The sequence below is a fragment of the Rhizobium sp. P1_C7 genome (assembly GCF_056406295.1).
Genome location: NZ_JBFUAL010000030.1, coordinates 1 through 48,506 on the forward strand (window position 1 = coordinate 1; position 48,506 = coordinate 48,506).

The following is a 48,506-nucleotide window of genomic DNA, read 5'->3' on the forward strand; positions in this document are numbered from 1 at the left end:
TCCAGAAGGGAAGGTCGTTTCCAACCCTGCGGCCGCGGTGTTGGCTCGCCCTCCACTGCTCTTGCAATCCAGCGGATCGCCGTGGAAACCCCAACGCCGAACCGACCGGCAGCCTGGCGGGCAGACATACCGGTAGCTGACGCCTTCAAGACTCGGATCCGAAGATCATCGCTCAGTGCTCGTGCCATCATCAACCTCCTATTCGTAGAGAAGTTGAATCAGCTTCGGTCGTTCTCGTCACATCACGTTTGATTCATCGATCACAGGATCTGCTCTAGCCTATTCATCGGACCCACGATCGGCGAGATCTAACCGATGATATGCAAATTTACTGCCATCCTTGTCTTAGCGGCCGGTATTTTAACCGCTGTTTACGCAAGCGGAGGCCAAAAATCCTATCCATCCGTCTGGCCAGAGATCCACTCTCCCAAGACAAGCCGCCTTGTGCTCACTGATTGAGCTCATAACCAGCCGGATTGCCCTGAACTTTCCTCAGGCGATCGAGCATAGAACTCAGCTAAAGCGAACCGCGCTATTGGAGGCCGTCCCGCCGATCCGACTTGGGTTAAATCGTTCCCCTTCCGAGCGGCGAGCATTAGATTGCCAATCCCGCTTCTGGCCGACGTCGAATGTTCGTAGCCGACGATCATGAAGCTGTCGCTCTGGAGGCACTTGCGCCACACCTTCGCTGAACCGTCCAGTTTGGCGCCCTGTTCATGAGCGAGTTGCGCTTCGTCAGGCGCCAGCCGGTGGTTCCTGCCGAAATACTCCGCGACCCAAATTCGAAGGCGCGGGGCTTCCGACTGCCGATGAGCGAAAACACCAGGTGATCGCAGGGAACGGCCCGGCGCGATCCTTCATCTTTCCTTAGACAGGCTCTGGTAGCAAAACTGGGGATATCCCGGCATGAAAGGCTATGGAAATGCATCGCGTAAGACACGCACTTTGGGCACTCGCCTTCAGCACGGCCACGGCGATTGCGTCGATGGCATCGGCGGGCGGCTTCGAAAACATCATCCTCTCCTCGGAAAAGGATGCCGAGGCCACCGAAGGGACCTTTGCGGCTGATACCGCCAAACTGTTCGTGTCAGCCGACCTGACGGATGAGGTCAAGTCGAACGCAAAGATCAGTGTGGCCTGGATCGCCGTCGATACTGGAGGCGCTGCACCGGCCAACTACAAGATCGACGAATCAAACTTCGATGTCGGCATGATCGACAACCACATCGACGCATCCCTGAGCAAACCAGAACAGGGATGGCCGGTCGGCGTCTACAAGGTGATCTTGTCCGTGAACGACGAGCCCTTGGAAAGCGTTGACTTCTCGATCAAATAGATCCCGCCCTATGTCGCGCCGCAGCCATGGCGCCTCGTTCCTGGTGCGTCGGCTGCAGCGCGTCACGGCAATGGCATGGCCGTTGACGACCTAATTTTAGGCCACGATACCTGAACGCCTGAAGCAGCATGTGTCAGGCGGTGCGCGAGCAAACGATCGATCCACAGCAGCAGAGACCTTAGCTCGGCTTGTAGCAACCTTTGCCCCTGACAAGTGACTGATCTCGTTGAGATGATGACCCCCGCCTCGAGTGAATAAGGCGGGCATTTGGGACGGCACCAGGGGGATTGGCTGCCCCGTCGCTACGGCTCGATCACGGAGATCGCCGCATCGTCCTGGACCTTGCGACGTCCTATGCTCGGAGCGCTATCCTCACATGGAAATGCCGCGACGGGTCTAAAGTGGCACCCACCATTTGATGATGGCTGGGATACCGCACTTAACCCTTCGCGCGATCGTTACCAACAAAGCTCAGCTGTCCGGGGTCTGATCTTTTGCTTATACACGTGCCGAACAGGGAGAGAGCTATGCCGGAAACTTTACCTGCGGACGTCGTTGAAAGACTTGAGCGTGAATGGCGAATGATCGATCGGGATCGGCCACCCGGTCCCAAGCAGCCAAGGATTGTCGAATTCGAGCAACTACCATTGAAGATCGGTCGCATCGACAACTGACCCCGCCAAGCGATTGGTGTGACTGGGCACCTCATTGCCCGCGGAGCGCCGCTGGCGCTCGATGTGCTCCATCCATTCTGTATCTCCATCCATTCTGTATTAAGCACGAGGTCCCGTTGGCCATGGGCGCCACCCCACTTGTCGGGTGATCTGGTTGCCGCGCCGGCCTTCCGTTTTCTCTTGGCAGATTTTAGCGCTATCTGAAGTAGGAATAACCAGCGGACGCCCCCGGTTGACTTCAACGGCCTATGTGAGAGGGTAGCGCATTCGGACACCGCGAGCCGCCCATCATGACGCCAGAACGTTTTAGTGAATGCCTCCTCCATATTCGGTGGACGCCGATTAATATCGCGTCGGCACTGCAATGCGAGTTGTCGTGGATCGAAGCGCTGGAAGCTGGAAACGAGCAGGTTCCGACCGGACTTGCATCCTGGTTGGAAGAGTTGGCAAAGGTGCACGAAGGGTTACCAGCGCCGACGACTTACCGAGGCAAGCGGTCAAAACCTTGATCGACATCCGCGGCGGGCGGAACGGCTTTTAACACCCTGCAAACGTTGAAGATCGGTCTTCGGACGCGGAAATCGCGCGTGTGCCCAAATCGCAGTTCTCGGGCACGCTTTTCTTTAGCGAATCCTGCAAAACATTGTCTTTGTTGAGATGTTTGGTGGGTGATGCAGGGCTCGAACCTACGACCCGCTGATTAAGCGCCCCATCGTATATCGCGAGAAAGCATGCGGTTGCTATGAGTGACCCTGTAAAATAAAGCCGGAAATCACCCAACGATTCCAGCGCGGTCAAGGGCAAACTGTAAAATGAAATCCACTGTTTTTCCGCGCCTGTGGATAAAGCTACTCTGGTCAGATGACCGAAGAACCCAAGTACAAATGGCGCGAGCCGTGGCCCGGCGAAGGAGCGTTGTTGCAGACTTGTCACGGGATCATAACTTCCACGCTGAGTTGAAAATTCAGTATTGCCTTTGCATCTATTTTGGGGCCGTAGATCATCCCTACGATTGGGGGATGAATCATGCGCAAGAACTCTGTCCTGCTGGCGAGATCAGCCATTGTGCTGTTTATTTTGACCGGTGCGGTCAATGCGGAGACACTCGAAACTTCATCTGTCTGGAACGGAAGCAACTACATATCGTCTTATGGCGTTCCCAACACGGCAACCTATGGGCAGACCTTTCTTCCTACCGCGACACAGACCAGTCTGCTCGATTTCACCTTCTATCTGAGCCTGGCGTCGGGGACGCCGACGCAGAATCAGGCGTTCGTCTACCAATGGGATCCATCCACCAGCCGCATCGTAGGCTCGGCGCTCTACCAGTCTCCAGTCCTGAATGCGCCGAGTGGTGTCGCTTACACTCCAGTTACCGTCACTACAGGCGGCGTGACGCTGCTCGCAGGCACCCAATACGTTGTCTTCTTCACGACATCGACTGTAACGGGACAGGCAAACGGAGTGTATCGTTGGGGGTCGGTTGCGACGAACACCCCTTACCCAGGCGGGCAATTCGTCTATCAAAACAATGGGACAAATTTCGCAAACCTTTCGGCGGTCAGTTGGTCAGCAATCGCGCAAGATCTAGCCTTCATTTTCAAGTTCGCCGACCCGGCCGCTGCTATACCTGTAATACCTGTGATCCCCATCGACATAAGCCATTCCGGCGAACTCGGTACGGCAGCCGTAACATCTGGCCTAGCCTCGGCCGATCTGTTTCTGGAACAGATAAGTGACCCTTTCACTACTGACCTCGGGGTACTGGTCCCGAATCAAGTAAAGCCGACTGCCTATTATCCGGCAGCCGCGTCAAACAGCGCCGCTACCGCGCTCGCAGCGCTCGCCGGTAACTCCCAGCATAAGAACGATCCGCATTCGGCGTGGTTGATGTGGGGCGCAGCCTACGGCGGAGCTCAGGATATTGACGGCAACGCTGTCGATGGAACGGTCGATGTTCATACCGCCAATTGGGGACTGACTGCGGGTTTTACGCGTGCGCTTGAAGAAGGTAAGATCGGCTTTGCACTCGGCGGCGGCGGATCAACCTTTTCTCTTGGCGACAACCTCGGTGATGGTCACTCCGGTGTCTTCAACGCGGGAGTGTACGGCACACGTACCTTTGGCAACGCTTACCTCTCAGGCTCCGGCGGTTATGCCTTTAACAACATCGATACGTCGCGCGTCGTTGGGGGTGACAACCTCACGGCCGACTTCAACGCGAATACGCTCTTCGGCCGGATTGAGGCTGGGTATCGAAGCGAGACGTCGGTTGCGATTGTAACACCCTACACAGCGCTGCAGGGCGCAGCATTCTTTATGCCGAGTTACTCCGAAAAGGCGTCCGGCTTGGGAACATTCGCTGTTGATTACGATTCACAAACGGAAACAGCTCTCCGCACCGAACTTGGCGCCAGATTTGATCACGTTCTCCCGACCGAAAGTGGAAACGTTCGCCTGACGGGCCGTTTGGCATGGGCGTGGAATGCGGAAACGGCGCGGACAGTCACGGCAAATTTCCAGAATCTCGCGTTGTCGAGCTTCAACGTCCAAGGAGCTGAACCGGGTCGGAATGCGCTTCTGGTTGACGCTGGCGCTGAATTTGCCGTGCGCCCAAACATGTCAGTCAATCTTGCTCTCAATGGAGAGTACTCAGGTGATGACATCGCGTACGGGGCGTCGGCGAAGCTCAAATACCGCTGGTGAGGCAGGGAACAATGGATCTGGGGGCGAGCCACATTCCTTGGAGACGGCAGACGGTTATGGCCAACCGAGGATGGGCGCCAAATGCCCGAGAAGCAGCTCAATTGGTCGAAGAGACCTATGAGAAGCTGAAGCAGATGCACGGCCTTTGAGATAGGCCGCGTGTGGCGTCTCAGCGCAAAAGCTTGGCAGCTAAACGCAAGTGAAGCCGATGATGCTTCCCCATCTACGATGCGGTAATCTGCCAAGGAGTGATCGATAACGCAAAGCTCGCAACACTCGACGCCGAATACGGGTTGGATATTGTTCTGGCTGTTGGTGTGGCCGCCGGTCGGATTATGGCTCTGTTACAAGGGGATGCAGACGACATTAAGGGAGTTGCCCCGAGGACGACATCCAAGCCGCACGAGCCAGAGACCTACGATCCGTACCCTCCGGAAAAAGAGAGCGTGTCAATTGGCTCCCTAAAGCCATTCCGAGCCGGGGATTAGTCAATTAACGGAGGGCTGCTCTCTGCTGCCTCTCGTACGCTTTTGGCCGCGCACCTGGATGTATTCTTCCTTGACCATCAGCATCCCGGCAACCTGGGCAGCAGCGACAAAAGCCGCCCTCGCCTATTCAGGATCGCGGACGCACTCCATCGCCTCAAGGCACATCTTCTGCGCCACAACCCATTCTTTACCACGATCGTCTTCTGGCCAGCGGTAAACCAGGGCTATATGCCAGGTCCTCAAGCGTCACGTGGCAACGCATAGTGATGCCTTTTCGGCGCTCCACGGCGACGATCAGCTCTCGGATACTCAGGTGCACGCTCATCGCAATCCTCCAAAGGACGAATCAGATGACCATTCATATTTCGCCAGTCAAGTCGCGAATATAAGATCTCACTAATTTTCGGGTTTTTGGCTCTGGCGGACACGAATCCTATCAAGGAACTAAATCGCTCGAAGGCGGTTTCCATCGTGGATCGCGTCGCGCGGATTCTCCAAGCACCACCGCGGCGCACCGTGTGCCCCAGGTGCCGATGCGGTCCACCATCTCCCAGAAGCGAAATAAGCCGCCTCCCCGGATCGTGTCCCGGGACGTGGTGTAGCTGACTGGAGGTAGCAAAGCCGAACGCCCGCGCGCTTTTCATAGCGCTGTAGCGGGTGGTTGGGTTTGCGGGCGGCCATCGGTGTTTTCCGCTAGGGTCGGGTTGTTCAAAGACCAACCTGACGGAAAGACCACCGATGACCAATGACATGATGAACGTGCGCTCCCTCGTTGAGAAGAGCGCGGATGCAGATTTATTGCGTGAGATGATTGGCTTTGCCGCCGAGCGGCTGATGGAGCTGGAGGTCGGCTCGGCCACGGGTGCTGACTTTGGTGAGAAGAACCCGATGCGGCTCGCTCAACGCAATGGCTACCGTGACCGCGATTGGGAGACGCGGGCTGGAACCGTCGAGCTTCGCATTCCGAAGCTACGCAAGGGCAGCTACTTCCCCAGCTTCCTTGAACCGCGCCGCATGGCAGAGAAAGCTCTGACAGCCGTTATCCAGGAGGCGTACATCCAAGGAATATCGACGCGTTCTGTCGACGATCTCGTCAAAGCCATGGGGATGAGCGGCATTTCCAAAAGCCAGGTGAGCCGCTTGTGCGAGGAGATCGACGTCAAGGTGAAGGCGTTCCTCGACCGCCCCATCGAAGGCGAGTGGCCATACGTCTGGGTGGACGCGACCTACCTCAAGGTCCGGCGCGGCGGCCGCATCGTCTCGGTCGCCGTCATTATCGCAGTCGGCGTCAACAACGACGGACGGCGCGAGGTCCTGGGTATGGAAGTCGGCACGTCCGAGGCCGAGCCGATCTGGACAGAGTTCCTGCGCAGGCTGACACGTCGAGGATTGCGGGGCGTGAAGCTCGTCGTCTCCGATGCGCATGAAGGTCTCAAAGCCGCCGTCACCAAGGTTCTCAACGCCACCTGGCAACGGTGCCGGGTTCACTTCATGCGGAACGTCCTGGCACATGCCGGAAAGAGCGGCAGGCGGGTGGTATCCGCCTTCATCGCAACGGCGTTTGCCCAAGAGACGCCGGAGACAGCCAGCGCTCAGTGGCGCAGCGTTGCCGATCAGATCAGACCGAAAGTGCCCAAGCTTGCCACCATCATGGACGACGCTGAAGAGGACGTGCTCGCCTATATGACCTTCCCGAAAGAGCACCGGGCAAAACTCCACTCGACGAATCCAATTGAACGTCTCAACGGCGAAATCAAACGCCGCACCGAGGTCGTCGGCATCTTTCCGAACGACGAAGCCATCGTCCGTCTCGTCGGTGCACTGCTGCTCGAACAGAATGATGAATGGGCCGTCCAACGCGCAAGGTATATGACGCTTGAGACGATGGCCCAAATGAGCGATGATCCGCAAATCAGTCTGCCCGCTGTGGCACGCTGATATCCCCTCCGACCCGACGTCGGAAAGCACGGCAATCAGCCGTCAGCTACACCACTCCCATGGACACGATCCCTCCCCGGTTTAGGAGAGGCCGCTGTGAGTAGGAAATGGCACATCGTCGCTTCGACTGTACATCCTACAATAGATCATTTCATGCTGTTCTCGCGTCAAGGAGAGCACCATGAGCAATGAATTCACCGTTCCATTCCACGTCGCAACGCAGCTTCCCAACGGCAGTTGGCACATATTGTCAGTCAACCCGCTGGGTTATGCCGAGGCTAGATTGTCACCTCGGCGAAACTGATCGATATCATCGAGATTGGAAGAAATCGCGGAGGTGCGAAGTTGGGGCGATGGTGGCGGAACCCGACCCGCTACTACGTCGCTCATGTTCCCGGAACGAATCATCTCCTTGCCCGTTGAATCGCGTCTGCAGCGGGAGGATGCGATGCAACACGATATGTCAGCAGTGCCGATACGCTGGATTGCGATTGCGACAGAACCGGGAGAATTTGCTATAGTCACTAGTGTTGCGGACCTCGGGACGACGCTGTTGAGCAGTTGGCCGGATAATCAGAGAGGGGACCTGTGGCGAGGCGCCGTGTCTGCATGTTTGCGGGCGCTAGATGCGCAGATCAACGGCAACGGAGCTCGCGAGGTCTTTATTCTCGCGGCCCGCGATGCGAACATATCGCTGATCCTCGACCCTACCATGCTTGAGCCACCGGGATCAGCGCGAGTTGCGAAGAAGAAGCACACCTGGAGACCGCCGGCTCACTGAGACTGAAAACTGAATAGTTATTGGCAGGATTGCAAGAAACCGCGGCGCTGGAAGACTATATCACCGGCTGATAAGGCACACGGAAACGAAGGGCAGCCAGGATGTCGATTGAAGGTCACTCGAAAGCGCCTGGCGCCAATATCCACGTTGAGCATCTATGCTCCGTGGCCGGCTGCGGAAAGTGGGGAGGTTTCGGCTTCTCCTCGGCGGCCACCCTTGAAACTCGCTGGTGGTGCTGGGAGCATTATCCGCACAAAGAGACGCCGCGCCGGTGAAAAGGAGCCGCAGCGCCCTATCTTAAGCCTATCGAAGCACTCTAGCGCGATGTTCAGCACGAAATTTGCCTCGCCACTCTTGGCGGGGCATTTTAGCGATTGTGCGGGCTTCCCGACGCCCCCTCTCTTGAACTTACGCCTTCAACTTTTACGACAAGCGAGCGTAAGAATCTTCACAAGCTGGAGGTATTGCGGTGGACATTCGACATCGGAACTCCCCGTCATGATCGCGTGCCAGCGAAGCGGGCAAGTTTACACAATCGCCACCACGCGTGACGCAGTGGAACTACTGACCACAGCTTGGCCGGTTGCCCAAGGCAAAGCTTTCGTCTCGGCATTGGAACTGTGTGAAGGTGTCACAATCGGTACATCAACCCCCGAAGACGCGAGGCTGGCCTTTCTAGCAGCTGCAGATGAGGCCAAGGTAGCCTACGACCTGATCGTACCAATAGCGCCAATTTAGAGAATTCGCCTCACATGTCATTTGGTCGGTTTCTCTTCGCTTGGGCTCCAATGGTGGGTGTTTTGGCACCGCTGGGGCATTGGCCGCCGTTTTTTCATTTTGCCTCGCCGAACATGTTGTGCAAGCAAGGTCGGCGGCCTGCAATTTGCAGTACTTAGTAGTTTTTACCCGAGGGGTTAGTCGGGCGACATACCTTTCGAACATAGTCCGACAAGATAGGATCGTCAGCCAGACACTCTTGAAACCTCTTCTCGTCGAGTTGGCCGAGTCTGTAGGCTTCGAGCAGATTTCGCTGTTCATCGGTCAACGCGGGGAGATGCACCGCCGCGGGCGCGGCTTGTCGCGTTTCTCCGACTGCTTGCGGTACGCTCATCACCTTATTTTCGAATTCGGGTCGCTGAGATGGCATGGCGGTTCCTCCTTCCAACAGAAGAACGGCGTACCGGGCAATCCAGTTCCGCCTAGCACTATTGCGCGCAGGCTTGCTCATGGCGGTCAAGCTTTTCGCTTGGATCCGGCCGCCACTTCTGACCCTCGAAGAGACGACCGAGCTCTTGGCGCGCGACCACCACCTCACGGAACGTCTTTACCGCCGCATCAGTTCGCTAACGATCCTCGGGCAACTTGGATTGTTCCGCGACACAATCCTGGTTGAAAGAGCTGATACCGAATTGTGGGTCTCAGTGACCGAACAGCGACTGCGCGGCCTTCATTTCTCTTTCACAGCCCATGCTATTCTTGACCGGAGAGACGCGATGGACTATCTCGCCGCCGCCGTGCTCGCATGAGGCGGCGACAGGAGGGTCCGGCCTGACGAGGAGGTCGGGCCCTTGCTACCAGCAGGCAGCCATTCGAAAGCGGTGCTCTCCTCCAAAAACCGAAATCTACCGGTGATGCTGCGGCCATCGGCAACCTTCTCAGGCTGATGACGAAACTTGAATACCGGTTTCCAATGATCACCAGGCCAAGACAGGATGATAACCTGCACCGCAAAAGAGCGCAGTATCACTTTGCGCCCTCCTTCACTATAAGTTGTTCATGTCGGATCGACGACGTCTCGGGATCAGACCCATTCAAATTCCCGCATTTGACAGACAGATGAGTACCGCCAAAGGTGATATGGAAGAAAAAAAGGCGGCGTGAGACCCATGACCAACCTTAGACATGCGGCGCTATTTACAGTTGCGTTACTGGGGGCAGCAATACTGTCCTTGCAACCAGCTCTCGCACAACCATGCGAACAACAAACCTTCGAAAAGGCCAGCTACATCGTTTGTACCCTAGAGGCGGGTAAAGGCGACCTGCGTTTGTTTTGGAAGAACGCCAATGACGAGCCTTATCGCCATCTGTCAAGCGTTGCGCAGGCCGTTGATGCAGAGGGCCGAACGCTAACGTTTGCGGTCAACGCCGGGATGTACCTTCCCGATTTTTCACCATTGGGACTTTATGTCGAGAACGGCCGCGAAATGCGACCCGCCAACACGGCTGGGACGGCTGGAGTTGCCGGCCCCACCGTACCGAATTTCTATAAGAAGCCGAATGGGGTGTTTTTTATTGACGAAGCAGGTGCCGGCATCCTCCCGACAGATGAATTTCTAAAGGCGCAACCCAAGGTGCGGCTTGCAACCCAATCTGGTCCGATGCTCGTTATCCAGAACAAGGTGAATCCGATCTTTATTGTAGGATCTACAGACAGAACGCGTCGGAGCGGTGTGGGAGCCTGCCACGGTGGCGCGGTTACTTTCGCGATTAGTGAATCCAGGGTGAACTTCCATGACTTCTCGCGGCTGTTCCGCGACCATTTGAAATGCCCCAATGCGTTGTTTCTCGATGGTGGACGAGGAGTGGGAATTTACAACCCGGCCATGGGTCGCAATGACAAATCCTGGCACGGCGGCTTCGGGCCAATCTTCGGGCTGGTCGAATAACACTCGAACTGCAAGTGAGCTCGTACGCCGTGGCCATCGGCTGCTGGTTGCGGCTGTCCGCAACAGTCGGGCCGCACTGCCTTCGACGCCAGAATTGGGTCGCCCTCGTCGAATCCGATGGGCAGCGCTCACAAGGACTTTTCGCCACGCGAGTACGGCTCTCTTGGAGGCAGTCGTCCGATGGACGCCCAACCAATTGAAAGCCCCGCATGTCGCGGGGCAACTAGGTGATGAAAAACTGCATAGGCATCAAATCTTGGGAGAAAGCAATAAGTCATACTTATGCAGCCTGGCTTGCGCGAACCTTACCAGATACGGCTGCTTCTATGCACTCGCGCTACTCGAAATAGTAGTCTTGCCCTTGCTTTTGATAGGTAAGCTTTAGCGTCCCGTTCGGCTGGACAACATATCGCTCCGAGATACGATAGCCGAACTTGCTGAGGAACGTGTTGCTGATGACCGTGCCCGGCTTATAAGGGGAATGCATGACCTTTCCCCCATATGTGAGGCTTCCCGGGATAGGATGCAGATCAGCGTACGCGGAGGTGCAGGCCGCCAAACTCAATGCACCTAACGGGCCGAAGATCAAAATAGTGCGCATGACACGCTCCTTTAAAAAAAGCGGACAACAAGGATACACTATTGTCACGGCTGTTGGCTTCCGGTTCATGCAACCAGTCGGTCAGACTGCGGTGAGCTCTCGCATTGGTCCCAGATATGGATCGTGACGCCCAACGCATGAAGGAGTTCCGCAATCTCCCGATCGTGTTTGCGGGGATCAGAATAGTTTTTCCCGATCTCCACAAGTCGTTCGAGTATGCGGTTGCTAACCGACGCCAGGTCCTGTTTGGTCGTGACGTTCTTAAGGGCTTCAACGAGGTCTCTCGGCTGGTTCAGTTCTCGGCACCGATCGTCAAGTGAATCCGCCCGCGTCTCGCGCTGCCAAAGACTTGCGCTGGCGACAATCGCGCCCCCGACCACAAGCAATCCGGACCACAGCAACGATATATCAAACACTGCCGTCGTGAACGTCGCAACGAGTGCGGCGCCTATGAACGGCTCGACGTATGCGAATGCTCCAAGTGCCTGAATGTCACCACGCTTCAGCCCGTGATCCCAGAAGTAAATCGCAAGGCCCATCGGCAGGCACCCAAGGGCCGCCATCGCCAGCCACTCAGCTCTGTCTGGCTGAACCCATTCTTCGAGGCTCAGATGGGCCACGAACGAGACAACTGCGGAAGCTGCGTAAAACACTCCGAGTGTAGAGGTCGGGACTTCCGGCAGCGTCCTTGTGAAAACTGAATAGAGGCCCCAAAGGGCGGCGGCGCCTCCTATGAGTGATAGATAGAACGCCGCGCCGCCCTCGGCCACTGACGAATACCCGCCGGTATCGATGAGGATGAGAACGCCACCTAGCCCCATCGCCGCCCCGACGATATGCCACCATCTCAGCCGCTCGCCTGGAAGGAAAGCCGATCCAAGAACGATCATCAGTGGGGTGGTGCCCTGAAGGAAAGCCGCCGCGGCGGGCGGGGCCTTTTGCGTCGCATAGTAGATACAAGCGTGGTAGCCAACCAGCGATCCAACCATCAAGAGCCACACACCCATTGGCTGACGGAAGGCCGCCAGCGGGTGGGTGCGCGTAGCCAGCCAGACAAGCGGAGACATCGCCGCTGCGAAGAGAAATGCAATTGCAACGGTTTGAAGCGGAGGAATGGCGGTAGTGTAAGTGACGAGCGTTGTCTCAGTCGCCCAAAGCACGACCCCGACGGCGCCGATCAGGGAGGCGGTTATCCGGTTTGTTGCCCCGCTCACCATCTGCCGCTCAAGCCCCGATCGAGACGATCTGGTCGGTGAAGAATCCGTTAAAATGCGTGCGCATCGAAAGGCTATATGCCCCCATCATTCCAACCTCGATCCAATCGCCTTCTCGGACATCGGCCGGCAGATTGAATGGAGCGCCAAGAACATCGTTGGAGTCACATGTCGGACCCCAGACCTTGAAATCAACGTTCGATGAGGGTGGTCGAACGCCACCACGGATGAGCCGCACGGGTCGGCGTTCCTGCGGATGACCAAGTTCCTGCAAAGTTCCAAATATTCCGTCATTAATGAACAGATTGCGTTCGCGGCGCATCACGACCTGGACAATGGTCGTACCGGATGTGGCGACAAGCGCGCGGCCCGGCTCACACAGGATAATACAGCTCCGTGGCAGGCCGATTTTGCGCGAGGCGCGAGCGATCTGTCCGATGTATTGCTCCCGTCCGGCAATGTCATCTCCAGGATATGGGGCGGGGAACCCCCCGCCGACATTGAGCACGCTCAGTTCGACACCGGCCTTCCTCGAGACCTTGCCTGCAAGCTCAACGGCATTGGCAAACGCATTTGGAGCCAGGCACTGTGAACCAACGTGGAAAGAGATTCCCGCCCTGATGCCGCGATCGTGGATGAGGTTCAACATCCGAACTGCATCATCCGGCTGGGCACCGAACTTGGTGGAGAGCACGTAGCGCGCTTCCGCCCCACGAGTTGCCAGTCTGACGGCAATGACAAGGTCGTCGCCACCGCCCGTTTCGTCGATGATCTTTTCGATCTCGTCCGCGCAGTCAGCTGTATAGAAGCGAATATTATGGCGCTCGCTAGCGACGCGGATTGCCGGACGCGTTTTTGCCGGATTGTTGAAGAACTGCCCTGCGGCCTTGCCAAACAGGCTGTCAATCAGTTTCACCTCATCCAACGATGCCACGTCGAAATCTGTGATGCCCGACCTAAACAAAGTTTCGAGGACATATGGGTGGGGATTGCATTTTACAGCATAGAGTGGCCGACCGGGAAACGGCTGGAAGCTTGCCGCAGCGTCTCTCAATTGTGCGGGTGCGATGCAAAAGACCGGTTCAGATGGCTGCAGTTCATGGACGACCTCATCGACACTTTCGAAGTTTCGAAGAGGACTGCCGACCTGCCGCGCTTTTTCGAGGGCAGGAAGTGCGCCGTGAAGCTGTGCCTGAAGTTCTCGAGGGGAGAAGCCCGTCGACTGTTCGGCCGATAAAGCGTGCGCATTCATGTTCTTGGACCTGGTTTTTAAATGATTTTGTTCGTGTGCTTGCCGACCCTATGCGGCAATCTCATCAATCGACTTTTGGTAATCCCAGTTTTCGATAAAGGCTGCGATCTCTGTCGCCGTAACCGGCTTGCTGAAGTAGTAGCCCTGCAACTGATCACATCCCTCCTGTCTCAGGAATGCTGCCTGTTGAGAGGTTTCTACCCCTTCGGCTGTGGTGGTCATATTCAGGCTCTGGCCGAGGCTGATGACGGACTTGACGATGGCGCCTGATTTGTCCTTGCTGCTCATGTCGCCAATGAACGACTTGTCGATCTTGATCTTGTCAAACGGGAAGGAGTTCAGATAGCCCAGCGATGAATAGCCGGTTCCGAAATCATCCATGGCAATTTTCACGCCGAGCGCTTTCAGTCCGCTCAGGATTTCAAGAGCAGCCGTGGCGTCGTTTATGAGCACACTCTCGGTGATTTCGAGTTCAAGGCGCGCAGGCTCGAAACCGGTCTTGACCAGAACCTGACGAACGGTCTCGACCAGCTCTCTGTTTCGGAACTGAACCGGCGAAAGATTGACAGCCACCCTCACATCGTCCCACTCGAGCCCCTGGCGGCAAGCGGTTTCGAGAACCCACTCGCCGATGGAGATGATAAGGCCGGTCTCTTCAGCCAGCGGAATGAAGTCTGCGGGAGACACCAGGCCACGAACGGGGTGGCGCCAGCGCACCAGCGCCTCGACGCCGGCAACCTCACGTTTTTGGAGATCGATCAAAGGCTGGTAGTGAACCTCAAGCTCGTCCTTGAGAACGGCTTGACGCAGATCGTACTCCAGAGCCTTTTTTTCCTGTAGTTCGGCATCCATCTGGGCTTCGAATATTCTGTAGGTCGCACGCCCACCCTGTTTTGCCCGATAGAGGGCAATATCTGCGTTCTTGAGGAGGCGTTCAGGATCACTGCTGGTCGTATCGGCAATCGCGATCCCGATGCTCACGCCAATATGGAGGTCCTGGCCTTCAATCGTGAAAGGTGCACGTACCTCTTCGATAAGCCGACGGCTTAGTTCCTCCGCTTCCAAAGGTTGGTTCACACCGACCTGGATGATGGCAAACTCATCGCCGCCCAACCTTGCGACCGTGTCGTGCTGGCGAATGCAGCCCATGAGGCGGCTTGATAGCTGTTGCAGGAGGACGTCGCCGGCTCCGTGGCCAAGCGTGTCGTTGACCTCCTTGAAATGATCCAGATCGAGGCAGATGATCGAGATGCGCGAGGTCTGTTCGGCATTTGCAGCCAGCGCCACGTTCAACCGCTCGCGGAAGAGCACGCGATTGGGAAGCCCCGTCAAAGCGTCATGGTGGGCAAGGTGACTTGCGCGTTCCTGCGCCTCTACCTCTTCCGTGATATCAGTTGCAGTCCCTCTGAAACCAAGGAATTCACCTGTTGGCGCAAGGATTGGGCGACCTGCCAAACGGCATATGCGGGTGTGGCCGTCGGCGTCGCGATAGCAGCAGCGCAGATCGCGGAAAGATGTATGATCGTGCGTGCCTTCTATCAGTCGTCTCCAACCGTCTGTGTCTGAGTCGCTGGAGAAGAATTGCTTGAACGTCTTGCCGAGCACGCTCGCTGCAGCAAGGCCGGTGACCTCTGTGAAGCGGGCGGAAAAATAGACCAGCCTCAAGGTCTGATCGCTCTCCCAGATCCAATCCGAGGATGCTTCGGCGACATCCTTGAAACGCACTTCGCTTTCCTTAAGCGTCTGGGCATAGGCCTCCACCGTTTTCGCGGACTCCTCAAGCGCTTTCGTCGAACGGCGGGCATTTCTGACGACAAGAACAGCGAATGCCGTGAGCACCGCCAGCACAATACCTAGCGGCGGCAGGATGAAACGAAGGAGTTGGTAGCCTGGCTTAAAAGGCGACCACGTGATCAACCCGAGGAAAACCCGATCCTGCGACATCAATGGGATTGACGCTTCAGCGCTGTTTGCCGCTTCGAGTGAAATCTTCAGGTCAGAAAGCAGGTAGTCATGTCCGATCCGGTCGAGGAATTTCTGGTCGAGCAGCTTTGCGAAAACAAGCATTGTGAGCTCTGACGATTTCACGCTCGACCTTTCGACGGACGGCGGGACCAGGCCATTGGCGGCCACGAGATAGATGTCGCTGCCTGACTTGATCACACTCGTGACGGGATCGGTCTGAATGGAAGCTACATGGAGGAGATCCCGCAGGCCGCGTGGCATGACCGATAGCGCCTCTACCTTCTGCGGCACCCCATTGATCAGCGCGTAGACCGTTTTCCCGCTTGAATCGACCGCAAACGCCATCTCATAGCCAAGGCCTTCGTAGATGTTTGCTCCAATGTTGCCGTCTGTGGCTGCCCATTCCAGGTCGACTTTTTCATGCAGGTTTTTATAGGCATCTTCCCAGACGGTATAGTCACGCAGGTTTCGTCCAACCTCGCGCGCTTTAACCTGAAGGGCTGTCGTTGCAAGCTTCGTTGATGCATCAACTTCCAAGTTGTTTTGCTGACGCGCAGATAGAACAACAAAAGCAATTACGACCAGGATGGCGACCACCAGAACGCTTGCCATCGGAAAGACTATTCGGCGTGTAAAGTCCTTGCCGGAAAAAGGCGTCAGGTCAGAACTGGAAGTGCGCATTGCATCCTCGCTGTTTTTATCTCAAAAATCTAATCTTAGATCCGCAAATGATTTGTTAATATTGGGAGTATCTCTCAAGTACAGTTAACGACGGATAACCTTAATTTAGACTACTGTATTTCAGCGAATCATAATATTGACGGCTGTGTATAGTTGGGAGAGGAACGCCGGGCGTCATTCCGGAGTTTCCAACGGCCTGCAATGCCAGTTCGCAAAGGGGTTTCGTGTAACGAACTAGGGGCTTGGCCTAACGAGCATTTCTCCCCCTCGACATGCGCAGGCCGCACAGACTGGTTGCCGGCAGGACATTTCCAATGCAAGTATCTTGTACTCGTTTAAATGCCGCCGCGTGTTGCACTAGACTTTACAGTCTCTTGAATAGCAAAAACACCTTTGCTAAGTGTGCAGCGCCGCTTGAATAGCGTCCTCGAAGCCATCCTGCCTACCACCAGTTGTTGGCGCGCGGCGGTCATCTAGGTTCGAAGATCATGTCTTCGCCCACGCTTGGCATTGGCGACGATCGCCCGTCATCCCGTGACGATAGGAACACGCCGCTAAAATCCACCAGACAGGCCAAGACGGACATGTTCCGCTTGGTAGCCGACATCACGTCAGAAATGGCAGCGGCTACTACATGAAATTAGGATCGGCATCAGGCAAAGGTCTGCCGGCCCGGCGGCTCGATTGCCGCACAAGCGCTCCAGTCTAGCAGGGCGTCGCGAAGCTCGGCCCTGGTTGGCGCGCCGGTGCGTCCGCCAAAGACCTGGCACTTCAGCGCCGCCGCCATGGATGACCATCGCATTGTCTCTTCGATCGGCATGCCTTCTGCGGTAGCCAGCGCAAATGCGCCATGGAATATATCGCCAGCCGCAAGTGTATCGACGGCCTTCACCACAGGAGCCGCAAGACGGACGATTTTGCCGGTTGCGTCATCGAACCAGACGGAGCCGTTTTCGCCGGCAGTGACACTGATGAAGGCATGTTCGAACTTTCGCTTCAGATGGCCGACGACCTCCACCAGATCAGCCGTTCCGGCGAGCCGCTCAGCGGCCGGTTGTGAGAACACGATGTGGCTGGCAGCCGGTGCGAGCATCTCGATCACGCCATCGCCTGCAACGTCGCCATCGAGAATGGCCGGCTTGCCCGCCTCCCTGGCAGCCAGAAGCGACCGCATCGCGAGCTTCGGCCATCGGACATCGACCAGCACTGCATCGAAGCGAGAAACGTCCTGTGCCGTGACCGGCTTGACCGTATCATGCAGCCCCGCATCGTAGAATGGTACGATCAAGCGCTCGCCCTGATCATCGATCAGGATTGTCGAAACCGCCGAGCGGGCGCCTTCTGCCTGCACCATGCCACTGGTATCGATGCCGCTGTTGCCGAGCTCCGCAACGATGCGTTCACCGATAGCATCATTGCCAACGGCACCCCACAGGCTGGCATTGCCGCCCAGCCGCGCAACTGCGAAGGCCGCGCTCGACGCCATGCCTTCGGCGACCTGAAGCATGTCGTAGGGCAGTATTTTGCCCTGGCCAATGGGCAACGAGCGCACGCGAAACAATGTGTCCAGGACCGCCGCGCCGACACACAGAACGCGGCGTGCCGGCCCCGGCGGGGCGTCGAAGGCAAATGGCGTTGTCAAATCCATACCCTCACCGCTCACTTGACGGCTCCGGCTGTCAGGCCGGCCACGATCTGCCGTTGCGCAAAGACCGTCAATATCAGCACGGGCAAGGTGACAATCAACGCCGCCGCCGCAAGCGGACCCCAACTCACCTGTTCGAACGAGAGCATATTGTAGACAGCGACTGGAAGCGTGCGTGTCTGTCGACTGGCGAGCACAATGCCGAAGACGAAGTTGTTCCACGAGAAAATGACCGACAGGATGAAGGCGACGACAATGCCGGGCCTTGCAATAGGCAGAGCGACCAGGCGAAAAACCTGCCAGGGTGTCGCGCCGTCGATGCTTGCAGCCTCCTCCAGCTCCATCGGTGTCGTCTCGAAATAGCCGATCATGATCCAAACGACGATTGGCACCGTGACCACGAGGTGAATGATGATCTGTGGCAGCAGTGTGCCGAGCAGGTTGAGCCACTGGAACAGCAGAAAGAGCGGGATCAGGAAGGAAAGCCCGGGCGTCATGCGCGCGATCATGATGACCATCGCTGACTTCTCCGCCTTTAGACGCGCGATGCCATATCCAGCTGGCACGCCAATAAGCAGCGCCAGAAGCGTCGCTGCGCCCGTTACCAACACCGAATTCCAGAGGTAGAGGAAGAAGTTGTTCTCCTCAAAGACCTTCAGATAGTTCGACCAGGCGAAGCGCTCCGGTATGAAGATCGGGGGATAGGCGCCATTGTCGATTTCATATTTCAACGACAGCGAGATCATCCAGAGGAAGAACAGGATGACTGGCGAAATCATCACGAGCGCAACGAACAGCAATCCTACGCGATCGAGCGTTCTGCGCTTCATCAGCGTGCCTCCCCGTCGGACCAGTTGGCACGCTGGCGGAGCATCAGAAGAACGAAGGAGATCAGAACGATAAGGATGAAAAAGACGACGGCCATGGCGGATCCGTAACCGATGTCGTAGTAGGAAAAGGCAGTGTTGTAGAGATAAATGTTGATCGTCTCCGAAGCCGTGCCCGGGCCGCCCTGGGTCATTGCATAGATGATGTCGAAGCTTTTCACGGCATCGATGCTGCGGATCATTACGGCGATCATCAGGAATGGCGCGATCATCGGCAGTGTCAGGTAGCGGAATTTCTGCCAGGCATTGGCTCCGTCGATCTCAGCACTTTCATATGGCTCGCGGGGGACCGCCGCCAGCCCGCCAAGTACGATCAGCATCACAAGAGGCGTCCACTGCCAGGTCTCGACCAGAACCAGCGAAGGGATGACGCTGCTCTGGTTATAGATCCACTCCTGCGGACCGATACCTATGAGGGAGAGGAGGTAGTTGAGCACGCCGAGCTGCGGATGGAACATCATGGTCCAGACCAGCGCGATGGCCACCGGCGTGGCCATCATCGGCATCACGAATATGCCGCGCAAAAGACCGCGCAGCGGAAATTGCGTATCGAAGATCAGGGCTGCGAGCGTCCCCAGAAAAAGGGGCGCTACCACCGAGAGCGTCGTATAGAGCACGGTATGCCCCAGTGACTCCCAGAAGCGCATGTCGACGGCCAGGCGGGAATAGTTGTCCAGTCCGGCAAAGACTTGCGACTGGCCGAGCGTCCAGTGGTTCACGCTCATCCATAGCGTAAACACCCATGGAAAGACGATGACGGCGGCGATGACGATCAGCGCCGGGATGACAAAAGGCCAGTAGTTGGGAGCAAACCGACCCGGTTTGCTCCTTCCTTTTGAAGCCGCGTTGGCCACTGTGGCCGTTTCGATGCTCACCGAGGTCATTACCCCTCGCTTCTCGCCAGGACGGGTTCGAACTGGGCCGTCGCCGTCTTCAGTTCTGCTGCAGGATCGGCGCCACCGATCATGTTGGTCAGGCCGACGCCATAGATGTCACGAAATTCCGTGACCGGTATGATGACGGGCAGCGTGAGCTGCGAGACCTTTCCGGAACCGACAACGGCGTCGAGCCAGGCGCTGGGCATCTTGACGCCTTCACGAACCTTTGCATCCTGAAGGATGGACTGGCGGAATGGAACGCCAGCACCGGCCTGCAGCAGACGGGCCCCCATTTCATGCGAGATGGCCCATTGGCAAAAGAGATAGGCTGCTTCCTTGTTCTGACTTGCAGCGACGACACCAAGGCCGTCGCCGGTGGTTGCCGCGGCTTGCGCCTTCGGACCTTTTGGCATTATGCCATACCCGACCTGGCCGACAACGCGCGACTTTTCCGGGTTCTCGATCGGCGGAGCAAAGCCAACACCGTCCAGCCACATACCGATCTTTCCCTGCAGGAAGGCTGATTGCGCCTCAGCCCAGTTGAACCCTGAAACGCCGGGAGGGGCCGTCTTGGTCATCAGTCGTTGGTAGAGGGCGGCCGCATCGACGGCTTCTTGCGACGTCGTTCGCAGCTTTCCGTCCGGACCGAGCGGGCTCGATCCATAACCCAGCATCAGCGTTGTCCAGACCGGCGTATTGGCGTTCTTCAGGCCGCGAGCGACAAAACCGTAGGTGTTGGTGGATGGATCGGTGAGCGCCTCTGCAGCACTTGCCAATTCCTCGAAGGTTGTCGGGTAGGAAAGACCCTTCTTCTCAAACAGCGCCTTGTTCCAGTAGATGATCCAATAGTCGACCGAGAACGGAAGGGAACGCAAGACGCCGTCGGGATCCTTGGCGAAGGTCATTCCGGCCTCGGCGAAATCGGTCTCCACCAGCGATGGATCGGTGAGTGACGGATCCTTGAGAAAGCCGCTGATATCGGCAAGCCAGCCGCCCTTTTCGAACTGTCGTTTCTGAACATGGTAGCTCATATGCACGACGTCGAAGCTCGGCTTTCCCGAACTCAGCTCAATGGTGGTCTTTTGGCGCTGCTGCTGTTCGGGCGTCGCTTCAGCATTGACCTTGATACCGGTGAGCTCCTCGAATTCAGGCAGGTACTTGATCAGCGTTTCACTGCGTGGGCTTTTGACCAGGTTGACCTCGAGCGTGGTGCCGGCAAAGCGCTTCCAGTCGACGGCAGCCGATGCCGATCTCACGCCGAGCATGCTACTTGCGCCAAGAGCGGCGGTTCCCGCCAGAAAGCCGCGCCTCGTCGGATTCATGAATGTTGGCATGCGTTTTCTCCTCCTTTTGCCGGCGATCTCCTCACCTCCGGCTGATTGTTCAAAATTATATCCTGAGCGCACGGTCCCTTGCATGGTTGATGTGTGCGACAAGGCTGTTGACGGCGTCGTCCACCGATCGTCGTTCGATCGCCTCAAGCACCGTCAGGTGCTCGCCCATCACAGGGCCGACGCGACCGTCAATGCGGAAACGATCCTGACTGATCAGCCGCATCTTGATCGAGTTCACGCCGTAAGCGTTCGAAATGATTGAATTGCCAAGCGCATCGATAAAGGCGTCGTGCATGCCCCAGTCGACGGCTTGTGCACGCACTTCCAGTTCGTGCGACGCATCGCCATTTCGAATGGCGTCGGCGATATCCCGATGCTGCTTCAGTAGCCTGGACACTGTTTCATCCGACGCAGAGCGGGTGAAAAGCGCCACCGCTTCCTTTTCCAGAAACACGCGCAGCTGAAACGCTTCGCGAATGAGGTTGAGATCAATATGAGCGATCTGTAACCCGCGCTGCGGCACGGTCTTGATCAGTCCTTCGGCTTCAAGCCTCGGGATAAGTTCACGGATGGCACCAAGCGTCAGCCCAGTCAATTCCACGAGACGGCGCTGCGAAACGAACTGGCCGGGACGCACGTCACGCGCGAGGAGATGGCGCGTGAAGCTCTCATACGCCTTCTCCCGCAGTGTCGGCTGTTCGTCCGTTCCGTCCATCGCCTCCCCCAGAAACATTTCTGACCTATGCAGCCTTAGAGCGGAAAAGACTGTCGAAGGCCAGAGCAAGTTGCGCCTGCCCTTCGCTGGATATTGAAACGAGCGGCGGACGAACCGCAAGCCACTTTTCATCTTCCGTCAGGCGAGCCACCATGGCTTTCACCGCAGCGGTCACGGGATACTTCAACAGTTCGGCAACGAAGTCCTCAATGCGCGAATCGTCCCTGCCCTCTTCCGCCATCAGCTTGACCTCGCCGGGCACGAAATTTGCCATGCCTGAAATCGCCCCCTGGCCGCCGAGCCGCACGCCTTTGGCGAGGTGACGTTCGTCGCCCACCAGGATGACGAGGTCGCCATGCGCCTTGAGCAGCGTTTCCGTGAACGGCCAGTCGCCGGAGGAATCCTTGACGCCTGTGACGATCTTCGGAAACGCGGTCCGCAGCCGACCGATCAGCGACACCGTCAGCGGAACCATTGTTACGGAGGGAATATTGTAGACGATGACGTCTCGCGCTTCCTCTCCCATGAGGGCGAACACAGCCGAAAACCACTTGAAGAGGCCGTCATCGCTGACATTCTTGAAGTAGGAGGGTGGAGCAAGAAGGATATTGCGGGCACCATTGGAAAGCGCGTGAGCCGCCTGCATCGCCGCGTCTTCGGCAGCGTCAACCAGCACGCCGACCACGACATCTTTTGCTGCTATCCCTGCATCAAGAAAGGCGGCGAGCACACGTTCGCGTTCCGTCGTTCCAATAGAGGATCCCTCACCTGTCGTTCCGAACAGCGTCACGCTCGAGCATCCGGCAGCGAGGCTTCTACGGGCCTGCTGGATCATCGCACCGATCGCGATATCGCCGTTGCTTTCGAACGGTGTGGCAAGAGCGACGGAAAGCCCGAATTTTTGTGTCAACACCAATCCTCCTCAATAACGTGTCAGGCGTAACAGACTAACATGTTAGTTGTAAAGAGGTGATTTACTGCGACTTCTATGGAGTTAGTTCGGCCAGATCTAGATCGACGGTTCGCCGGTCGAAGCACCGGCTGGGGTTGTGCGCCAAGGGTTCAGAACAGCCTGATGCCTGTTAAGTCGGCGAGGCGGTCCATGAGCTCATCCTGGAAACGTTGGTCCGTCACCTCGCTGGCAGCCTTCATTTGCTGGCGGTGATACCAGTAGCCACCGCTAACCTTCTCGGCTGCCCCGTCATCGCTGACTGCAAGCCAGGTCTGGGTCAGGTGCCCCATCTCAAGATCATCCGGCGCTCCCGCTCCGCCCATTTTAGTAGGCACCCACCCGGGATTTACCGCGTTGCTCGACACCTCCGGCCAATAACGAGCAACCGTGGCCGCAAGTGTCGCCACGTGAAGCTTGCTCTCAGAATATGCCTGGCTGGCATTCCAGGGCCGTTTCGTCCAGTCGATATCGCGCAAGGGGACGCCAGCGCCGATATGCATGCCGCTCGTGAGGTAGACCAGGCGATGGGGGCGTTTGATGAGAGCAGTGAGGATGTAGGGGGCAAGTGTGTTCACCGCGATTGTCTTGGCGTGACCCTCCGGAGTATTGCCCCGGCTCTGCTCAAGGTAGATGCCCGCATTGTGGATGATGGCGTCCATGCGTCCTATATCGTTCACTTGGCCGGCGATGGATCGCGTCTCATCGGCGCTGCTGAGATCGCCGATGACGATACCCGCCGGGCGAGACGACAGGACTGCGATTGCGGATGCGCGATCGCTCGTGCGGGCGTGGAGCACCACATCGTGGCCTTCAGCCATCAATGTGCGCGCCGCAGCGAGGCCGAGACCATCGGTGGAACCCGTTATGAAAATACGGCTCAACGCGGCATTCCTTTCTGGTGGCAGGTCAAGAGGGGCGATTTCGCCGGGCGCTTCAAGTGGTCAAATGCGGACGCTGGGACACCGGCCCAGGCGGTATCCGCCAGTCTAGGCGGGTCATCGCGCAGTTGTCCTTTTCACCAAGCAGGAACCGAGCAGCTGACATCGACCTGTTGGCAGCCGACCCAGAAACCATCGCCCTTACCTGTTCGTAGACGCTGCTCCGTTCCTGCAAAAAATGCAATTGCCAGCCTCATTCGATCTCCCGCAAAACGCGTGTCACGATGAAGTCACGGCATCTTTGCGCAACTGTGTGGTTAACTCACGATCGTCACGCCAAGGTTATGTCGCGTGTCGCACATGTTTTTTTATGTCGCAGTCGCAGTTACAGCAGGTTCGCATGCCAGTGTTTTTGAAGAGAGTAAGCCGTTCCGAAGCGTTGTGCAGGGGATCTATCATTGTCGAGGCTTACGCTGAGCCTCCATGGCTCGAGGACTGGAGCATCGAGACAGCGACGTCACGCCTTGACGAACTCACGACGACACCGGGCTTTCTGGGATTTGCAGCGTTCGACGAGGATGAACTTGTCGGGTTCGCCTTCGGCTTGCCGCATACTTCAGCAATCGGCCGTGGTGTGCACGTCGCGGAAATCGCCATCTTGCCACGATATCAGCGAAAGGGGATTGGCACAGGCCTCCTTCGTCTGATCGAGGACGAAGCCCTCCGATTGGGCTATGTGCACATATGGCTGGTGTCACAGCGGGCTGGCGGCGTCGCTGACTACTACCGGGCCAACGGATACGATCCGTCCCGCAGGGTTTGCGTCTACACCAAGGTTCTCGGTCAGGTTCGCTAGGCGATCCGATCGGAGGCCGCGCTATGGCCCACAGATAAGAATTTACCAGCTAGGTGTTTGATCCCGGATTTTGATGGTGCAATCTTCTCATCAGCTTGGAGATTTACGCGCTGCAGCCGACCATTCCGCATCTGACGCGATCGTCTCTGCATCGCTGTTTGCAACGTCATGGCATTTCCAAGCTTGCCGATGTCGACGGCGACAAACCCGTCCGCAAGAAGTTCAAAGCCTATCTGCTAGGCTACTTCCATATCGATATTGCCGAAGTGCGCACCGAACAGGGCAAGCTGCACATGTTTGTCGCAATCGACCGCACATCGAAGTTTGCCTTCGTCGAACTGCACGAGAAGGCTCCGACAGCCGTTTCCAGAGAGTTTCTATTACGCCTGATTGCAGCTGTCCCGTACAAGATCCATACCGTTCTTACCGATAATGGCCTCCAGTTCACCACCCCAGGAGCCGGTGGTTCGGCCGTTCCGCTCATCAAGGAAGCCATTGCAAGCGGCGAAAAATTCTGGGCGCATGCCTTTGAATACACCTGCGCCAAGAATGATATCGAACACCGAACGACCAAGCCCAGACATCCTTGGACCAATGGACAGGTCGAGCGAATGAACCGCACGATCAAGGATGCGACCGTCAAACGCTATTATTATGAGAGCCACGATCAACTACGCCAGCATCTCGCTGATTTCGTCGGTGCCTACAATTTCGGCCGCCGCCTCAAGACCCTCAAAGGTCTAACGCCCTATGAATTCATCTGCAAATGTTGGACAAAAGAGCCCGAAAGATTCACACTCGATCCGACCCATCAAATGCCGGGACCAAACAGCTAGTGTGTGTTCCGGCTTGTGGCAACCGCGGAGAGTGCTGGGATCGTTATCTCGGCGTTTGGCACATCGAGTATCTCGCGATTGACCGCCTGTATCGCCAAATCAAGCCAATGCATTGCACTTACAAGCTCAATATCCTGTGCAGCACATTTTGCATAGGTGATCAGGCGCGCCAACGCTACAAGCTCAGTCAGATCCTCCGTGGATCTTTCGTTTCCGTTGCCCGCCTGATTGCCTTCAGAGGTCGCGCTCATAGATGTTCTCCAAACAACGAGGAGAACATATTGGATAGAGGCCATCGCGGCTCGTGAATAAGGCGTGAAACAATCTATAGATGCATTAACACAACGCACATCCAGCAGGGGTATTTTTGGAGCGATGGGAATGTCTCTTGGACCGGCATTGAAGCATCGATGACCGTTGTCGCATACTTTCGGACCATGTGGGGGTGCCACATCTGGGCTCGATCCAACCCCATATCCCTCTTTGGAAAGATCATAATAGTGGGGCATCTATGAGCCGAACCGACGCCGGTGGAATGAGACGAGGAATTGGGCACTCATGACATAACAGCCCGTGAGATCGCCCGGTTGCCGTAGCGGCGCGCACGTTCACCGTCGGGATTTTCGAGAGCGGGAATGAATACCTTGACGACGCTAAAGGGAAGGCTGGGATCGCCAAGGGGCAGAGCAGCCACGGTGTCCACACGCGCCAACCGCAGCGCATTCAGTGTATGCTCCAGAAGTTGGGGCAAGGTCCGCTGTTCCTCCGACGTGACCATCGCCGGGATGGTTGGGCTGACTTCAAAGGCGCGCCGCGTTTGCTCCGGCAGCGGCATCAGGAACGTTTCGGGCGAGATGTCGTCACGCGCACCGCTGATATAGGTCAGCCGCGACTGCGCCGCCTCGGTGATCGCCCGTATAGCCGCGCGTACCGGCGATGGAATGAGCGCCACTGCCCCCCGTTACCTCAACGAAGCGAACATCGCCTCCGGAGCAGACATTCGGCGGACCAAGAATCGCTGCAAAGCATGGAATGGCGATGTCGCTCGTGACGTCGAAAAGCCGAAGCATGCAGCCTGCCCGTTCGATCCTTTCAACCAACCCATCCAAAGCCGGATCCCGGAAGGCGCGAGGGTCAACGCACCGCGAATATCTGCGTTCGTCGCTCCCAATCTGCCAAAGGACATGTGCGTCGCGCTCGACGCGCTCAAGGATGCCATGCAAGGTCGCCTCTTCAAGACTATTGCCCGAAGCGAGCCCGTCGGACGTCCTCCAGAAGCGACCACCGCGCGTCCGATCGAGAATGGCGGCTTCGAGCGGCACATGGATGTCGGTCCGGGTGAGGAGTTCATTCGCAACCGCCCAATCGATCTCTTCCTCCTGATCGATATCCCTTCGATGGAGGCCGATCAGACTGTTCAGTGGCTCGACCCTATATCCCCGATCACGCAGGCAAAGCGCGCTTGTCCGAACAGGTTCGACGAACGGCCTGCTGGCCACAGCACGCTCCAGCGCTTCCATGGCAGCTGACACTTTAGCATCGACGTCGTGCAGGCCCTTGCCCTGAGCGACAACAATCGAGCGCGCGTTGGGTGCGTAGGCACACCAGACAGGTATGCCAATTCGATCGAGATCGGTGTGACGGGCAAGGCGGGTGATACCGAAATCAGCAAGCAGCGGTTGAACACGCGACAGCGTTTCTGACGCGGACATGATCCGATCGGAGTATGAACCAGCGCAAACGGCAATCAGTGCAGTGTCTCAGCTTTCTACGTGGCCAGAGAAGACGGCCTTTGCCGACGAAACGGCGACAGCAAAGTCGACTTTCTTGACAAAGGTTCCGCCAGCCTTGCGCAGGTCGGCGGCTTTCGCCAGATCCCCAGTCGCCGCATCAAGGCGTTTTACCGTGCCCGCATCGAGATCCGCGACCCAAAGATCTGCTTCTCCCGCAACTCCAAAAACGACAGCTGTTGCCATAAACTAGTCTCCTCAGGTTAAGTCAAAATCCGGCTTTCAGTAGGCCCTCGCGGTAAAGCTCCTTCTGCCACTGTTCCTTAAAAGGAACGACAGAGAGCCATTTCTCCAGATCGAAGACGGGGTTCAGGCTCTCGGAGCGCTGCCGATAGAACTGTGCCCGCTTCCGATCCCCCATCATGGCGCAGCTGGCAGCGGCGATGCGGTGTGCCGGAGCTCTATCCTTCATGGCTTCCACATAACCGATGGCGTCTTCATATTGCTCGAGAAAGTAGCTCGCTCCCGCCGCACACCAGAAGTAGGCGTCAGGGGATATCGGATTGAGCGACATCGCTCTTTGTATTTTTGCCAGCGCATCCTTCGGGCGGGAAGCATGGACCAGCGTATCAGCGTGGCTATAAATAACATCGGCAAAATGGGGACTTAGCTCTTCGGCGAGACTGAGCGCCGCAAGGCTCTCGTCGACGTCCCCGAGATAGAGCTTTGTCACGCCCAGTTCGCGGTAGCCCCCCGGCAGGGTTGAGTCCCTCTCTATTGCCTTCAGTGCATTCGTTTCGGCCAGTTGCAGCAATTCCGAGCTACCTTGGGCTGTCACGAGCCACTCGTTTGTATATGTTCTCGCAAGCCCGGTGAATGCGGGCGATAAATCGGGATGGTGGCGAAGTGCCTCCTTGAACGCGGTGCGCGCCCTTCGAATATGAGGCAGGGTCAGCTTGCCCATCAAGCTCGCTCCAATCAGATACGAGTGGTAGGCTTGAGGGTTTGCCTCGATGCTCAGCCGCGCCTCCTCGTTCTTGGCCAATTCACGCACGACGGAGGAGGTCAACTGCTGCGCCATGAGGCGCCTCTGCAGGGGTAGGGTGTCGGTTGTCATGCTAAAGCGGTTTGCCCACAAAATCTCATCGGTGGGAAAATAGACAAGCTGGGCGTAGAGGCCCTCACCCGACAGCCTTGTATCCAGAAGATAGGATATGGAGTGCCGTGCCACGACCACCGACTTGTCGGAATCGCGCCGGATCTGCTCGGCGGTGTGCGGCGCAACAATCGAGACGTTTCGAAGGGCGCAAAGCTCGATTGTGACATCCTCGATCAGGGCGCTTGCAAGGGGCAGCCCCGGAGCATCGCCCTGCGACGTCGGGGGCAGCAACACCAGGCGCGGAAGCGCTGGACGGGGCGCAGCCGCAGGTTCGGCGCGCTGTTCGGTGTCTGTCAGGCTCCTCAATACCGGGTAGACCGCTGATCTGCCGACTTTGTCTTTCTCACCCAGGCTGGCTGTTCCAGGCAGTTGCCGCAGCATTGCCCTGACCGCTTCATCTTCGGGATCTTTCTCCAACAGATAGAGGCCGGCACCCGAGAGCAGCCGAAAATGTTCGGTCTTCTTGGCGACCGGCAAAGCCTCGAAGAGCGCGTCGCGCAGCTTCAGTCTTTGGTTCCTGCACTCCGACCTTATCCAGTCGTCAACGGGCTTCGTCGCGGGTTGTACGGGTTGCAGGAAGCCGCGCTGTAGCAGATCGGTGATTGCAAGCAGTTTCTTCAGTGGAAGATCCTCGGCGTCCAGCACCTCCAGATCAACCGACACGACTGACGTCACGAGACGGATCGCGTTTGACATGATTTCAAATGGCGGCGAGCTGGTGTCACCGTCGATGCGACGAATACGTGAAATCAATTTGCGCAGGTTCAGACCTGCGAGTTCAGCATCGGCATCCGCCCAGAGGAAGCCTGCCAACTCGTGGCGAGAGAGTACGTGAGGTTTGCGCGTGAAAAGGTACGCCATCATCAGGAGGCCCTTTGCCGGGTAGCGGACGGCGTTGCCATCAGCATCGGTCAGTTGCAGGTCGCCAAATGTTTGCAAACGGTACACGCGCTACCCCTGTACTGTTTCTACCTGATCCCAGACATCGCGACTGTTCCCGGTCTGGGGTGCCGAACCGAGGCTTCTCGTCAGCGCGAGCAATTTCTGCCGCACATTGGCGTCCTCGATCGCGATGAACGCCTTGCCGAGCGCCAGACCTTCCTTCGATGCCATGAACAGGGCCACCGCGTCGGTCTCCGGCGCTGCGGCGCTGTCACGTGGCTGGGTAGGATCGTTCTCAAAGAAGAAACCAACAGCGACCCCGAAAATCTCGGCTATGCGCAGCAGTCGGCTGGCGCCGATCCGGTTGACGCCTTTCTCGTATTTTTGTATCTGCTGAAACGTAATACCCAATGCCACCGCCAAGCTGGCTTGGCTCATGCCAAGCATCTTGCGTCGGAGCCTGACGCGCTCGCCGACATAGGCATCAACGGCGTTCGTAGATTTCGCCTTCATGGCCTCCCTCGCCTGCAGTATGAGGAAATTCGGAATTCATAATGATAGCTTCCGACGAAAATGCAACCAAAAGTAAACTAATTTCTTCATAATTCTTTGTGGGTCGCCGGTGTGCCAGAGATTTATGTAACCGCGGCCCGAGACTTTGTTGGCTTCCTCTACAGCAGGCAACCTGCTTTACCTCATCGGTCGGAGCAGCCCGTGCCCGGTTCATGCCAGGCGGCGAATGGATTCCCTTAATACGTGCTCATTTTGCACTATTGCCAGCTCAGGTAGTGTCACGGCTATTTCACGTGAGCTCCGTCGCTTTGTCCCTATACTTCAGTTCAACAGCTGGGGTGCCGAAGACATCATCATTGACCATGCCGTTCAATATGTCTGAAGCTCCGGGCACAACACAAGCACGCATTTGCCATCAAGTTGGAGATAGAATGTCATGGAGTTGCCTGCCATACACATCAGCCATGCTGATAGACTGTCAGCTTGCCGCCAGGAGATTGAGGACGCAGTTCATCAGTTGATTTTCAGCAAGAAACAGGCTGAGTTTTCCCCGGCGGAAATCGCCATGGCAATCGCCGACATTGCTGACGATTACATCCTGAAGCTTTCCAAGCGGCAGGCGGCGACGCACTAAGTCGGCCTGTTAGACTGACCCGACCAACCGAGCTCCCCTGGCGCAAACGCGGTGTAGCGGCCTGTCTGTCTGCGATCAGCCTTTTAGGGATCAAGCCTTGTAACGATTGAGCGCCGTCAGGTATTGGGTTGGTGGGTCTGCGTCATCCCAGCGGTAGATTTCTGCGCGCAGGTAGGCGAGCTCGTCTGGAAGCGCATCCTCGTCGATCTCGATCCACCAGGACTTCGGTCGGCCGTCGCTGCCATCGGACCAACGGTATCCCCTCGCCTTCAGATGGTCCTTCATGTCGAACGGGCTGTGTTCCGCAAAGATGCGCACGCGCGACTTCTCACTGGTACGAAACAGCTCTGTAAAGGGAGCGTCGTCCGGTCCTGCGGCCCGTTCCAGGATTTCGAGCAACGCGAAGCAGTCATCGACGGCGCGATGGCCCTCATGAAATAACCCGGACTGACCGACGAGGTAGCCGAGCTTGGTTCCTTCAAACCCGCGCGTGCTCCAATCGATCTCGCGGACCGAGCACGCCCAGGCCTTGTCAGCGAACACGTTTGAGAACCGCTCGCAGAATGGCCGGTCGAAACCCGCGTTATGGGCAATGATCAGATCGGCTGGCTCGATCAGACTGCGCAGGGCCGCCATATCGATTGCCTGGTGTTCAACCATGTGGTCGGTGATGCCCGTAAGCCTGGTGACCTCCGCCGGTATTGGCACGCTCGGCTGTTGCAGCCCACCGAAGACACCCAGCACATCGCCAATGTGACCATGGTCATCGAAGGAAAATGCAATCGCACCGATCTCGATGATCTCATCGGTCGTGTGGTTTAGGCCCGTTGTTTCCGTGTCGATGATAACGCCCACTTGCGAAAACCCCGGCCGTCTGGTCGGGACGACATGACGCGGACGTAGTCTGCGGAGAATACGGTAGTCTCCGCTGTCCTCCAGGCTTCGCGCCATCTCTTCGGTGGACATTGGCGCGGCGACCATCCGCTTTTTCTGCGACCTCACCTCGATCGATGGTTCGGGGGAGGACGCCGCCCCGGCAAACATGTCGAGTTGCGAGATCGTTCTGTTTGCTGTTTCGTTTCTGGCCATGCCCCAGAATAGAAAATGAAAAGGGTTAGAACAACCGGCAGCGAACCGTTCTGCACTGCTTTGCTACTAGTCCCCCGGCGTTGATGTGCTCTGAACAAAGCGGCCACCCCGCAATAAAGCGTGGAAGCGGCCTCTTCAGCGTTTCATAGTCTCTCTCAACCGGTCGAATAGGCTTGCGGAAGTATTCTACCAAATTGGGCAGGTCGTTGGATGTTTGATGTTGGGTGCATGATCTCCCGTTTCGCGGCGCTGTAGGATCGAAGTATTCGATTTGTCCTCAGGAGCTCTCGCATTAAAGGATGGCATTTACGGCGGCCCTGACCGAGACCATCAAGCATGAAGCCTTCGTGATCGACGGCGCTGGTGCCAGTGTTCCTTGTGGGATCGCAATGACGATCTCATCGAATTGCCATTTGTCACCGAGCGCGGTGCGCTGCGAGCGCATTCCGGATAAAGAGCACCACGCCACGATGGCTGCTTCAAGGTTCCCCGCAGCAATCGTAGTGTTCTAGATGTTCAACGCGAACACGCACTACGTCGCCCCCATGGGGGGCGTACCTTGGAGCTGCACTTCGTGCGACCTGAGGATGGACGCGCCACCCGCATAAGCCGAACAGATATGGAACTTAGACCCCAGGCTGCACGTGGGGCGGGGAGTGTGGCGCTGACTGCGGCTACAGCTTTTATCTCGTCCAAGTTTGTTCGTTTCGGTCGCGATTCTTTCGCTTGCAGGTGGGCCTGCCTTTGCTGCGGATCTGGTTGAGCGGCCCGCTCCAGCGGCGGCCGCACCAGCATTTACGTGGTCCGGACCTTACGTCGGTATTGACGGCGGTGCGGGTTGGCTGAACGGGGATTTTTCAGTTGGAAGCGACAGCGTGTCTGAGGACTTCAACGGCGGCCTGTTTGGTGGATTTGTTGGCTACAACTGGCAATTCGACAGCATCGTCCTCTGCGTTGAAGGAAATCTTGAATACAACTGGAACGACAAGGATTTCGGCGGCCTGAACGTCGGAACTGATTAGTCTGGCGCCGTTCGCGCCCGGGTGGATACGCGTTGGACAACGCCCTCATCTACGGCGCTGCCGGCTGGACTGCCAGCCGTGCTTTTCTCGAGGAGCCGGGATTTGACGATGAGACAAGATGTTCAACGGCTACACCCTTGGCGCAGGCATCGACTACGCCTTCACAAACAACGTCCTCGTTCTCGGCGAATATCGCTACAACGACTACGGCAGCAAGGACATCCTGGGCGTCGATGTTGACCATGACCAAAATGTCGTAAAGCTCGGTCTAGGCGGGAAGTTCTAGCCTCCCAAGCAACGATCAGCCCCACTTCTGAATTGACCCTCGAAAGTTGGACCTCCAACTTCGGGGGACTTGCATGACGCAATGCAGCAACTCGTTCAAGCAGCGTGTAGTGGAGTCCAGATGAGCAATAGCTCCGTATTCCTCACCTGCCCGGCCTCGCCAGCGATCGGGCGATATCGACGATGTCATCGCGTGAGGCAGTCGGATCGTCTCTGTTCCAGGCAACCCCCAGCCCGATCCGGAAATCGATCCCCCTCACCTTCTTGAGCTCGAAGGCACGGTTGGGCAGATCGCGAACCCACTCCGGGGCAAAGCCGATGCCAAGCCCTGCCGAGACAAGCGACACCAGTGAGTAGGTGTCGTCGCAGGTATAGGCGATATTGCGGGTCAGATCATAGGCCTCGAACTTCTCGTTGAAGTATCGCTCGGTGTAAGACAGGTTCTGCCTGTTGAAGGCGATGATCTTCTCATCGCGCAGATCATCGATGCCGATCTCCTCTTGCGCTGCCAGCGGGCTCGCCTTTGCCACCGCCAGCAGATAGCGCTCATGGGCAATCGAGAAGAACCGCAGCGAGCCGATGTTCTCGACCGGTCGGATGAAGCCGAGATTGATCTGGCCGCTTTCCAGGCTGCGGATGATATCGCTGGTGTTGCCGCTGGAAATATGGATGCGCACGTCAGGATACTTGCGGGCGATCTTTGCCAGAAACGCCGGCAGCACCCCTGTGGTGGCCGGATAGACGGTACCGATCCTGATCTGCTTCATCGTCTTGCCGGCAACCGCCCTGGTGATCTCGGTGGTCAGATCGATCTCGCTGAGGATCCTGATGCAGCGATCGTAGAAGGTTTCACCCGCCTGTGTCAGCTCGACGCGTCTCGTTGTTCGCACGAGGAGCTGCAGGCCAAGCTCCTTCTCCAGTGCCTGCACCTGTGTGCTCAGCGCCGGCTGGGCAATGCGGATCTTGGCAGCCGCCCTGCCGAAGTGCAATTCCTCGGCCACCGCCACGAAATATGAAAGCTGGCGTAGTTCCATGGGGATCCAATCAAGCGTCTTGGTTTGATCGTTCGTAGTTTTGCACATCCGTTGTCGCATCAAGGCAACTTCGGTCGACAATTGTAGAGAATACTCCGTGGATGAATACTCTACAACCCGATTTTCTCGTCTTTATGGAGATCCGGGAAACGTTCGCAAAAAACCTTAAAAAACTGCGGCAGGCCAAGCGCATGTCGCAGGAAGAACTTGCGCATCGTGCTGGTATAGACCGGACGTACATCAGCTCGCTTGAACGATGCATATACAGCCCGAGCATTGAAGTTCTGGATCGCTTGGCGAGCGTACTTGGCGTTGAGCCAGGCGACCTTTTAACGAGAGTCGATCATTGAGGGTCGTTTTCGCGTCGCTACTCTTTGGCTGCTGCGGTCCAGCGCGATTTTGGTCTACGTTGCTCCTCCGGCATCAAGCTTGGAATTCGTTCAGTTTGTTTTTCGATTGCTGACACCTCCCAGAACAGAAAACGGGAAGGGCAAAACCGTCGGCGGCGATCCGTTCTGCACCATTTTGCACACACTTGTCTCAATTTGGGGCATAGCCCAGATATCCGACATTGGATATTAACGACACATCGGGCCGTTCGTCGCGTGACGTGGGACAGAGTGTAAACGGATAAGCGCAAGAATCGCTTGCATGAATCGCAAGGCGGCAAGAATGAAAGATGATCCTTTTAACATCCCGTTGCTCGTTAAGGAATTTGACCTTTTCGCTGATGAACTGAGCAAACTCCCATCCTCGGTCGAGACCACAGCTCTGGAACTTCGATTCGCGTTGCTGCGCCAAGCAGTCGAGGCGGAGCGTAGAACTCGGATCACCGAGGAAGTGAATATCGATCCAAACTAAGCTTCCGTCTGTTGCTTGGCGCTACTCATCGCGTTGGATGAATCTTCAAACTTCGTTCACCTTATCGCTGCACCGTGCCGACCGAAGCGACTCGGGATTTTGCGGGACACAGTGCATGAGCGAATATCAAAATAGGGCCGTGGAGCTGATGATCACGACCATAGGGGAAACGAAAGTGTTGGATCGTGTGGATCGAAGGGTCCGATTTCTGCGGCAAGCGATCGAGCTTTTTCAAGCCATGGGTGGCTCCTCACAGGAGGCCAACGCCGTTATCGCCGCAGGCATGTCCGGGCCGGTGCCCGCTGTCTCTTCCAAGCTGGGGGACCTTATGAGCGAACTCGCCGGCGTCGGATATTCTTACGACATTGACATGATCCAAGCGGCCTACAATACGCTGGATCAGGGCTGGCAGCGCATCACCGATGTGGACACCGATAAGACCACAGGTCGTGCAAGGAGCGCATAGGCAGCCACTAGCCGGCCGGCTTGCTGGCGCTAAGTGCAAAACGGTGTTGAATTCCCCGCGAAAGCCCCTTGAGATAGTTCCAGTGCCTAGCCTGCGTGCTATGGATTTCCCGCAAGTCCGTATCGACCGAAATACTCTCAAAGCCTGCCTTTTCGAGCATGTCTGCAACAAGATCCGCACGTGCGCCGTCGGAGAAATGAATGCGCGACAGAATGCTTTTATGGGTCTTCGCCAAGTCGGCTGACGCGTGCGCGACATCAGCCTTGACTACACCCAGCTTCTCCAAAACTCGCGCCAACTCCTTCAAGACACGCTCGGTTCTGCCGACAGTAACGAAGTCGCCATCAACGATCAGGATCTTCCCCCCTGGCTTCAGGACACGCAACCACTCGACAAACGCAGCCGCGGGATCAACAAGGGTCCAGACGAGGTGGCGCGTTATGATGACGTCATACATGTCATCTGGCTCCATGGTGTTCTCGACGTCGGCCATTCGAAAACTGATCTTGCGATGCCGGGAATTCGCCTTAGAACGCGCCCGTTCCAACATTGGTTCGGCCCAGTCTAATCCGGTGACCTGAAAACCCAGATCATCCATCAGATGAGACACCACCCCGGTTCCACTGGCAAGGTCGAGTGCCTGCCTGCCCTCCCCGTGTCCCAGATGCTTCAGGACAAGACGATGCCATGCGTCCCGCTCCTCGTCGGAAAAAATCTCATGGCCCGGCGACAGATCGAACGTTTCCGCCCGCGCCGACCAATAGGCCCTGATCTCCTCACGAAGACCGAAGTTGCTTCGGCTATCGGCGTCCAGCTTCATGAATGCAAATCCCGTGCGCTGTTTCGTTGGAATCGTTCTAATAGATATAACTTGACTATTTAAATCATAAAATCATAGACGGAATGGGTTTTCCACTGGAGTGATAATCATGCGCCTCACAGGCAGAGTCTGCACCCTCGCGGCCGTCCTTCTTGTCTCCGTGGCCTGGCCGGCACTTGCTGACAAGGTCACCATCACGGACGTCACTGGACGGAGCGTTGAGGTCGATGCGCCGGTAAAGCACATGATTCTTGGCGAGGGAAGGCAGATCTACTTCCTCGCCGTTCTGGATAAGGACGCACCGTTCGAGCATGTCGTCGGCTGGCGCGATGATCTGCCGAAGGCCGATCCGGAATCCTACGACGCCTACCTCAAGAAGTACCCGGAAATCGCCCAGTTGCCGACCTTCGGCGGCATGAAGGACGGCACCTTCGATATCGAGCAGGCTGTTGCACTGAAACCGGACGTCATTCTGATGAACGTCGACGCAAAGACAGCCACCGAGGAAGCAGGCTACATCGAGAAGCTCGCCAAGGTCGGCATTCCGCTGGTCTACGTCGATTTCCGCGAAAAGCCGATGGAAAACACCGAGCCGAGCATGCGCATCATGGGCCAACTCATGGGCAAAGAGACGGTTGCTGACGACTTCATCAAGTTCCGCGCCGACAGCATCAAGCGCGTTACCGACATTCTGGAAAAGAATAACCCAACAAAGCCGGTTGTCTTTGTCGAGCGCGCCGGCGGCTATTCGGATGATTGCTGCATGTCCTTCGGCAACGAAAACTTCGGCAAGATGGTCGAGATCGCCGGCGGCATCAACATGGCAAAGGGTATTATCCCCGGTACCTTCGGGACGGTGAACCCGGAGCAAATAATCGCCTCCAACCCGGATCAGATCATCATTACCGGCGGGAACTGGGACAAATTTGTTCCGGGCGGTGCCTGGGTCGGTGTGGGATATGGCGCCGATCTCACGCAAGCACGTCGCAAGCTGGACGCATTGACCAAGCGCCCGGCATTTACGGGCGTCAAGGCGGTCTCCGACAGAAACGTCCACGCCATCTGGCACCAGTTCTACAACAACCCATACCAGTTCGTCGCCGTCCAGGAGATGGCAAAGTGGTTGCATCCCGATCTGTTCGCTGACCTCGATCCGGAAGCGACCTTCAAGGAGTTGCACGCCCGCTTCCTGCCACTGGATTACAAGCCAGGTTACTTCGTCTCACTGAAGGCCGAATGAGGATGGCGGCAAACGCTGTCGAGGCAGATGTGACAGGGCGCGAGCAATATCGCGCCCTGGCGTTTCGCCGGTTGATGATCCTGATCCTCCTCACCTTTTCGCTCTGCTTGAGCATTGCGTTTGATATGGCGCTTGGACCGGCGAACTATTCGCTTTCAGACGTAGTTTCGGCTCTCTTGGACCCATCAGCAGCAGCCAACCAGCTGCGTGTGATTATCTGGGATATCCGCATGCCGATCGCCCTGATGGCGATCACCGTCGGTGCCTCGCTCTCAGTCGCCGGCGCACAAATGCAGACCATCCTCGCCAACCCGCTCGCAAGCCCTTTTACACTCGGCATCTCGGCTGCCGCAAGTTTCGGCGCAGCGCTCGCACTTGTCGGCGGCGTGGCGCTTTTTCCGGGTGCCGTCCAATACATGGTACCCTTGAATGCATTCCTCATGGCGATGGCGACAGCCCTGTTCATTCATTTCGCGTCGACCATGCGCGGCGTCAGCGTCGAGACGATCGTATTGCTCGGTATCGCGCTGGTGTTCACGTTTAATGCAGCTCTCTCCCTCCTTGAGTATCTTGCCTCAGAACAGGCACTTGCCGCCGTGGTCTTTTGGACGATGGGAAGTCTCACGAAAGCAACCTGGCCCAAGGTCTGGTTCACGGCTGGCGTGCTTGTCGTCACCGTCCCGCTCTTCATGAAAAATGCGTGGGCACTAACCGCCCTGCGCCTTGGCGACGAAAAGGCCGCCAGCATGGGGGTCAATGTGAGACGACTGCGTCTGCAAACGATGATGCTTGTCAGCCTGCTTGCCGCCATCCCGGTTTCATTCGTAGGGACAATTGGCTTCGTCGGCCTTGTCGGTCCTCATATCGCTCGGATGGTTGTCGGCGAGGACCAGAGGTTCTTTCTTCCTGGCGCCGTTATCTCGGGCGCGCTCCTGCTGTCGGTGACGTCCGTCGTCAGCAAGGTGCTCATTCCAGGCGCGATCCTTCCAATCGGCGTTATCACGGCGTTGGTGGGCGTGCCTTTCTTCTTTGTGCTCATCTTCAGCAACAGGAGACGCGCATGGTAGCGCTCACGCTCAAACACCTGGGCGCCACCTACGGACAGAGGAAGGTTCTGTCTGATGTGAGCATAGATGATCTCACGGGCGGTAGTGTCACTGCGATCATCGGCCCGAATGCTGCCGGGAAATCGACCCTGTTCAAACGAATCGCCTCCCTCGTAAAAGGGCCGGGCCTGGTACAGCTCTCGGACACCCAGAGTGGCGCGCGCACGATCTGCTATATGCCGCAGGATAGTGGCACCAATGCTGTTCTAACTGTTTACGAGTCGGTGCTCCTTTCCGCAAAACAAGGGAGCGGCTGGCGGGTGGCCGACCAGGAACTCGTCGAGATCGACTCAATCCTCAGGACGTTGCGCATCGATGATCTTGCGTTTCGAGGGCTTGGAGAACTATCCGGCGGGCAACGACAACTGGTAGCACTCGCGCAGGCGCTTATTCGCAGGCCCGAAGTGCTCTTGATGGACGAGCCGACGTCGGCGCTTGATCTGCACCGTCAGATCGAGGTGCTGAGTTTCATTACGAGCGTAGCACAGCGCGATGGCATTATTGTCTTGATCGCTCTTCACGATCTAAATCACGCCCTTCGCTATTGCGAGAATACGATAGTCATCGCCGATGGCGAAATGGCGGCCAGCGGCGCTACGTCCTCCGTGGTGACGCAAGAGATGCTGCGAGATATTTACAAAATAGATGCTCGGATCGAGCACTGCTCGCAAGGCAAGGCGATGGTCATTGTTGATGGCGCGCTACACTAGCAGGCGGCAACCATCGGTGTAAGCAGCCATGGTGATGCTGCCAGGACGTGATCTGAGCGTTACCTCGGCCAGAATAGTCACCGCGCCGCCACGATCACGACGGCGGACCCGCCGCTGCGGAAATCGGTCGCCCGATTGCCGACGGACGAATGCGCGATAAGGAGGTCGCCGCCGCTGTGCTGGGTTGAGGATCGCAGTTGTTCACAACTCTTGCGGCGGCGGCCAGCACACGAATCGTTTTTTTGCGGCTGCGATAGATAGGAACCGGTCAATTCGATATCGCGACCCAGTGCAGCCTTTCGCGCTCGACAGCCAGTTGTCGTGCGGTCCTCATCGATGCCGATAGACATCAACGCCGGGGGAAATCGCTTGTGGGCGGCACTGTTTTCAAGATATGCGATTGCTAATCCGATGCCGCATCGCCAGGATCGAACAAATACGCACTGGAAACCGACTCTTGAATAACTCGTTCAAAGCTTCAGCCAACACGATGCGCCCTTCTCTCAAAGGGATTGGCTGCGTGCTTTGGTTGGCAGCCATATCACCAATGCTCATCGAGAGTGATACCTATCGCTACGCCTCGCTGATCCTCGTTTTGATTGCATTGTATTACTACATCACGGAGCCAGAGCGTCCGCGCGCAAACTGGCTTGCCTGGCTGTGCCTGGGTTGGGGTCTCTACGTGAGCGCGCGGTATACGTTGATCTACTTGACAACGCCACATCATGATTCGGGCGCGTCAGAGTGGCTCTATGCTTTTCCCGTTTTGTTTCCGATTCTCGGGGTCGCCTTTGCACTTTACGAAACGGAAATGGAGAAGATTGTTGCTGGCTTTTTCCTGATTGCACTTGCAATGCTTGCCGTGACCGTCTCGATCGATATCCCGCAGATCGTCAGCGGCGAAGCTGTTCGACCATTGATCATGCACAACCAGATCCATGGTGCAGTCGCCTGCGGCCTCATCTTCGTTGCAACGACTTTCTGGCTCCTTCACTATCTGACGTCACCGTCGGGCAATCCCGCCTTCGCGCGCGTCGCCTACATTGTGTCCCCGATCCTAATGGTATTATGCCTGGTTGCTATTTACGGTGCAAAATCAAAGGGCGTCTGGCTGGCGCTGGGGATTACTCTACCTTTGCTCGGGTTCGCCGCATCGAGGTACTTCAAAGTGCGGACGGCCATACTTATGATTGGGTGCGCAGCAACTCTGCTGATTGCTGGCCTTTATACTGTGCGGCACAACATCGACCGTACAGCCGGCCCTACGGCACAGGCCGCGCTTTCGATGATCGGACATGTCGTCGACAGTCATGATGTTTCACAGACGATGACGCAAACGATCTCTAGCTCTGCCACGCCGACGTCCATGGATGAGCGCTTGCAGCTTTGGTCGAATGCCTGGGAGGTTTTCTCGGCGGCGCCGGCGCTCGGATGGTGCAATCAGTGGATGGAGCGGTGGTCCCAGGCGCGCTATTCAAGCGTTCCCTATACGCTGATGCACAACGGCTACCTGGAAATTTTGGTTCGCTTCGGACTGATCGGCGCCTTGATCATGACTATTATCCTCGTGGGCCTTGCAAGGTCGGTCTGGCAAGCCAGTCGCGAGGGTGTCATTCCACGTGCGGCAATGCACGCCTATCTTGTCTGCCTGTTTTTCTTCGCCCTAACGCTTCTAAGCAATTCCAACAATAGGCTGGCGATCGGCGAGAGCTTGGCGCTGATCAGTTCCGCCTTTGCCTGTTGGTGCAGCCTGCGGCTGTCGAAGGCTAGTGCGACTGCTAACGAGATACTTTCCACGCCAGCGAAAGCAGCCGTCAGGTAACCGCGAGCAACTCACCGCCCGGCCGCGTCACCCGTCCCCTTTCCGGCCACCGAACTGAGAATGAGCTTTAAGTCGCGCCACAAACTAGCAGTTCTGATGTATTCCGCATCGGCCTCTGCAAGGGCGTCTGGCGTGGACATATCAATCCCCGAGAGCTGCGCCAGACCCGTTATGCCCGGCCTGACTGCGAAAACCCCCTTATCCCTGCGCGCAGCGATCACCTGAGGCTGCGAAGGAAGGCAAGGGCGCGGGCCCACCAAGCTCATATCTCCGACGAGGACATTCACAAGCTGGGGAAGCTCATCCAGTTTGTACGCGCGCAGTTTCTTGCCTAAAGGCGTGATCCAGGCCTCAACAGCATCGTGGGAGCCAACATCAGGTGTTCCGGCCGCCATCGTTCGGAATTTCATGCACGTGAATGGGACTTCAAAGCGACCAACCCTTTTCTGAAGAAAGAGTGCTCCGCCATGGGAAGAACGCCGAATGAGAACAGCCAGGACCATGAGGACAGGAGACAGCAGTATCAATCCGATCAAAGCAGCAAAAAAATCAAATAGGCGTTTCACAGCCTGATTGAGCCCACTAAGCATCTATTGTTCCTTTGTAAGCTGCATCGAGCTCAGCGTGGCGGCCAGCGCGTCGGGCATTTGAAAGGGCGGTACCCAATCGAGCAACCTCCGCGTTTCTGACGTGTCGATCTCGAGAGATCGGGTAAGTCGGTAGACTAAGTCTTGCTTGCGGATTGTCCTTGCACAGATTTCTAGAAGAATTGGCGGACATGGCAGCAAACGAATCGAGGCCCCGGCCGCAACAGCGAGCATCTTAAGCAGCTCCGGTGTAGAGGGACTTTCAAGATCGCCTGCCATCAATGTTCTACCCGCAGCACTTGGATGGGATGCCGCTCTCACGATAAGATCCGTCAGATTTTCCAGATAGATCATCGACCTACGATTCTGAATTGATCCAAGAGGTAGTGGGATACCCTCCGCTACGCGGTGCGCCAACGCCGCAAAGCTTCCCTGTACCCCAGGCCCATAAACAAGAGGTGGGCGGATGATAACGGTCTCAAGTGACCCTTCGTCCGACAACACACGCAAACGCCGTTCTCCTTCCAGTTTCGAAGCGGCGTAGGCTGTCTGCGGGTTCGGCGTATCGGTAGAGGTGAAAGGCCTGCCGAGATCCGTCCATTCGCCATTTACTTTGACCGAACTCATATAGACGAACCGTTTGACCCCAGCAGCAACCGCCTGCTTCGCCAAATTCATTGTCCCCTCGACGTTGACCTCCCAGTAATCATCGCGGGTTGCTGATGGTCCCAGCACAACGTTTTGATTGACCGCAGCCAGATGCACGACAACGTCAATGCCTTCCAGCGCGGCCGTCCAATCGGTATTGCTGTCGATATCGCCGACGGCAACGCTACCGTTGCCTATTTTCCGGCCAGCCGCCTGGTAGGGAACTCCACGTTGCCGCAGGGTTGCCTGAAGTCCTCTCCCAACGAAACCACGCGCCCCGGTCACAAGAAACATACCAGACCTCGCTATCAAATTGCTATGGACTGGGCTGGAATCACTGTGGCATCTCCTGTCTCAGGGAGACGAGATCCACAACCGCCTCTATTGGGTGATAGCCGTGCACGAGCTCGCCCAAAGCTTGCTTCAGTTGCTTTGCGTCACCGGTCTTAGCGACCAAAGCAAGGTCGTCCAGTTTCGCCAACAGTTCGGGCCAACTTATAAATTGTTCCCTTGCACGTCTGATTTTTGGGTGATCGGTAAATTCAGGATTGTCATTGAGCAAAAGCTCCTCGTAGAGCTTCTCTCCAGGCCTGAGGCCGGTCGTAATGATGGCGATATCACCGGCCGGATTCTGCTCGTCTTGCACGGTCAGGCCCGACAACTCCACCATTCGGCGGGCAAGGTCGATGATTTTCACCGGGTCGCCCATGTCTAGAAGATAGACGTCGCCTCCGGTAGCCATGGCGCCGGCCTGGATAACAAGCTGCGCAGCCTCAGGCACGGTCATGAAAAAGCGCGTTATCTCAAGGTGGGTGAGGGTGATGGGGCCGCCGCGGCGGATCTGCTGGCGAAAGAGAGGGACAACAGATCCAGATGATCCCAAAACATTCCCGAATCGCACCATGGAGAACGTTGTGGCCGCATTCTGGTCTGCAAGAGCTTGCAAGATCATTTCTGCAAGGCGCTTGGTTGCCCCCATGACATTTGTTGGCCTGACGGCCTTGTCGGTGCTCACCAATATCATTCGATCAACGTTGGTAGCCAACGCTGCCCGAGACACTATGAGCGTCCCCAAGACATTTACCTTGACGCCTTCAGCGGGATTTTGCTCAACCAGCGGAACGTGCTTGTATGCCGCTGCGTGAAATACAGTAGCGGGCCTCCATGTCTCAAAAATAGTTCTCACCCGATCCTCGTCGCATATGTCACCAAGTAGCGGAACAATCGGGAACGCCGTTTCTGCGCCAGCACCTACAAGTTCTCCATGAAGGGTGTAAATACCAAACTCATTCTGATCGAGGAGAAGAAGTGCTCTGGGCTTAAGTTTAGCAATCTCACGGCACAGCTGGCTGCCAATCGAGCCTGCAGCGCCAGTAACAAGAACCACCCGATCACGCACGTTCTGTCCCAGAAGACCAGAATCTGGCAGCACAGGTACGCGGCCCAGCAGATCTTCTACGTCCAGATCCTGCAGGTCAGTTACTTGCGCTTGGCCCGTCGCAAGTGCGCCAATGTCCGGAACAGTGCGAACCGAGACCCTTGCACTGCGCAACCGCTCCAGAATCTCGTTGCGCCGACCTCTATCAATTTGCGGGAGGGCCAGCAGCACAGTTCTGACCTCCAGATCGCCGCAGATCACTTCGATTATATCCGGACTGTAGATCCTGACGCCGTTGAGTGACATTCCTGTCATGCTTTTATCGTCATCCAGGAAGCCAACGACTTTGAACTCGCCACCATGACTCAACGCGCTCACCAGCTGTCGCCCTTGGGCACCTGCGCCATAGACCAACGTCCTGATCGGCGCGTTTTGTCCGAGGATCCTGCCGTAAGCATCGTATAGGAAGTAGCGGGCGACGAATCGTGATAGACCGATTGCGAGCAGTAGAAGCAGTGGCTGAAGGATGCCAACCGTACGGGGTACGGTCGGGACGCTGATGGCAGTAAAAATCACCATATAGACCAAGCCGTAGACCAATACGCACTTGATCACAGTCGCAAATGCAGTCCATCCCATGAACCGAAAGATTGCCCGGTACAGTCCGAATGTGATGAACAAAGGCAATGCTATCACGAGCGAAACCGGGATAGTCATATACTGAACCCCGGACAGCACATACCAGTCATTGAACCGGAAGCAGAAGGCAAACCATACTGTTAGAACGCAAAGGCATGCGTCGAACAGCAGCGCTATGACCCTCTTCGCCGGTCGCGGCAGAGCAAGAATCTGCTGAACGTATTTTTCAAACATAGCGAGTGCCCGGACCTCTTGATTTAGACCTGTCTACAAAAGAGGAGACCATCTCACACGTGATCCCACGGCAGTCCGGATCCAAGTGTAATAAAAGACAACAAAATCACCACAAGCAACATCGGGAGGGTTTCTCTCCGGCGCCAAGCTGAAAAGGTTAGGTCAGATGATATTTGCAGACAATCGTCACTGCTCATGTGAGTGAATATATTGCTCGCCGAATAAATTCTAAGGCGCGAAATAGATGGGTTTGAATTCGGCGATAGCCGCGAAGCTTAATCGATGCATACCTAGCGCGATCCGCGATCTGACTTTCTCGCGACCTTGCAGAAAGCTTTAGCACATTGTTCTTGACGCTGTAGACCCTAATACCGGTTTCCCAGCCCCTTTCGAGTGCCACATCGAACGGAAATTTTATCTCCCGCAAAGCAACAACAAGGTTCTCCGCGCCTTCGCGAGTAACCAAATAGCAAGCAGCCGATCCTTGGGGACCGAAGAAACACTTCCCGACTATATCGCCGAAACCGGATCGGGCGATGGGCCGAAACCCGATTGCCCGATGGTTCAGAAGCTTTATCACGTCGGCGAACTGGGCCACTACACTTATTGCCGCGGCGCGAACGACGAGGTCACTTTGGAGATCAACGTCGTCTTCCAAGATCACCGCGGATTCCGCATCGCCCGCTAAAAACGCCCTCAGAGCCTTCAAGTGCGCGAGATAACAACCGTACTCCTCAGGAAGCATCGGACGCCCGTTTGCCCGAATAAAGGCTTCATAATTGTAGTCAGAATATTGATGGGCATTGACTTGAGAGCCATCGACGGCAGCAACACGCTCTACGTTGACACCAAACTGAAGAGCCTGATCGCGGATATGCTGCCAACGGTCAACCGATCTGTCCAAGTTGATGACGTACGCGGCCACTTTTGGATGTTTACCGGGTACGGCTGCCGAGGCAGATTGAGGCGATGAGACCGTCGATTGTTCCAACATCTTCCCCCGTGTTTAGGTTTTTAAAAAAACGTCAGCAATTTTTGCAGATTAGTAGCCTAAGGGAGCTGATGATCTTCATCCATTAGTATGTCTAGGCGCACCGCGCAAGTGACTGACCCGTGTTCTAAGCGACGTCCAATGGATCTTCGAACCCCTATTCGCCCACCATTTCCCACGTTCGACCCATTGTAACCCGCGCTTTAATAGCCCTTTGTGCATTTTGACGTTTTCAAAAACACGAGAGAAGTTGCTCAGCCCACAGAGTTGCGGATTGCACCATGAGGCCGTTCGTTGTCGTCCTCGACGGTCAGATTCGAGGCATTGGAGGCCGCGTAAACGTAGGCCGGGGCACCGCTATCACTTGCAGGATAGCTTCAGGCACAGGGTACTCGCAAGCACGGTCGAGGCCCGGCGAGCGCCGTCGATGGTCGCGTGGTATCGCGTGTCCATGAAAGCATCGGCGGGAAGAAGGTAATCCAGCGGGTTACCCGCCGATGAAAAGCCTATGGAGACAAGAATATTATCAATATTCTCGAAGAAGTGCCCGTATTCAGCCGTATGATACACCGGGTTGTCGAGCATTGGCGGCCACGCGTGTATCAATCCTATATGGTTGTCCTTGGCCCATTCTGCGAACTGAAAAATCGATGCAGAAATATCACTCTGACGGTACAGATAAGGCAAAATAGGTTCAACTCCGTTGATAGTTGCCGCCATGTACGGAGTTCTGTTCGCCGGAACGTTTACGGTTTCATCCCCACGAGGCGTAATGGCATCGCCATGGTATAAAATCATCTCATTTGGAAACGCTCCCCCATAATTCTGTTTCAGAGATTCCCATGGCGAATATCCAAACAACAGCGGCGGAACGTTTTTCACCGAGGTTTTCAGGAGATAGTTTGGATCTGAGGTCGCAACGTATTCGGTTAAAACCGTTGATGGTGGCGAATCCCGAAGCAATTGGTACTCAGGAGTGAAGACTACGGTGTCTCCGGGTTTCAATACGGTCATTACTCGGCGGAGAATGTACTCGATGCCAAGGCCGGCGTGCGTTCCGAAGTTGACTGCCTGAAGGCCCGTCAATTCGTGGATTCTGTCTGCAGATAACGAAAAGTGCGTGCCAGATCCTCCGACCAACACGATCCGAGGCACATGGATGCCCTCAAGAGCCTTTTGCTTTCTCTCGTAGAGCGTGTCGATCCACGCGGAAGCCACGGGTTTGGGCATCGCGGCGGCATAGCTAAACCAGATCGCAGATAGCGAAATGAAAACACCTGCCGCCAACAGAATGATCTTGGCGCATCTAGAATTGGAAGTAGAGGAACTCGGAAGGGGCTGCGCCGAAGATACTAAACCCAGTGATCCATAGGAGCACAGAGGTGCCTGTAGCTCGGATGATCCAGGATATCCTATTTGCTCTTTCATGATTTCCTTCCCTATTGATCTGCAAAATCTGGTCTGTGTTTGGGGCGGCCCAGATGATCGCAAAGGAAACGATTACTATCGTCCAGAATGCCGAGAAGTCCGGAAAGGACATCCCCTTTCCCCAGGTGAAGCCCGTGAGGTGATCCACGCCGAGCAAGAGACTTGCCTCGCCGGGCAACGATACGGTCGCTGGTTTGAACATTCCACCCAAAATGTTCAATGCAGCGCCGAATGTCGTAGCGCGGAAAAAAACCCAGGCGACGACTACGATGCCAAATGTCATCACAGCGTATAGAGGCGTAAGCAACCGGTTAAGGGCTCCAAGCCAAGGCGCGACGTAATCGCGCCACAGGTGGTTCACCACCAAGCATAATCCATGAATCGCGCCCCAAAATACAAATGTCCACCCCGCACCGTGCCACAGCCCGCCCAGCAACATAACAATCATCAGATTTATGTGTCGCCGGACCCGTCCTCCTTTGCTTCCGCCCAAAGGGATGTAAAGATAGTCTCTGAGAAAGCTGGACAGAGTGATGTGCCAGCGGCGCCAGAAATCGATAATGCTGGTAGCCTTGTAGGGAGAGTTGAAGTTCAGGGGGAGCACTATCCCAAACATCAAAGCAATTCCGATCGCCATGTCGCTATACCCGGAGAAATCGAAATAGAGCTGCGCGGTGTATCCGAGCGCCGCAGCCCAGGCTTCGAAAAACTCGAGTTGTCCCAGTGGCGCTTTTGCAAAAAGTGGAGACACGAATTGCGCGATCGGATCAGCAATCGCGACCTTTTTAGCGAGGCCTATCGCAAAGATCGGCAGGCCTCGTCCGATCGTGTCTAAATCGACTGAGAATTTGCGGTCAAACTGGCCAATGATGTCCCTGTAGTGAAGCAGTGGTCCGGCAATCAGATGTGGAAAAAACACTACCGATATTAGATAGCCCCTCAATGGGACCGCGTTCATTTGCCCTCTGTATGTGTCAACAATGAAAGCAATTTGCTGAAAAGTGTAGAACGAAATTGCGAGTGGAAGGGCCGCTTGTACCGTCCCGAGGTGGTGGCCAGACAAAGCCGATAGATTATCCAGTACAAAACCCGAGTATTTGAACCAGCCAAGTGCAAATAGATTCCCGGTGACGCCGACGGCGAGTATCATCCGCCGAATTCGGCCGTCCGGTGACTTTGTGATACCTAATGCAACGGCGTAATTGAAGCTGATCGAAGCCAGCATGACAAAGATGCCGCTGACCTCCCACCATGCGTAGAAGAACAGAGATGCTAGCGTGAGCGTAGTTATAGCTGCGCGCTTGCCAACAAGGTGCCACGCCCCCGCGGTCGCGAGAATGGTCACTGGCAGAAATGCAAAGATAAATTCCTGAGAGTTAAACAGCATTTCTACACGATCCTGTTGGCCCGCATTCGGTAGAATATTAGAGGCTGTACCGTCCAGTGCTCATCAGCAACACCTACAGTAAATAGGCATCGCTGCAGCAGTCCATCGACCACGAGGCGATGCGCGGCCTTCCGCGTGTGGATACCGTCCAGGCCGCCGTATTACGGCCTGGGGCCAATGTCTCGGCGGTTGCCCAGTCTGAAGGCTGCTTGGATCCCTCGCAGCTTTATGGGTGGTGGTCTGAACCCTCCAAACTGGACCGGTTTTGGTTAGTGTTTTCCGGTGCTGATGCAGGAGCAACGTAAGCGATTAGCCGATAGCGTCAGCAGTGAAGTTCCACGGCATGAGCAACTCAATGTCTGAGGCTGGCCAGCGATTTGCGATGCGGGTCAGGGTCTGGGATAGCCAGGCGAGCGGATCGACACCGTTCATTTTTGCCGTCTGCAGCAGCGTGGCGATCGTCGCCCAGGTTTCGCCGCCTCCCTCGCTACCAGCGAAGAGACTATTTTTTCTTGTAATTGTTTGGGGCCGGATCGCGCGTTCGACAATGTTGGAGTC

Annotated in this window: 45 protein-coding genes, 1 tRNA gene and 4 pseudogenes; 21 read left to right on the top strand and 29 right to left on the bottom strand. The window is 56.4% G+C overall.

All coding sequences use genetic code 11. The features are described from left to right. Together AC1D2R_RS28755 and AC1D2R_RS28760 are read right to left on the bottom strand one after the other, a co-directional pair. The coding region (locus AC1D2R_RS28755; protein WP_477972796.1) for a helix-turn-helix domain-containing protein at nucleotides 1-188 on the bottom strand (188 nt) is incomplete at its 3' end. 357 nt (nucleotides 189-545) lie between these two features. After that, nucleotides 546-674: pseudogene (locus AC1D2R_RS28760) on the bottom strand (non-homologous end-joining DNA ligase); the annotation flags it as partial. 248 nt (nucleotides 675-922) lie between these two features. Here AC1D2R_RS28760 and AC1D2R_RS28765 point away from each other — a divergent pair. The 3 genes from AC1D2R_RS28765 (at nucleotide 923) to AC1D2R_RS28775 (ending at nucleotide 2,519) form a co-directional block, all read left to right on the top strand. Continuing rightward, on the top strand, nucleotides 923-1,336 hold the full coding sequence (locus AC1D2R_RS28765) for a hypothetical protein (RefSeq protein WP_477972798.1): 414 nt from the start codon (nucleotides 923-925) through the stop codon (nucleotides 1,334-1,336). 527 nt (nucleotides 1,337-1,863) lie between these two features. Next, complete coding sequence (locus AC1D2R_RS28770; protein WP_477972800.1) at nucleotides 1,864-2,010, top strand: hypothetical protein; 147 nt, start codon at nucleotides 1,864-1,866, stop codon at nucleotides 2,008-2,010. A 290-nt stretch (nucleotides 2,011-2,300) separates the two neighbouring features. Continuing rightward, complete coding sequence (locus AC1D2R_RS28775; RefSeq protein ID WP_477972802.1) at nucleotides 2,301-2,519, top strand: hypothetical protein; 219 nt, start codon at nucleotides 2,301-2,303, stop codon at nucleotides 2,517-2,519. Between the two features lie 153 nt (nucleotides 2,520-2,672). Here AC1D2R_RS28775 and AC1D2R_RS28780 read toward each other — a convergent pair. Then, a tRNA-Ile gene (locus AC1D2R_RS28780) sits at nucleotides 2,673-2,788 on the bottom strand. A gap of 248 nt (nucleotides 2,789-3,036) precedes the next feature. Here AC1D2R_RS28780 and AC1D2R_RS28785 point away from each other — a divergent pair. The 7 genes from AC1D2R_RS28785 to AC1D2R_RS28815 all read left to right on the top strand — a co-directional run bounded on the left by AC1D2R_RS28785 (nucleotide 3,037) and on the right by AC1D2R_RS28815 (nucleotide 10,589). Further along, complete coding sequence (locus tag AC1D2R_RS28785; protein WP_477972804.1) at nucleotides 3,037-4,716, top strand: autotransporter domain-containing protein; 1,680 nt, start codon at nucleotides 3,037-3,039, stop codon at nucleotides 4,714-4,716. Nucleotides 4,717-5,942: 1,226 nt separating this feature from the next. Continuing rightward, a complete protein-coding gene (locus tag AC1D2R_RS28790) occupies nucleotides 5,943-7,142 on the top strand; it encodes an IS256 family transposase (RefSeq protein ID WP_477972805.1) in 1,200 nt (399 codons plus the stop codon). 181 nt (nucleotides 7,143-7,323) lie between these two features. Beyond that, nucleotides 7,324-7,446 carry a hypothetical protein gene (locus AC1D2R_RS28795; protein WP_477972807.1) on the top strand — a complete coding sequence of 41 codons (123 nt, stop codon included), beginning with the start codon at nucleotides 7,324-7,326 and terminating at the stop codon, nucleotides 7,444-7,446. Nucleotides 7,447-7,602: 156 nt separating this feature from the next. Next, a complete protein-coding gene (locus AC1D2R_RS28800; protein WP_477972870.1) occupies nucleotides 7,603-7,923 on the top strand; it encodes a DUF982 domain-containing protein in 321 nt (106 codons plus the stop codon). Between the two features lie 498 nt (nucleotides 7,924-8,421). Further along, nucleotides 8,422-8,661: a DUF982 domain-containing protein gene (locus tag AC1D2R_RS28805; protein ID WP_477972809.1), complete on the top strand. Its 240-nt coding sequence runs from the start codon at nucleotides 8,422-8,424 to the stop codon at nucleotides 8,659-8,661. 488 nt (nucleotides 8,662-9,149) lie between these two features. Then, nucleotides 9,150-9,449 carry a hypothetical protein gene (locus AC1D2R_RS28810; RefSeq protein ID WP_477972810.1) on the top strand — a complete coding sequence of 100 codons (300 nt, stop codon included), beginning with the start codon at nucleotides 9,150-9,152 and terminating at the stop codon, nucleotides 9,447-9,449. Between the two features lie 360 nt (nucleotides 9,450-9,809). Continuing rightward, nucleotides 9,810-10,589, top strand: a complete 780-nt coding sequence (locus tag AC1D2R_RS28815; protein WP_477972812.1) for a phosphodiester glycosidase family protein — start codon at nucleotides 9,810-9,812, stop codon at nucleotides 10,587-10,589. A gap of 337 nt (nucleotides 10,590-10,926) precedes the next feature. Here AC1D2R_RS28815 and AC1D2R_RS28820 read toward each other — a convergent pair whose 3' ends face one another. The 11 genes from AC1D2R_RS28820 to AC1D2R_RS28870 all read right to left on the bottom strand — a co-directional run bounded on the left by AC1D2R_RS28820 (nucleotide 10,927) and on the right by AC1D2R_RS28870 (nucleotide 23,594). Then, a complete protein-coding gene (locus AC1D2R_RS28820; protein ID WP_477972814.1) occupies nucleotides 10,927-11,190 on the bottom strand; it encodes a hypothetical protein in 264 nt (87 codons plus the stop codon). Between the two features lie 65 nt (nucleotides 11,191-11,255). After that, nucleotides 11,256-12,404, bottom strand: a complete 1,149-nt coding sequence (locus tag AC1D2R_RS28825) for a DMT family transporter (RefSeq protein ID WP_477972816.1) — start codon at nucleotides 12,402-12,404, stop codon at nucleotides 11,256-11,258. Nucleotides 12,405-12,414: 10 nt separating this feature from the next. After that, on the bottom strand, nucleotides 12,415-13,656 hold the full coding sequence (locus AC1D2R_RS28830; protein WP_477972818.1) for a type III PLP-dependent enzyme domain-containing protein: 1,242 nt from the start codon (nucleotides 13,654-13,656) through the stop codon (nucleotides 12,415-12,417). A 48-nt stretch (nucleotides 13,657-13,704) separates the two neighbouring features. After that, on the bottom strand, nucleotides 13,705-16,302 hold the full coding sequence (locus AC1D2R_RS28835; RefSeq protein WP_477972819.1) for a bifunctional diguanylate cyclase/phosphodiesterase: 2,598 nt from the start codon (nucleotides 16,300-16,302) through the stop codon (nucleotides 13,705-13,707). A gap of 652 nt (nucleotides 16,303-16,954) precedes the next feature. Next, a complete protein-coding gene (locus AC1D2R_RS28840; RefSeq protein WP_477972821.1) occupies nucleotides 16,955-17,944 on the bottom strand; it encodes a sugar kinase in 990 nt (329 codons plus the stop codon). 17 nt (nucleotides 17,945-17,961) lie between these two features. Then, a complete protein-coding gene (locus tag AC1D2R_RS28845) occupies nucleotides 17,962-18,777 on the bottom strand; it encodes a carbohydrate ABC transporter permease (protein WP_477972823.1) in 816 nt (271 codons plus the stop codon). Then, a complete protein-coding gene (locus AC1D2R_RS28850; protein WP_477972825.1) occupies nucleotides 18,777-19,718 on the bottom strand; it encodes a carbohydrate ABC transporter permease in 942 nt (313 codons plus the stop codon). The genes AC1D2R_RS28845 and AC1D2R_RS28850 overlap by 1 nt, the downstream gene beginning before the upstream one ends. Next, the gene (locus tag AC1D2R_RS28855; protein WP_477972826.1) at nucleotides 19,718-21,046 is read right to left on the bottom strand and encodes an ABC transporter substrate-binding protein; all 1,329 of its coding nucleotides are present in this window, start codon (nucleotides 21,044-21,046) and stop codon (nucleotides 19,718-19,720) included. Before AC1D2R_RS28855 ends, AC1D2R_RS28850 begins: the two co-directional genes overlap by 1 nt. Before the next feature lie 55 nt (nucleotides 21,047-21,101). Continuing rightward, on the bottom strand, nucleotides 21,102-21,779 hold the full coding sequence (locus tag AC1D2R_RS28860; protein WP_477972828.1) for a GntR family transcriptional regulator: 678 nt from the start codon (nucleotides 21,777-21,779) through the stop codon (nucleotides 21,102-21,104). Between the two features lie 7 nt (nucleotides 21,780-21,786). Then, on the bottom strand, nucleotides 21,787-22,671 hold the full coding sequence (locus AC1D2R_RS28865) for a dihydrodipicolinate synthase family protein (RefSeq protein WP_477972829.1): 885 nt from the start codon (nucleotides 22,669-22,671) through the stop codon (nucleotides 21,787-21,789). A gap of 152 nt (nucleotides 22,672-22,823) precedes the next feature. Next, nucleotides 22,824-23,594 carry an SDR family NAD(P)-dependent oxidoreductase gene (locus AC1D2R_RS28870; protein ID WP_477972830.1) on the bottom strand — a complete coding sequence of 257 codons (771 nt, stop codon included), beginning with the start codon at nucleotides 23,592-23,594 and terminating at the stop codon, nucleotides 22,824-22,826. A gap of 397 nt (nucleotides 23,595-23,991) precedes the next feature. Between AC1D2R_RS28870 and AC1D2R_RS28875 the strand changes: the two genes are divergently transcribed. Then, a complete protein-coding gene (locus AC1D2R_RS28875) occupies nucleotides 23,992-24,447 on the top strand; it encodes a GNAT family N-acetyltransferase (RefSeq protein ID WP_477972832.1) in 456 nt (151 codons plus the stop codon). Between the two features lie 101 nt (nucleotides 24,448-24,548). After that, nucleotides 24,549-25,283: pseudogene (locus AC1D2R_RS28880) on the top strand (integrase core domain-containing protein); the annotation flags it as partial. On the opposite strand, the gene AC1D2R_RS28885 reads toward AC1D2R_RS28880, so the two are convergent. The 5 genes and pseudogenes from AC1D2R_RS28885 to AC1D2R_RS28905 all read right to left on the bottom strand — a co-directional run bounded on the left by AC1D2R_RS28885 (nucleotide 25,280) and on the right by AC1D2R_RS28905 (nucleotide 29,567). After that, the gene (locus AC1D2R_RS28885) at nucleotides 25,280-25,534 is read right to left on the bottom strand and encodes a hypothetical protein (protein WP_477972834.1); all 255 of its coding nucleotides are present in this window, start codon (nucleotides 25,532-25,534) and stop codon (nucleotides 25,280-25,282) included. The pseudogene AC1D2R_RS28880 and the gene AC1D2R_RS28885 overlap by 4 nt on opposite strands. A 305-nt stretch (nucleotides 25,535-25,839) precedes the next feature. Next, a pseudogene (locus AC1D2R_RS28890) lies at nucleotides 25,840-26,995 on the bottom strand (YcaO-like family protein). A gap of 48 nt (nucleotides 26,996-27,043) precedes the next feature. Beyond that, entirely contained in the window at nucleotides 27,044-27,259 is a 216-nt protein-coding gene (locus AC1D2R_RS28895) for a hypothetical protein (protein ID WP_477972836.1), read from the bottom strand. Between the two features lie 22 nt (nucleotides 27,260-27,281). After that, entirely contained in the window at nucleotides 27,282-29,120 is a 1,839-nt protein-coding gene (locus AC1D2R_RS28900) for a peptide antibiotic resistance protein (RefSeq protein ID WP_477972837.1), read from the bottom strand. Nucleotides 29,121-29,123: 3 nt separating this feature from the next. Further along, a complete protein-coding gene (locus AC1D2R_RS28905; RefSeq protein WP_477972838.1) occupies nucleotides 29,124-29,567 on the bottom strand; it encodes a helix-turn-helix domain-containing protein in 444 nt (147 codons plus the stop codon). Between the two features lie 436 nt (nucleotides 29,568-30,003). Between AC1D2R_RS28905 and AC1D2R_RS28910 the strand changes: the two genes are divergently transcribed. Further along, nucleotides 30,004-30,201 carry a hypothetical protein gene (locus AC1D2R_RS28910; RefSeq protein WP_477972840.1) on the top strand — a complete coding sequence of 66 codons (198 nt, stop codon included), beginning with the start codon at nucleotides 30,004-30,006 and terminating at the stop codon, nucleotides 30,199-30,201. Nucleotides 30,202-30,291: 90 nt separating this feature from the next. On the opposite strand, the gene AC1D2R_RS28915 is transcribed toward AC1D2R_RS28910, so the two are convergent. Further along, nucleotides 30,292-31,290: a 3'-5' exonuclease gene (locus AC1D2R_RS28915; protein WP_477972842.1), complete on the bottom strand. Its 999-nt coding sequence runs from the start codon at nucleotides 31,288-31,290 to the stop codon at nucleotides 30,292-30,294. A gap of 698 nt (nucleotides 31,291-31,988) precedes the next feature. On the opposite strand from AC1D2R_RS28915, the pseudogene AC1D2R_RS28920 reads away from it, so the two are divergent. Then, nucleotides 31,989-32,598: pseudogene (locus AC1D2R_RS28920) on the top strand (outer membrane protein). A 142-nt stretch (nucleotides 32,599-32,740) separates the two neighbouring features. Here AC1D2R_RS28920 and AC1D2R_RS28925 read toward each other — a convergent pair. Then, nucleotides 32,741-33,631 carry a LysR family transcriptional regulator gene (locus tag AC1D2R_RS28925; RefSeq protein ID WP_477972844.1) on the bottom strand — a complete coding sequence of 297 codons (891 nt, stop codon included), beginning with the start codon at nucleotides 33,629-33,631 and terminating at the stop codon, nucleotides 32,741-32,743. Nucleotides 33,632-33,765: 134 nt separating this feature from the next. On the opposite strand from AC1D2R_RS28925, the gene AC1D2R_RS28930 reads away from it, so the two are divergent. From AC1D2R_RS28930 to AC1D2R_RS28940, 3 genes are all read left to right on the top strand, one after another. After that, nucleotides 33,766-33,981, top strand: a complete 216-nt coding sequence (locus AC1D2R_RS28930) for a helix-turn-helix domain-containing protein (protein WP_477972871.1) — start codon at nucleotides 33,766-33,768, stop codon at nucleotides 33,979-33,981. Nucleotides 33,982-34,282: 301 nt separating this feature from the next. Continuing rightward, complete coding sequence (locus tag AC1D2R_RS28935; protein WP_477972846.1) at nucleotides 34,283-34,492, top strand: hypothetical protein; 210 nt, start codon at nucleotides 34,283-34,285, stop codon at nucleotides 34,490-34,492. Nucleotides 34,493-34,607: 115 nt separating this feature from the next. Next, the gene (locus AC1D2R_RS28940; protein WP_477972848.1) at nucleotides 34,608-34,958 is read left to right on the top strand and encodes a hypothetical protein; all 351 of its coding nucleotides are present in this window, start codon (nucleotides 34,608-34,610) and stop codon (nucleotides 34,956-34,958) included. 7 nt (nucleotides 34,959-34,965) lie between these two features. Here AC1D2R_RS28940 and AC1D2R_RS28945 read toward each other — a convergent pair whose 3' ends face one another. Further along, nucleotides 34,966-35,778 carry a class I SAM-dependent methyltransferase gene (locus tag AC1D2R_RS28945; protein WP_477972849.1) on the bottom strand — a complete coding sequence of 271 codons (813 nt, stop codon included), beginning with the start codon at nucleotides 35,776-35,778 and terminating at the stop codon, nucleotides 34,966-34,968. 109 nt (nucleotides 35,779-35,887) lie between these two features. On the opposite strand from AC1D2R_RS28945, the gene AC1D2R_RS28950 reads away from it, so the two are divergent. The 4 genes from AC1D2R_RS28950 to AC1D2R_RS28965 all read left to right on the top strand — a co-directional run bounded on the left by AC1D2R_RS28950 (nucleotide 35,888) and on the right by AC1D2R_RS28965 (nucleotide 40,656). Further along, nucleotides 35,888-37,018, top strand: coding sequence for an ABC transporter substrate-binding protein (locus AC1D2R_RS28950; protein WP_477972851.1), 1,131 nt, complete (start codon nucleotides 35,888-35,890; stop codon nucleotides 37,016-37,018). Between the two features lie 2 nt (nucleotides 37,019-37,020). Beyond that, entirely contained in the window at nucleotides 37,021-38,085 is a 1,065-nt protein-coding gene (locus AC1D2R_RS28955; protein WP_477972853.1) for a FecCD family ABC transporter permease, read from the top strand. Continuing rightward, a complete protein-coding gene (locus tag AC1D2R_RS28960; RefSeq protein ID WP_477972855.1) occupies nucleotides 38,079-38,834 on the top strand; it encodes an ABC transporter ATP-binding protein in 756 nt (251 codons plus the stop codon). Before AC1D2R_RS28955 ends, AC1D2R_RS28960 begins: the two co-directional genes overlap by 7 nt. A 547-nt stretch (nucleotides 38,835-39,381) precedes the next feature. Beyond that, the gene (locus AC1D2R_RS28965) at nucleotides 39,382-40,656 is read left to right on the top strand and encodes an O-antigen ligase family protein (protein WP_477972857.1); all 1,275 of its coding nucleotides are present in this window, start codon (nucleotides 39,382-39,384) and stop codon (nucleotides 40,654-40,656) included. 11 nt (nucleotides 40,657-40,667) lie between these two features. Here AC1D2R_RS28965 and AC1D2R_RS28970 read toward each other — a convergent pair whose 3' ends face one another. The 7 genes from AC1D2R_RS28970 to AC1D2R_RS29000 form a co-directional block, all read right to left on the bottom strand. Beyond that, on the bottom strand, nucleotides 40,668-41,246 hold the full coding sequence (locus AC1D2R_RS28970) for a sugar transferase (RefSeq protein WP_477972858.1): 579 nt from the start codon (nucleotides 41,244-41,246) through the stop codon (nucleotides 40,668-40,670). Continuing rightward, complete coding sequence (locus AC1D2R_RS28975; RefSeq protein ID WP_477972860.1) at nucleotides 41,247-42,185, bottom strand: NAD-dependent epimerase/dehydratase family protein; 939 nt, start codon at nucleotides 42,183-42,185, stop codon at nucleotides 41,247-41,249. Between the two features lie 40 nt (nucleotides 42,186-42,225). Then, nucleotides 42,226-44,142, bottom strand: coding sequence for a polysaccharide biosynthesis protein (locus AC1D2R_RS28980; protein WP_477972862.1), 1,917 nt, complete (start codon nucleotides 44,140-44,142; stop codon nucleotides 42,226-42,228). A 193-nt stretch (nucleotides 44,143-44,335) separates the two neighbouring features. Continuing rightward, nucleotides 44,336-45,133, bottom strand: coding sequence for a glycosyltransferase family 25 protein (locus AC1D2R_RS28985; RefSeq protein ID WP_477972864.1), 798 nt, complete (start codon nucleotides 45,131-45,133; stop codon nucleotides 44,336-44,338). Between the two features lie 360 nt (nucleotides 45,134-45,493). Further along, nucleotides 45,494-46,420, bottom strand: coding sequence for a hypothetical protein (locus AC1D2R_RS28990; RefSeq protein WP_477972865.1), 927 nt, complete (start codon nucleotides 46,418-46,420; stop codon nucleotides 45,494-45,496). A gap of 19 nt (nucleotides 46,421-46,439) precedes the next feature. Beyond that, on the bottom strand, nucleotides 46,440-47,948 hold the full coding sequence (locus AC1D2R_RS28995) for an MBOAT family O-acyltransferase (protein WP_477972866.1): 1,509 nt from the start codon (nucleotides 47,946-47,948) through the stop codon (nucleotides 46,440-46,442). A 309-nt stretch (nucleotides 47,949-48,257) separates the two neighbouring features. Next, nucleotides 48,258-48,506: transposase domain-containing protein (locus AC1D2R_RS29000; RefSeq protein WP_477972868.1), on the bottom strand; the 249-nt coding region annotated here is incomplete at its 5' end.

Coding starts and splice junctions, on each gene's coding strand:
- AC1D2R_RS28905 (WP_477972838.1), bottom strand. CDS start 29,567: ATGAAGGCGAAATCTACGAACGCCGTTGATGCCTATGTCGGCGAGCGC.
- AC1D2R_RS28765 (WP_477972798.1), top strand. CDS start 923: ATGCATCGCGTAAGACACGCACTTTGGGCACTCGCCTTCAGCACGGCC.
- AC1D2R_RS28805 (WP_477972809.1), top strand. CDS start 8,422: ATGATCGCGTGCCAGCGAAGCGGGCAAGTTTACACAATCGCCACCACG.
- AC1D2R_RS28930 (WP_477972871.1), top strand. CDS start 33,766: ATGGAGATCCGGGAAACGTTCGCAAAAAACCTTAAAAAACTGCGGCAG.
- AC1D2R_RS28960 (WP_477972855.1), top strand. CDS start 38,079: ATGGTAGCGCTCACGCTCAAACACCTGGGCGCCACCTACGGACAGAGG.
- AC1D2R_RS28995 (WP_477972866.1), bottom strand. CDS start 47,948: ATGCTGTTTAACTCTCAGGAATTTATCTTTGCATTTCTGCCAGTGACC.
- AC1D2R_RS28910 (WP_477972840.1), top strand. CDS start 30,004: ATGGAGTTGCCTGCCATACACATCAGCCATGCTGATAGACTGTCAGCT.
- AC1D2R_RS28925 (WP_477972844.1), bottom strand. CDS start 33,631: ATGGAACTACGCCAGCTTTCATATTTCGTGGCGGTGGCCGAGGAATTG.
- AC1D2R_RS28945 (WP_477972849.1), bottom strand. CDS start 35,778: ATGAAGCTGGACGCCGATAGCCGAAGCAACTTCGGTCTTCGTGAGGAG.
- AC1D2R_RS28895 (WP_477972836.1), bottom strand. CDS start 27,259: ATGGCAACAGCTGTCGTTTTTGGAGTTGCGGGAGAAGCAGATCTTTGG.
- AC1D2R_RS28915 (WP_477972842.1), bottom strand. CDS start 31,290: ATGGCCAGAAACGAAACAGCAAACAGAACGATCTCGCAACTCGACATG.
- AC1D2R_RS28775 (WP_477972802.1), top strand. CDS start 2,301: ATGACGCCAGAACGTTTTAGTGAATGCCTCCTCCATATTCGGTGGACG.
- AC1D2R_RS28860 (WP_477972828.1), bottom strand. CDS start 21,779: ATGTTTCTGGGGGAGGCGATGGACGGAACGGACGAACAGCCGACACTG.
- AC1D2R_RS28980 (WP_477972862.1), bottom strand. CDS start 44,142: ATGTTTGAAAAATACGTTCAGCAGATTCTTGCTCTGCCGCGACCGGCG.
- AC1D2R_RS28885 (WP_477972834.1), bottom strand. CDS start 25,534: ATGAGCGCGACCTCTGAAGGCAATCAGGCGGGCAACGGAAACGAAAGA.
- AC1D2R_RS28785 (WP_477972804.1), top strand. CDS start 3,037: ATGCGCAAGAACTCTGTCCTGCTGGCGAGATCAGCCATTGTGCTGTTT.
- AC1D2R_RS28835 (WP_477972819.1), bottom strand. CDS start 16,302: ATGCGCACTTCCAGTTCTGACCTGACGCCTTTTTCCGGCAAGGACTTT.
- AC1D2R_RS28795 (WP_477972807.1), top strand. CDS start 7,324: ATGAGCAATGAATTCACCGTTCCATTCCACGTCGCAACGCAGCTTCCC.
- AC1D2R_RS28770 (WP_477972800.1), top strand. CDS start 1,864: ATGCCGGAAACTTTACCTGCGGACGTCGTTGAAAGACTTGAGCGTGAA.
- AC1D2R_RS28935 (WP_477972846.1), top strand. CDS start 34,283: ATGAATCGCAAGGCGGCAAGAATGAAAGATGATCCTTTTAACATCCCG.
- AC1D2R_RS28815 (WP_477972812.1), top strand. CDS start 9,810: ATGACCAACCTTAGACATGCGGCGCTATTTACAGTTGCGTTACTGGGG.
- AC1D2R_RS28955 (WP_477972853.1), top strand. CDS start 37,021: ATGGCGGCAAACGCTGTCGAGGCAGATGTGACAGGGCGCGAGCAATAT.
- AC1D2R_RS28820 (WP_477972814.1), bottom strand. CDS start 11,190: ATGCGCACTATTTTGATCTTCGGCCCGTTAGGTGCATTGAGTTTGGCG.
- AC1D2R_RS28830 (WP_477972818.1), bottom strand. CDS start 13,656: ATGAATGCGCACGCTTTATCGGCCGAACAGTCGACGGGCTTCTCCCCT.
- AC1D2R_RS28855 (WP_477972826.1), bottom strand. CDS start 21,046: ATGCCAACATTCATGAATCCGACGAGGCGCGGCTTTCTGGCGGGAACC.
- AC1D2R_RS28940 (WP_477972848.1), top strand. CDS start 34,608: ATGAGCGAATATCAAAATAGGGCCGTGGAGCTGATGATCACGACCATA.
- AC1D2R_RS28790 (WP_477972805.1), top strand. CDS start 5,943: ATGACCAATGACATGATGAACGTGCGCTCCCTCGTTGAGAAGAGCGCG.
- AC1D2R_RS28875 (WP_477972832.1), top strand. CDS start 23,992: ATGCCAGTGTTTTTGAAGAGAGTAAGCCGTTCCGAAGCGTTGTGCAGG.
- AC1D2R_RS28845 (WP_477972823.1), bottom strand. CDS start 18,777: ATGAAGCGCAGAACGCTCGATCGCGTAGGATTGCTGTTCGTTGCGCTC.
- AC1D2R_RS28810 (WP_477972810.1), top strand. CDS start 9,150: ATGGCGGTCAAGCTTTTCGCTTGGATCCGGCCGCCACTTCTGACCCTC.
- AC1D2R_RS28800 (WP_477972870.1), top strand. CDS start 7,603: ATGTCAGCAGTGCCGATACGCTGGATTGCGATTGCGACAGAACCGGGA.
- AC1D2R_RS28950 (WP_477972851.1), top strand. CDS start 35,888: ATGCGCCTCACAGGCAGAGTCTGCACCCTCGCGGCCGTCCTTCTTGTC.
- AC1D2R_RS28970 (WP_477972858.1), bottom strand. CDS start 41,246: ATGCTTAGTGGGCTCAATCAGGCTGTGAAACGCCTATTTGATTTTTTT.
- AC1D2R_RS28850 (WP_477972825.1), bottom strand. CDS start 19,718: ATGACCTCGGTGAGCATCGAAACGGCCACAGTGGCCAACGCGGCTTCA.
- AC1D2R_RS28965 (WP_477972857.1), top strand. CDS start 39,382: ATGCTCATCGAGAGTGATACCTATCGCTACGCCTCGCTGATCCTCGTT.
- AC1D2R_RS28975 (WP_477972860.1), bottom strand. CDS start 42,185: ATGTTTCTTGTGACCGGGGCGCGTGGTTTCGTTGGGAGAGGACTTCAG.